Genomic DNA, 55,732 nt, shown 5'->3' on the forward strand with positions numbered 1-55,732 from the left:
CATGCAGGCACACCCAGCCTCAGAGACCAACAACCCGCTGGTCGATATGCAAACCATGACACCAACGCATAAGTTGGACGACCCAGGTATTGGTTTGCGAGACAACGGCCGACGCGTCCTCACGTACTCTGACCTGCGCAGCACCTTCCTCGACCCGGATGGTCGCGAACCAAGTCGCACCATCGAGCTGCACCTTACCGGGCACATGGAGAAATTCTCCTGGTCCTTCGATGGCATCAAGTTCTCTGACGCCGAGCCTCTGCGCCTCAAGTACGGCGAGCGTGTTCGCATCACGCTGGTCAACGACACCATGATGACTCACCCGATCCATCTCCATGGCATGTGGAGCGACCTGGAGGATGCGAACGGCAATTTCCTGGTGCGTAAACACACCATCGACATGCCGCCAGGTTCCAAGCGCAGCTATCGAGTGACTGCCGATGCGTTGGGTCGTTGGGCCTATCACTGCCACCTGTTGCTCCACATGGAAATGGGCATGTTCCGTGAAGTTCGTGTGGATGAGTAAAGGAGATTTCTGATGAGCACTTTTATGAAGCGAAATGCCCTGGCTGGCAGCGCAGTCATGTTCAGCCTATTGGCTGCCCTGCACGCACCGGTTTCGTTGGCAGGTGAGGGGCACAGTGAGCACGAACAACATGCTGCCGAGTCGGCTGTGCCCAAGACCGCCAGTGGCAATCACGCAGATCAGTCGAAGGATAAGGCGGCTGGCCAGCATATGGATCATGGCGCCATGGATCACGGAGACATGAAGCATGACGGCATGAATCACGAAAACATGATGGATAAGCATGGCGGCACCGAAGCCGAAGCAGGTTCGAACCATGACCACTAGGTTTTCACGTCCATCTCTCTTGGCGCTGGCTGTGTCGCTGAGTGCGTTCAGCGGCGGCGTTACTTTGGCTGCGGAAGAAATGGATCATTCGGCAATGGGGCACGGCACCATGTCGATGGACCATAGCCAGATGAGCCACGGCGCTACCAAAGCGCAGATGGAGGGCATGGATCACAGCAAGATGGACCATGGTGCCATGCAGGGTGCTTCGGGCAGCATGGATCATAGCCAGATGGGCCACAGCCAGAGCCAGAGCCAAGAAAAGGCTCCAGCCATGGACCACAGCAAGATGGATCACGGCGCCATGCAGGGTGCTTCGGGCAGCATGGATCATAGCCAGATGGGCCACGGCCAGAGCCAAGAGAAGGCCCAGGCTATGGATCACAGCAAGATGGGGCATGGCGCCATGCAAGGACAGATGGAGGGCATGGATCATTCAAAGATGAACCATGGCTCCGCTGAAGCCCCGAGAACCACCAGCCGTACGCCGATTCCCGTTCTGACGGATGCTGATCGCCAAGCGGCTTTCCCGCCATTACCTGGCCACAAGGTTCACGACAGCGCCATCAACAGTTTTTTCCTGCTCGATCAGCTCGAATACCAGGACGCAGATGAGGGCAGCACCCTGGCCTGGGATGCGTCGGGCTGGGTAGGCGGTGATATCAACCGGGTCTGGTTCCGCTCCGAAGGCGAGCGTACCAACGGCGTGACCGAGGATGCTGAATTACAGCTGCTGTACGGCCGCTCGATCGGCCCTTGGTGGGATGTCGTCGCGGGCGTTCGCCAGGACTTCAAACCGGAGTCGCCGCAGACTTGGGCCGCCTTCGGTATCCAGGGCATGGCGCTTTACGCCTTTGAGGCCGAAGCCACGGCCTTCGTCGGCGAGAATGGCCAAACTGCTGCCCGACTGGAGGGCGAGTACGACATTCTGCTGACCAACCGGCTGATTCTCCAGCCAACTGCCGAAATGAACTTCTACGGCAAGAACGATCCTGAGCGAGGTGTGGGGTCTGGGTTGGCAAATACCGAGCTCGGCTTGCGTCTGCGTTACGAGATTGTCAGGCAGTTTGCCCCCTATATCGGGGTTTCCTGGAGCCGCTCCTATGGCAACACGGCAGACATGGTGCGCGACGAGGGCGGTGATGTAGACGAGGCGCGTTTTGTCGCCGGTATCCGGATGTGGTTTTGAGAACCTGACATGAAAAGAACAATTAAAACTTTGGTGGCGGCCGGCGTGGTCGGTAGCACAGCTGTCCTGGCCGGCGCCTACTTTGGCGTGGTCAACGTGGGGGCCGACGATCCCCATTTTCCTGCAGTGCATGCGTTTCTCACGATGGCCCGTGACCGCTCTATCGAAGTCCGTTCGCGGGACATCGAGGTTCCCAACCTGGATGATCAAGCTCTTATTCGCGCCGGTGCGGGCAACTACAACTCCATGTGTATCGGCTGTCATTTGGCGCCAGGTGTGGCGGAGACCGAGCTAAGCCAATCGCTTTATCCTGCGCCCCCCAACCTCGCCAAGATCGGTGTCGATGGCAATCCGTCAGCAGCGTTCTGGGTGATCAAGCATGGCATCAAGGCAACGGGTATGCCTGCGTGGGGCAAGAGCATGGGAGACGAGTACATCTGGGGCATGGTTGCCTTCCTCAACCAACTGCCGACGATGGATGCCAAGCAATACCAAACACTCGTCGCATCCAGTGGCGGCCATCAGCACGGTGGTGGGGAAACGCAGATGCATAACCATGAAGGACAGCACGGCGACAACAAGCCTGGCCATCATGACAATAGTGGCGGTGGCGATGACCATCATGGATCAGGTGATGCTGGAGAGCCTGGTCATCACGATGCCGCGGCTACGGATAGCGAGGGTGGCTCCGCACCTAAGGCAGGTCACCATTCGGATATGAGTGGCGATGACCACCATGCTGGGGATGAGGCGTCGTCCAACGGAGGTGATCATCACGCCGAGCAGGCTCCGAACGCCTCGCCCAAGACCCACACCCACGCCGATGGCAAAGAGCACGTGCATGAAAGCTAAATATCTGGCCTTGCTGGCCGCTCTCTCCGTCACATCTGCAGTTCAAGCAGCTGATGCCCTGACGATTGATGTCCATCGTGATGCCAATTGCGGATGTTGCAAGAAGTGGATTTCACACCTCGAAGCGAATGGCTTCAAAGTCGTCGACCATGTCGAAAGCAACATGTCGGCAGTGAAGCAAAGTCTGGGCGTTGCGCCGCGGTTGGCGTCTTGTCACACCGCGGTGATTGACGGCAAGTTCGTCGAAGGTCATGTGCCGGCGGCTCAGGTCATCGAGCTCACCAAGCGCGATGATCTCGTGGGCATCGCTGTTCCCGGGATGCCGGCGGGCTCCCCCGGTATGGAAGTCGATGGCGTACAGCATGCCTACCAGGTCATTGGCTTGACCAAGGCGGGGTCTGATCAGGTCGTTGCAGAATATCCCGCTCAGTAGTACTGCCTGCCAGCACGGCCGCTTGTGTGTAGTGGCCGACTCTTTTTCATACGCCCTTTAACCTAAGTAAAAAAGGCGCCCGAGGGCGCCAAGGGCTGTCTCCAAACCAAAGGAGCACTACGAGGGGACAGCAGGACCAAGGCGCGAGCGGGCAATCAACCCGCCCGCTTGCCAGGGTTAGAGAACTTCCAGCGGGTACTCGACAATCAGGCGGACTTCATCCAGATCCGACTCGTAATCGGTCGCGCGAGTGGTCATTTGGCGAACACGGAAAGACATATCCTTCAGTGATCCAGTCTGCACAACGTACTTGGCCCCGATGTCCCGCTCCCAGCGCTTCTGGTTGGTCAACGGATCGCCGTTGTCATCACGGCGCATATAGACTTCGTTGGCCTTGCTGTAGTCGGCATCCCAGCCTTGGGCATATCGAGTCATGAAGCTCAACCCAGGCACACCGAAAGGCTCCATATCCAGGTCATAGCGCACTTGCCATGACTTCTCCTTCGGCGAGTTGAAGTCGCTGTACTGGATGGAGTTGTCGAGGTAGATGGAGTCCGATTGGCGCAAGTAGTCGAAGTCATCATCGCCATTGTTGCGCTGGAGACCCACCAGCACTGTGTGAGCGCCGAATTGGATGCCGACCTTGCCGCTCCAGATGTTGTTATCGAAGCTCCCGAGGAGCTGCTTCCCTTCATCGACCGCCTTGTAGTAGTTCAGCCCGCCGATCAAGGCGACATCGTCCGCAAGCGGGTAGCTCAGCGTGGTGCCCGCGTAATATTGATTCCAGGCATCCTTGAGGCGGCTGGTGTAGAGACTAAAGCCGACGTTGTCATTAAGCGTGTAATCACCACCGAAATAGGCGATCCATGGCGAGTCCACTTCGCCTGCGTAGAAGGTAGCGAAGCCGTCGCGCATGCTGCTGGTATTGGGTTGGCTCATCGAGTGGAGGCGACCACCTTGAAGCGACAGTCCTTCCACGCTGCTGTTGAGCACGGTGATACCTCGGAAACTCTCCGGTAAAAGCCGCGCATCACCGTATTGGACGACAGGGCTGACAGGAAAGACGTCGCCTACCTTGATCTCGGTATCCATGAACCGAGCTTTCACCGCGCCACCCAGTTTGGAGTAGTTATCCTCAGCCTGCCCGAGGCTGTTGTAAGGCAGCACATCGACTGAGCCACCGGCTCCTGAACGGCCGTCGCCGGTGTCAAGTTTGAGTCCTAGCATGGCAAAGGCATCGACACCGAAGCCTATGGTGCCCTCGGTGAAGCCAGACTCGAATCGGCCTATCACGCCATGCGCCCACTCTTCCGAATAGCCATTACCCGAGCTGCTGGACTGGCCTTTGCGGAAGTCACGGTTGAAGTAGAGATTTCGATTGAGGATGGTCAGGCTGCTGCCTTCGATAAATCCCTCGCCTTTCTCGTCGGCGGCCATTGCAGCTTGCCCGGTACTGATGCTCAGAGCGAGTAGAGAAAGTCCTAACAGGGTTCTGTTATTCATAAATGCTCCTGATGTTATTGGCAGTTGTCATTGTGTGGTCGCATATATGTGCCAAGCGCGCCGTGCATAACCAGGCGCGCCTTGGCCATATTTCCACATGCCAAATAACGTCAGGGTGACTTGAAAATTACTTTTCAGTCAGCGCGATGTCATTTATTAGTTTTGGTTCCGGCAACCTGTTCCGGCTGCACGGTATTCAAGAATATTCAGATCGCCGTTGGAGTCCTCGTAGGTCATCTGGGCTGGCATCACATTGCAGCTAGAGTCCGTTGAGGTAGTGGCCACGACCCTGGCGATATCGAGCTTCATGCCGTAGCGGTAATGAATAACTTCAGGCGGATTCTTTCCGTTAGCGGCAGCATACTCTTGCATGGCCTGCTCATTGGCCTGAATCATCCGACCATAAACACGATCAGCGCCGCCTTCTGCCAGAGTGGCAGAGGAAACAACCATAGCGGCAAGGGCTGCAATAACTTTGAGGCTTTTCATGTTTAATCACTCCTTCAAGGTGGTGATTAAAATATATCCGCTCAACCTGTCATAAAAATGAAGTCAAAGTTACATCGCCGTAATGCTTCCTGCCGCGTTACCCGGGCGAGTCAGCTTGGCGCGTGGCTTGCCCGGGTTTGTAAAGCTATAGCTCCTGCGGTGCGCGAACCTTCTGTGTACGCTGCCTTCGCATCAGCCAGTACGCGGCCGGCAAAACCAACATGGACATCAGCGGCGCGGTAATCATGCCGCCGACCATGGGCGCGGCGATGCGCTTCATCACTTCAGATCCGGCACCTCCGCCCCAGAGGATTGGCAACAGGCCGGCGATGATCACGGCCACCGTCATCACCTTGGGCCGCACGCGCAGCACTGCGCCTTCACGAATTGCCTCCAGTAGTGCCGGGTCACCGCTGCGCCCGGCATCCATACGTGCATGCCAGGCATTCTTCAGGTACAGCAGCATGATCACCCCAAATTCCGCCGAGACGCCGGCCAAGGCGATAAAGCCGACCCCAGTGGCAACCGACAGGTTGAAGCCGAACCAGTAGAGCAGCCAGATGCCGCCCGATAGGGCGAAGGGCAGGGTTGCCATGATCAGTAGGGCCTCACCGAAGCGGCTGAAGGTCAGGTAAAGCAGCACGAAGATGATCAACAAGGTCGCCGGTACCACCCAGGCCAGCCGTGCATTGGCGCGCTCCAGGAACTCGAACTGACCGGAGTAGGAGACGGTCATGCCAGCATCGAGTTGTACCTGCTCAGCTACGCGTTGCTGCAACTCGCGCACGGTCGATGCCAGGTCGCGCCCACGGACATCGACATAGACCCAACCGGACAGACGCCCGTTCTCGCTGCGCAGCATTGGCGGCCCTTCGGTCAGACTAACCTGGGCGACGGTGCCCAAGGTGATCTGCTGGCCGGCTTGCGTGAGGATCGGCATACGCCGTAGTGCCTGCGGACTGTCTCGCCACTCCTTGGGATAGCGCAGGTTGATCGGGAAGCGGGCCAGTCCTTCAACCGTCTCACCAATATTGCTGCCGCCGATGGCGCCCGATACCACCGCCTGCACATCGGCGATGCTCAGGCCATAGCGCGCCGCGGCCAGTCGATCGATCTGGATGTCCACGTAACGGCCGCCAGTAAGGCGTTCTGCCAAGGCCGAACTCACCCCAGGCACCTCTTTGGCCACGGCCTCGATATCGCGCGTTATGCGCTCGATGTCGACCAAGGAGGTTCCGGATACTTTCACCCCAATGGGGCTCTTGATCCCCGTCGCCAGCATGTCGATGCGGTTGCGGATGGGCGGCACCCAGATATTGGACAGCCCCGGAACTTTTACCGCGCGATCCAGTTCCTCGATCAGCTTTTCGGGTGTCATCCCCGCGCGCCATTGATCGCGTGGTTTGAACTGCACCGTGGTCTCGAACATTTCCAGCGGTGCTGGATCGGTGGCGGTCTCTGCTCGCCCGGCCTTGCCGAATACCCGTGCCACTTCGGGCACCGTGAGGATCATCCGGTTGGTTTGCTGCAGCAGCTGGGTGGCCTTGCTGGCCGGCAAGCCGGGCAGGGCTGATGGCATGTACAACAAGTCGCCCTCGTCCATCGGCGGTAGAAACTCTCCTCCGAGTCTGCTGAGGGGCCAGAGACTGGACAAAAACACTAGCAAGGCCAGCGCTAGGGTCACCTTAGGCCAAGCCAGCACCCACTCCAGCACCGGCCGGTATGCACCGATCAGCCAACGATTCAAGGGGTTCTGTTGTTCGCTGGGGATATGCCCACGAATCCAATAGCCCATCAGCACCGGTACCAAGGTGATCGAGAGGCCAGCGGCGGCAGCCATGGCATAGGTCTTGGTGAATGCCAGCGGGCCAAACAGGCGACCCTCCTGGGCCTCCAGGGTGAAGACCGGGAGGAAAGACAGGGTGATGATCAAAAGGCTGAAGAACAGCGCCGGCCCGACCTCGGCCGCAGCTTCGCCGATCACCCGCCAGTGCGCCTCGCCCTGAAGCGGTTCACCGGGGTGTCGAGCCTTCCAGGCCTCGATGTGCTTGTGCGCGTTCTCGATCATCACCACGGCGGCATCGACCATGGCGCCGATGGCGATTGCGATCCCGCCGAGCGACATGATGTTGGCATTGACGCCCTGGTAGCGCATGACGATGAAGGCCATCAGGATGCCCAGGGGCAGGGTGATGATCGCGACCAGCGACGAGCGCAGGTGCCAGAGGAAGATCAGGCAAACCAGGGCAACCACCGCGAACTCTTCCAGCAGCTTGTAGCTGAGGTTATCGATGGCGCGGTCGATCAATTGCGAACGGTCATAGGTGGTGACCACCTCGACGCCGGCCGGCAAGCTGCCCTTCAGGCTGTCCAGCTTGGTCTTCACCGCGGCGATGGTATCGCGGGCATTCTTTCCGGAGCGCAAGATGACCACGCCGCCTACCACTTCACCCTGGCCATCCAGCTCGGCAATGCCACGACGCATCTCTGGCCCCAGCTGAATGGTGGCCACCTGACCCAGCAGCACCGGAACTCCGCTGGCCGAAGCCCGCAGCGGCACATTGCGGAAATCCGCCAGGCTCTCTAGATAGCCTGAAGCCCGCACCATGTACTCGCGCTCTGCCAGCTCCAGGATGGCGCCGCCGGTTTCCTGATTGGCGCTCTTCAGCGCCGCTTCGACCTCCTGCTGAGTTACCCCATAAGCCACCAGCTTCTGCGGATCGAGCAGCACTTGGTATTGCTTGACCATGCCGCCGAGGGTGGCCACTTCGGCTACGTTGGGCAGGCTCTTGAGTTCGTACTTGAGGAACCAGTCCTGCAGTGCCCGCAGCTGGGCAAGATCATGCTGGCCGCTGCGGTCGACCAAGGCGTACTGGTAGATCCAGCCCACGCCGGTGGCATCCGGCCCAAGGGTGGTGGTAACACCCTCGGGCAGGCGTTCCTGCGCCTGGTTGAGGTACTCCAGCACCCGCGAGCGCGCCCAGTAGAGGTCGGTGTCGTCCTCGAACAGCACGTAGACGAAGGAGTCGCCGAAGAACGAGTAGCCGCGCACCGTCTTCGCCCCCGGTACCGAGAGCATGGTTGTGGCCAGTGGGTAGGTCACCTGGTTCTCGACGATCTGCGGTGCCTGTCCGGGAAAGCTGGTTCTGATGATGACCTGGGTGTCAGATAGGTCCGGCAGTGCATCCAACGGCGTGTTGCGCAGCGACCAGAGGCCCAGGGCGGTGATGAACAGGGTGGCCAGCAGTACCAGGAAGCGGTTGCCGATCGACCAATGGATCAGGCGCGCGATCATGGCTGGTCTCCTTCCTTGCGGAGCTGCTCGATCAGCAGGCCGGAGTTTGTCTGACGTGCGGCGATGCGTACGTGATCTCCTGGCTTAAGTCCCACAGCTACTTCGGAGCTGACCAGAGGAAAAGCCATGGTCATACCTGGCATATTCAGGCTCTCGAAGGGGCCATGCTCCAGGGTGACTTGTTTCCCGTCCAGTGCGCGAATAACGCCGTGAGACACATGCAGCCCCTCCGTGCTGTCCTGTTCTGCATTGCCGGCCAGGATGCCCTGCAGGCTGGCTTCCGAATCGATGAGGAACTGGCCGGAGGTAACGACCGCCTGACCTTCCTCAAGACCGGAAAACACCTCCAGACGCCCATCGGCCTCGCGGCCCAAGGTGATTTCCTGGGGACGGTAGCGTCCGTCGCCTTCGGCCAGCATCACCAATGCACGCTTCCCGGTGCGAATCACGGCTTCACTCGGCACAAGAAGCGTGGATTGTTCGACGGCACTGTTCAGGCGTACGGCGGCGAACATGCCGGGGCGCAACTTACCGGCAGGGTTGGGTAGCTCGCTGCGTACCGTGAGCGTGCGCGTTTGCGGATCGGCACTCGGCAGCAAGGCTATGACGCGGCCCAGCAGCGGTCGATCAGGAAAGGCCGTCAGGTTGGCGCGGATCTCGTCCCCGACCTGGATACTTCCGGCCATGGCCTCGGGTATCGCCGCATCGAGCCAGACACTGGACAGCCCGTTGATCAACGCCAGATCCTGCCCGGCTTCAACGGTCATCCCGGCGCGTACCTGCAAGGCTTGGAGCTCGCCGCTGATAGGTGTGGTGAGGGTTTGCACTGCCCGCGGTTTGCCGCTGCGGCGAACCTGCTCTATCAACGCTTGTGGCATGCCGAGCAGGCGGAGGCGCTCTTGGGCCGCAGTGATCAAGCGGGCGTCACCGGTACGCAGTACCGCGAGGAACTCCAACTGCGCGGCGGACCACTCGGGAATCAGCAGGTCGACCAGGGGTGTTCCAGCTGGCAGTACATCGCCAGGGGCACGCCCGTAAACCCGCTCGACGAATCCGCCAGCGCGGGCCTGGAGGTTCGCTACCTCTCGCTGGTTATAGGCCAGGGAGCCGACCACCTCGATATCCGAGGGCAGTACACCGCGGATCACCGTCGAGGTCCGCATTCCGAGGTTCTGCACGGCTTGAGCGGGGACGCTCAGGACAGACGGATCTTGCTCGGATCCTGCGTATTTAGGGACAAGCTCCATATCCATGAAAGGTGACTTGCCCGGTTTATCGAAGCGCTGCTCAGGCTGCATCGGGTCGTACCAATAGAGCACCTTGCGCTCGTCCGTCGGTGCGGAGCTAGGCAGTAGCTCGTGTTTGGCTTGCCGCTGGGCCAGCCAGTAGCCACCGCCCGCCGCGCCAATGCCCACGGTCAGCACGGCGACCGCAAAACCAAATGTCGATATCTTCATTTCAGGCCCTCCACATAGGCGTAGTACAGGCTTGCGGAGAGCTGGCTCAACTTGCGCTGTTGTTCAATCTGCCGCAGTTGCGCATCAATCAGGTCGCGCTGGGCAGTAATAACGGATGTGAGCTGGCTGTTACCGGCTTGGTAGGCGGCCAGTTCGAGATCGGCACGTTTGCTTGCAAGCGGGATCAAGGTTTTTTCGGTGCGTGACAAGGTCCTGCGCAGTTGCTCAAGCTCGGCAATACCGCCTTCCAGCTCAGCCTGATGGGCGCGCAGTAATGCTTCCTGCTCGGCTTCCATCTGCGACACGCTTTGTTGTCTGGCGTTGATCTTGGGCCCCTGACGTGTGCCTACGAACAACGGCAGGTCGAAGGTAAATTGCACCATCACCATATCGCCGAACTGGTTGTCGCGATTGTTGTAGGCAAACTCAACACCCCAGTCGGGGGTCTTCTCGGCGATGGCCTCGTTCAGCTCGGCGCTAGCCTCGCCGACTCGGGCGGAGGCAGCGCGCAACTCAGGGTGTGAGGCAATGCGTTGCTGCAGGTGCGGTGCCACCAGGTTCAGACTGGGAACACCTCCTTGCAAAGGCTGGTCAGCCTCGTTGCCTATCCAGCGGCGCAGCTTGGCACGAGCTACTGCCACATCGCGATTCAGTTCATCTCGCCGATCTTGTAACGCCAAAGCTTCCTGGTCGGCCTGCAACAGCTCGCCAGGCTGAGCACTACCGCCGGCAATCAGCGATTGCACGGTCGAGCGGAGCATCTCGATCTGACGGTCCAGTTGATCGAAGAGGCCAACACTGCGTTCGGCGTAGTACACATCCAGCCAGCTCACTGCCGTCTGGCGCTTGATCTCCAACTGCATGGCACGCTGCTCGGCCTCGGCTCGGCCTACTGAAGCCTCGGCCAACTGGCGCCGAGCCTGACGCTTGTCACTGTTGGGGACTTCCTGCATGAACCCAATGCGGCGCATGGTCATGGAGTCACGATTAAGCGTGTAACGGTCAGGGCCTTCGATCGGCAGGTTGTCGATGCCTAGAATCAGCTTGGGATCGGGCAGGGCGTCTGCGGGCTCGACAGCCTGCTGTGCCGATGCCACCTGCGCCTGGCGCGCGAGGTTCTCAGGGGCACTCTGCTCGGCCAGAGCTTGGGCTCGTTCGAAAGTTAGGGGCTGCGCCTGCGCGGCAAGCCAGGGAGCTGCCCAGAATGCGGCAGCCAACACACCGAGAAAGCCACGGCGTGGAAAAAGGAAAGCGGACATGCTTTCGCCTCCAATGCGATTGATCGAAGTCGCGACTACGAAACGTGACCGCGACGATGCGCCTGACTGTAAGGCGCGGGATGATCACTGCATTAGACGAAACGAGGAGGGCGCCAGAGTCCTGCGGGCTCTCGCTTAATCACCGACTGGGTCAGCAATATCTCGGGGCGTGAGGGGAGAGGGGATATGCTCTTGATCACGGTGGTCTGGAGAAGTCCTCCGGTCTTGCATTCCTGGCCGGGTTTGCAAGGGGACTTCTTGGCCACCCCATCAGACTTGTCCATTTGCTCGCAGCACGGAGCATCGGCCATTGCATGGCCCTGATGATCGGCGCTCTGCATCGGGCAAGGTTGTGCCGGCATGCTGAAAGCCACACCGCCGAAGGCCGGCAGCACGAGGCTAGCAATCATTACCAGGATCAATCCAATCCGACGCACAGCAATTCACCAGGCGGGGCGATAGGGCGACGATAGCAGATTGCCCCGGGGCATGAACGCTCGTTTTGGCGATAACAGCACTTCGTTGATTTGGATCAAATAGAGTGTCATGCAGGGTAGGGTGCCAAAAGCAGAGGAACTGTCAGGTGATTGCATCACAGAGTGCCAGCTGGCACGGCAAAGCCTGGGTATCTCCAGGTTTCGGGGTGTTTTTAGGGCAGGTAGGCAATCATGATTGGCATCGCCACATGGCTCACCAGATCACCATTGGTATCAACCGCGACTTGACGGTGACTACATCTGACAGCCACGTCACGGCCCGAGCCATTTGCATTCACGCGGGCGTCACTCATCGAATCGAAGCAGTTGAGGTTATTTCGATTTACCTTGATGCACTTTCTGAGGAGGCACGGGCATTCAATGCCTCTACGAGCATCTTGCCTATCGATGTGCAAAGCATTGTGTCTCTGCAGAGACTGTTGGCAACTCCCTGTATCACCGCACAGCAAATGCGGGGAGCGGTTCGCCAATTTCTTAATCTCACCGATCTGCCGATCATCGATCCACGGCTGCAACTTGTCCTTGAAGCCTTGAACGAGCCCGCCAATGGCAGACAAGAACTGGCAGACCTGATGCACCTGTCGACGACTCGTTTTTCTCATTGGTTTGTTGAACAGACTGGCTTGCCATTGCGCAGCTACCGTAAGTGGCTTCGCCTAGTCGCTGCGTTACAGCTCATTACGGCTGGCCAAAGTCTGACAGGGGCCGCCCATGCTGCAGGATTCTCGGATTCCGCGCACTTTTCCCGCACCTTTCGCAGCCTATTTGGCCTCGATCCTTCGTCAGCTCTGAGCCAGGTCAGTCTCAGCAGCTGAGGTCAGCTTTTTTGTTCAAGCCAGAACCCTGGGGACCGCCTAACGTAGGGGCATCAAGAAGAGGGGGCTGCATGATGAGCAATTGCTTCAGGTTTCTGATCCGCTGGTTCAGCTATCCCGTCATATTTGGCGGTACGGCTGGCTGGATGATCTGGCAGCTTTACGAGGGCGTGCCATATTGGCCCAGCACAGCCCTGATTGCAGTAGTCGGAATTATTCCGGTCGCCATGCTGGAGCGTCTACAACCGTGCCGTCAGAGCTGGCTTACCGACCACGGCGACACACTGACCGATCTGCTTCACCTGATCGTGAATCTGTCCGTCATCCAGTTCACCGCTGCGATTCTGGCTCGACTGGGCGATTGGGTGCCTGATGCCGCTCGCACCTTTCCAACGACTTGGCCGCTCTGGATCCAGTTGCTCATCGTAGCCATGGTTTTGGATCTCAGTCTCTATGCCATGCACCGACTCAGCCACTATGTGCCGTGGCTATGGCGCTTACATGAGCCCCATCACAGTGCAGAGCGCCTCTATTGGATGAATGGCGAGCGTCGACATCCACTACACGCGGCGATCATGGCGGGCCCTGGACTCTTGGTGCTCTTCGCGATGGGGACACCTTCAGCTCTCGTCGCAACCTGGTTTGGCATCCTGACAGTGCATCTCGCATTTCAACATTCCAACCTGGACTACTCGCTAGGCTGGATGCGCAATGTGATTGGCGTCGCGGAGACACACCGCTGGCACCACAAACGGGAGTTCGAAGATGCCCAGGTCAATTTCGGCGAGTTCTTACTGCTGTGGGATCACCTGTTTAGAACCTTCTATGACGCGGCAGAAAAGCTCGGCGATGCCCAGGTAGGACTGCAAGAAGGTGACTACCCGACTGGGTATCGGGCTCAACTGGTAGCTCCGTTTAAGCGGGTTTCACAAGCTAATAGGATTCGCCGTACCCACTCGGCGGGCTAGCACAGGACCGACCTCGCTGGCCGTTCAGTCGAGCCCAAAGTGGGTGTTGGAGCCCAGGTCAAACAGCATGCCTAGCGGGAAGGCCTGAGCCAGCGGGACACAGGTTTTTGGATCTTCACTTCCGGATGCTGAAGAACAAAACAGGTAAAGCGTTCTCCATTTTTGAAGATTAGTGCTGGGAATTTTCTATTTTTAGTTCGGTGTACTTGAGGAGCCTATGAACATGCTTAACATGGGCTATCGTTTAACATAATCTACATTATGGGTTAATTGCGCGTTTCCTGGCTGAGTGATTCCCCAGTGCTTTCCACGCTGCGGATACGCTGGAAATCATCCTTGGCTCGCTCTTCGATCAGTCTTTCGGTTTCTGCGTCGTTACCACGCGGCGATCACTGCCCGGCGCGTTCCTTCATCTGCGCCAGCATGGCCACCAGCAAGTCCTGATGTTCGTCTGCGTCGGATGGCAACCCATCGGCGGCGTACCAGGAACTGTCCGCTTCGTAATGCGGGCCGATGAGGCCGACCGTGCCTTTGCCGTAGGACGAGATTCGCGCGGCGATGCGTCGGGATTTCGTGTAGTACGCCGTCGCCTGGGCGCCAGCCGGGAGCCGGCTGCCGAAATGCGGGCCGGCCTGGTAGTAGACGTCACGCTGCTGGTGGCCTGCGGGCAGCTGGATGGAGATGAACTGCGCCGCGTTGTCCTTCGGGATTTCCTGGTCGACCTCGGCCAGCTCGATCAGGCCAAAGGCCGGGACGCCTTCCTTCTCGTCGGCAAAGCGCCCAGCCAGGTAACCGCCGGCACAGATGCCCAGGTACTGGCCACCCTGGGCGACGAAGTCGCGGATGGCCTGCACCTGGCTGGCGGACAGCTCCGACAAGGTGTCCATGATGTCGTCCGAGCCACCCGGCTGTACGTAGAGATCGGCGTCCTCGAGCACCTCGGCGCCGAGTTGGTCTTCATCCACCAGGCGGACGTCGTAGCGTTCTTTCTGCAACAGTTCAGCGACGGTCTTCGCGCAGCCGTCGCAGGTGCCGGCACCGTCGAAGATCACCGCCAGTTCGGCCTTGGCCAGCAGCGGAAACACCAGGGCCACGGCGGCCAGTACAGTCTTTTTCATCAGCACAGTTCCTTTGTGTGGGAGTGGCACGGGCACTACATGTAACAAACCCGTATGGCGGTTAATCGGTTATGACAGCGTCAATTTACGCAAGCCTTGAGCGTCGACGAGAAGGGGCGCTCCCCTCCTCCCCCTGCCCGTTCACCCGTCTCAAAGGTGCGCGTCGACCTCACTGGCAATGCGCCCCAATGCCAGCCACACCGTGTACTCCCGCTGGAACGGCAGCGCCGCTTCGACGGTGATGTCCAGGCGCGTCAGCCCGCTGAGGATGTCCTTTCGTTCATCCCGGGGCAGGATCGCAACGTGCCGGAATGGCTGCCGAAAGCCCTTCGAGAGCACCAGTGTCGGGGCATCGCCAGTGATTCGAATGGGCAGTGATTCAGCTGAGGCGATGGGCTGCGCCAGGACCGAGAACACCGGGTCGATGCTCTTCTCCAGCTCGACGAAGCCCACCAGGACCAGCAGCACCTGGCGTTGGCTGGGCAATGCCAGCGAGAAGACCGAGCCCACAGGCGCCGTGGTACGAGGCTTCCTGGGCCTGGGCGGCGACACCTTCACAGGCTTTTCCGCCGGCTGAGGGGTCGCCAGCCTGGCTTCGAGCGCTTTGAGGGTCTTGCGACGAGCCGGCACATCCCCGGGCGCATCGCGCTCCCACACGAACAGGTCCCCGCCCGCGCGCAGCAGCGACAGCGCCTTGTCCTTGAGCGTCTCGTCCAGCCGGCCGTACTTCCAGGCCGTGTCGGCCAGGGCGACGTACACCAGGCAGGCCACCTCAGGCTCGCCCAGCCGTGCGGCATGGCGGCCCAGGACCTTCTCGCAGGCCTCACCGTGGGAAAGTCCGTGCTTCAGGTGTTGGACGTAGTCATCCCGCACATCACAGGTCGTGTCATCGGAATACAGCCCCGCCCCCCAGGTGCCCATGTTCGGTCACGCCTGCTCGATGGGGAACGCCAGGATCGCCAGGCGCAGCACGAGGGATGCCGGGCTCGACGTGCTGCCGTCCTTCTCCGTGGGGACATCGGTGGCCGGGGATTGGAAAGGGTTGTCCATGTGCTGCCGCTCCGTGATGAAAGCGGGAAATCTACCGCTCTTCGGCCTCGATCACCACGCCGGAGCGGAACGCCCGGATTGCAGTCCGGGGATTCCGAAAGCCTGGCCGCGCTAGGCGAAATGCCGGTTGGCGACGCGTTCCAGGCCGAGGTTTTCGCGCAGGGTGCGGCCTTCGTATTCGCGGCGGAACAGCCCGACACGCTGCAGCTCGGGGATCACCAGGTCGACGAAGTCCTCCAGCCCGCCCGGCAGGTGGGTGAACAGCAGGTTGAAGCCATCCGCCGCGCGCTCTTCGTACCAGCAGGCCATCTCCTCGACTATCTGGCTCGGCGTGCCCACCAGCAGGCGATGGCCGCCGGCACCGAGCGTGCGCAGCAGCTGCGCGGCGGTGGGCTTCTCGCGGCGGATCAGGTCGATCACCAGTTGCTGGCGGCTCTTGTGGCGCTCGGTGACTGGCAAGGGATCGGGCAATACCACGGGCGCGTCCGGTGGCAGGCGTTCCAGGTCGATGCCGATGTCCACCAGGAAGGACAGCGCCTTGAGCGCCGCCTCCGGGTCCACCAGCGCCTGCAGCTCCTCGTGCTTCTCCTGCGCCTCGCTGGCGGTGCGCCCCACCACCGGGGCCAGGCCGGGGAACACCTTGAGTTCACCCTCCTCGCGCCCGGCCAACGCCAGGCGCTGGTGGATATCGGCATGGAAGGCCTTGCCCTCCTCCAGGGTCTGCTTGGCGGTGAACACCAGCTCGGCGGTGCGCGCCGCCAGGGCGCGACCGGCTTCGGAGGAACCGGCCTGGGCGATCACCGGCCAGCCTTGCAACGGCCGGGGTGCATTCAACGGGCCGCGCACGCGGAAGTGCTCGCCTTCGTGGTCCAGCACGCGCATGCGCGCCGGTTCCAGCCAGGTGCCGGTGGCCTTGTCCAGGGGGAAGGCGTCGTCGGCCCAGCTGTCCCAGAGCCCGGTGACCACCTCGAAGAACTCCCCGGCGCGCGCGTAGCGGTCGGCATGCTGCAGGTGCTCGGCGCGGTTGAAGTTCTCCCCGCCGATCAGCGCCGTCACCAGGTTCCAGCCGGCGCGGCCGCCGGACAGGTGATCCAGCGAGGCGAACTTGCGGGCGATGGTGTAGGGCTCGTTGTAGCTGGTGTTGGCGGTGGCGATCAGGCCGATGTGCCGGGGCGTCACCGCCAGCGCCGGCAGCAGGGTCAAGGGGTCCCAGCGCAGGCTGTAGGCGCTGCTGCGCAGCACACGCGGGTCCAGCTCGCCCACCGCCACGTTGTCGTTGAGGAACAGCGCATCGAAGCGCCCACGTTCCAGGGTCTGGGCGTAGTGCCGGTAGCGCTCGAAGTTGATCGAGGCGTCGGCGTCCGCCCGGGGGTGGCGCCAGCTGCCGGCATGGGCGCCGGAGCCGGAGAGGAAGGCACCCAGGCGCAGGCGACCGTCACGCCTTGCCATGGCTGGGCTCCTGCTCGGCAGCCGCATCGGCGGGCGCGACCACCCGGGCCCGCAGCAGCAGGGCGACGCTGGCCCAGACCAGCAGCACGCTGGCGGCGAGGAACAGCATCACCGCCTGGTAGCCCTGGAGGAAAGCGCCGTGCACCCAGCCCTGCAGCACCTCCGGGGCCTGTGCCAGGTGCGCGCCCAGCAGTGCCACGCCCTGCTCCGGCGCGGCCGCCGCACGGGCCAGCCAGTCGGTATCGGCCGCCACGCCCGTGGAGCCGGCCAGCGCGTGGGCGGCGAATGCGCGGTAGAGGCCCACGCCGACCGCCAGGCCGAGGCCGCCGCCGACGTTGTGCAGGGTCATCAGCGAACCCATGGCCACCGAGCCCACCTGCTGCGGCACCGAGGAGATGCCCAGCACCGTGGACGGCCCGAGGATGCAGGCCCAGCCCAACCCCATCACCGCGAAGGCGCCCAGCAGGTACGGCAGCGAGGTGCCCTCGGCGAAGCCGGCCTGCAGCAAGGCCGACAGGGCGAAGAACAGCAGCCCGGCCTGGATCAGCAGCGCCGGGCCCTTGCGGTCCACCAGCCGCCCCACCACCGGCGACAGCAGCGCCACGCCCAGGGTGGTGGGCAGCAGCAGCAGGCCGCTGGCCTGCACGCTCTCGCCACGGATCAGCGACAGGTACAGCGGCATCACGAAGAAGGCCACGCAGTAGAACAGCGCCAGGCCGAAGCTGGCGGTCACCGCGGCGACGAAGCGGCGGTTGGCGAACAGGCGCAGGTCGACGATGGGCGCACGCACCCGCAGCTCCACCGCGACGAAGGCGATGAAGGCCAGCGCGGCCAGGCCGATCAGGCCCAGGGTGGTGGCCGAGGCCCAGCCCCAGGCGCCGCCCTGGACGATCACCAGCACCAGGCTCGGCAGGCCCGCCAGCAGCAATACGGCGCCGGCCCAGTCGAGTCGCGCGCCGTCCTGCTCGGCACGGGATTCGTCCGCCGCCAGTGCGATGATCGCCAGGCTGAGCAGCACGAAGGGCACGTTGACCAGGAAGATCCACTGCCAGCCGAAAGCGCTGGTGATCACCCCGCCCAGCACCGGTCCCACGGCGAGGCCGACGCCGTTGACGCCGAACAGGATGCCGAAGGCCTTGCCCTGCTCCTCGGCGGCGAAGGTGGCCGAGACGATGGCGCCGGAGGCCGTGTACAGCACCGCACAGGCCAGCCCCTGGGCCACCCGCGCGGCCACCAGGGCATCGATGCTGGTGGCCAGGCCGGCACCCAGGGAGGCCAGGCCGAACACCGCGAGGCCGATGTTCAGCACCCGCCGGCGGCCATGCAGGTCGGCCAGCCGGCCCACCAGCACCATGGTGCTGGAGAGCGCGAGGATGAAGCCGTTGATCACCCATTGCAGGCTTTCCACCGAAGCACCGAGGTCGGCCTGCAGGGCCGGCAGCGCGGTGTTGACGATGGTGAAATCCACGCAGCCGAGAAAACTGGCGATGCTCACACCGAGCAAGGCCCACCATTTGCGTTGCTGTTGCGCAAAAACGCTCATGGGAACTCCTTCCGTCATGACAGGGGGTGGAGGCCGTCGTCCGTGTGGCGTGGGGCCCTGGTTGGGGCGAATTCATTCGCCCAGGTAGACCGCAGGGCTGCGCCCTTTTCGCGGATGAATCCGCTCCTACAGCCGTTTCATCAACCCTCCGGCTGTGTGCCGGGTCGGTTGGCGATGCTGTGCATCGCTGGGCGAATGAATTCGCCCCTACAGGGAACGATCGTGCCGTGTGGGAGCGAATTCATTCGCGATGGGCGGCGCGAGCCGCCCCTAGATGACCTGGCCCTCAGATCGCAATCGCACTCCCCGCCCAGGCCGGGTGCACGGCGCCCGGGAGGGTGAAGGGAATCGGGATGCCACGCTTCTTGAACTTCAGCGGCAGCCAGTGCACCCGGTCCGGCGCGTGGGGCTCGATCAGCAGGCGCCGGGCAGTGGCCATGGCGTCAGTCATCTGCTGCGGGTAGATCACGTAGTCATAGCCCTCCTCCGCCCACAGCGGGAGGATGATCGGCACCTCTTCCAGGATGTACTCGCGGCATTGCGCAGCCGCGCGCTCGACATCGGCGTCCGGGTCGCGCAATCGCAGGCGCTCGATGAACACGCCGATGGTGGCCTCGATGGCGCCGCGCAGGTCCTCGCTCTCGCGATAGAGCTGGTCCACCTGCTGGCGCAGCTCCGCGTAGCGGTCGGAGGCCAGCTCCTGGTTCCAGCGGCTGACCGTTACCGGTGCTTCCAGCCCCGACAGGTAGCGGCGGTTGCGCGCCAGCCAGGCGTCGCCGTCGCGGATCGAGGCGGAGAGCGCCTCCCCCGGCGACTTGCCGTGCTTGTTGTGGCGCTGCAGGGTGTCGGCCACCACCACCTTCACCCGACTGAAGCCGGACTTGTTGATCAGGTGCACGGTGGAGCTGAGCTTCTGCCCCTCGTGGTACTCCTGCCCCACGCTCACCGCCAGCACGCAGCGCTTGCCGGTGAAGTCCAGCTCCTCGCCGCCCTTGTTGAAATAGGCTTTCAGGTTGATCGCTTCCACGTCACTCATGCTGCTTAGCTCCAATAGGCCAGGGGCTGGTCGTCGCCGAAATAACCGATGAATACGCCGAGGGTGATCCGTGTGGCGGTGGCCGAGGGGCGCACTGCGTGGATCAGCCGCGGGTTGAGCAGGATCAGGTCGCCCGGCTCGGGCTTGACCACCACCTCCGGCGGCGGCAGCAGGTGCCGTTCGATGCCGTAGGCACGCGAGCCGCGCAGCCGCTCGTATTCCGCCTCGTCGGGCTGCTGGCCCCAGAACTCCAGTTCGCCGCCGTCCTCCGGGATGGCCAGGTAGACGTTGGCGGACAACTGCGTCAGCAGCTTGGGCTCGTGGTCCTGGGGCGCGTTGCGCTCGAGGTTGTCGGTATGGGGGGTGAGGTCGGTGCCATTGCCGAGGAAGCGGGTGATGCCGACGAAGCACTTCTGCCCGTTCACATCCAGCAGGCGCGCGCCCTTGGGCCAGACCTCGTCGAGCAGCAGGCGCAGCTCGTCGATGGGCGACGCCAGAGGCCGGAACACGTCGCGCACGCGGCGGATGGTGGGCACGGCCTGGGCGTGGTACTCGGCGCGGCTGGCCTCGTCGCCGATCTCGATATAGGCCTTGCCCAGGCGCACGAACTCGTTCTGCTCGCTGAAGGCGCTGCGCAGTTCGTGGCGGCTGAGCCGCTCGCGGGCCAGTTCAACGGTGTCGGCCGGGGCAAAGCCCTTGATGAGGATGCCGTAGTGCCGGGCCTGGATCAGGCCGGCCAGGTGGTCGGCGGTCAGTTCGTCGACCGTGGTGGTGATCAGCATGGTGTTGCCTCGCATGTATCCCTGAAATGGAACGTCCGTTGTGGGTTCGGGGAAGGGGCGGCCCTGGAGGGGCATGGGCTTCGGGACGGGTCATGGATGCGCCTCCCCGTGGCTGTTGAAGCGCCGGTCCACCTGCTCGGCTGCCACGAAGCCGGGGCCGATCACACCCTCGTCCCGGTACAGCCGGGCGGTGTCGGCGAGGTCCTGCACCAGGGCCTCGTCCACGTCCACCCGCCTGGGTTGTGAGTAGCGGTTGGAGCGCAGGTGCACCTCCAGCGGCAGGCCGCTCTGGCGCGCCTGGATCGCCGAGAAGGCCTCGACATGGGCGTTGGCCCAGTCCCAGGCGCGGCCAACGCGCTGGAGGAAGTCCCGCAGTTGCTCCGGCTTGTCGCGGATCGCCGCCGGGTTGGCCACCAGCAGCATGTTGCCGGCGAACAGCCCTTCCCCGCTGACCAGCACCCGCGTGCCGCCTTCCAGCTGCACCATGCTGGTGTACGGGTCCCAGGTGGCCCAGGCATCCGCCCCGCCGTTGGCCAGCAGGCTGCGGGACTCCCCCGGCTGCAGGAACACGAACGTCGCATCGCGCCCGCTGCGGCCCACCGAGCGCAGCGCCGCGAGCGCCAGGTAATGGCCGATGGAGCCGCGCGTGGTGGTGATGCGCGTGCCCACCAGGGACGCCGCATCGGTAAGTGGCGAGCCCTCGGGCACGACGATGGCCACCGCCGTGGGCGTGACCTTCAGGCGCACCACGCCCACCGTCTTCAACCCGGCACCGGCCGAGGCGGCGAAGACGAAGGGCGCGACGCCCAGGGTGCCGACATCCACCGCACCGGCGCTCAGGGCCTCGGCCGTGGGCGCCGCCGCACCGAAGGCGGCGAACTCGATGGGGTACGGCACCGACTCCAGCTCGCCGGCGGCCTGCAGCAGCACCTGCAGCGAGTTCTTCTGGCTCGACACGCGCAGCGCCTCGGCGCCCAGCGCCGGGGCAGCCCCCAGCGCCAGGCACAGGAGGCCCGCCAGCAAACGTCCCGTGCCCATCATCAGAACGCCAGGCTCACGCGGCCGTAGTAGTAGCCGCCACCCAGCCCGTAGGGCGAGAACATCCCGTACTCGTAGGTACCGGCCCAGGGCACGATGCCGATCTTGTCCGGGTAGACGTCGAACAGGTTGTTCGCCCCCAGGGCCACGGTGAGGTTCTGGGTGACGTCGTAGGCGACGTCGATGTCGGTGATCCACTTGGCGCTGTAGGTGCGGTCGTTGGCCGGGATGTTCGAGCCCTCGGTGTATTCGCCATAGCGGGTCAGCGTCAGGTTCAGGGTCCAGTCGTCCACCTTGTAGTTGGTGTTGAGGATCCACTTGTCCTTAGGCGTGGCCTTGGTCAGGTCGGTTTGCTGCTGGCGGTCGAACAGCACGTAGCCGGAACCCAGGCTGGACAGCTCGGGCGGCGTGTCGGCGAGGTCGCGGATGGTGGTCTTGTTGTGGTTGTAGGCAAGGCTCCAGCGCACCGTGCCGTACTCGTCCAGCGGCTGGCGGTACTCGGCCACCAGGTCGACGCCCTTGGTGCGGGTGTCGGCGGCGTTGGCGAAATACTGGCCGGAAAGGTTCGGCGACAGGCCGTTGGCCACCAGGATCGCCGACACCGCCGGGCCGGTGAGCACGCCGGTCTGCAGAATGCGGTCGTCGATGTCGATCAGGTAGAAGTCGGCGGTCAGGCGCAGGCGGTCGGTGGGTTCGGCGGTGAAGCCCAGGCTGTAGTTGCGCGAGGTTTCCGGCTCCAGGGCCTTGGCACCGAGGGCGATGGCTTCCCGCGAGCCGGGGCGCATCTGCTTGGTGCGCGCGGTGGTGGTGGCGCCGCCGGCACCGAATATGGTGACCGAGCTGGTGGAGGAGAACACGTTCTGCGCCAGGGATGGCGCGCGGAAGCCGTTGCTCACCGCCGCCCGCACCGCGTAGCCCGGGGCGAACTCGTAGCGGGTGGTGAACTTGCCGCTGAGGGTCTCGCCGATGTCCTGGTTGTAGCGCTCGTAGCGCAGGGCGAAGGCGTTGTACCACTGCGGGGTGACGTTGAGGCCGAAGTCCACATAGGCGGCGCCGCTGTGGCGGATCATGTCGCCAGCGTCCTCGGGGGTGGTGCCGTTGACCGAGAACAGGCCCGGGTCGGGTCGGCGCCCGCCCAGGCTGCCGCTGGGAATCACGTAGTTGCCGTAGTTGTAGGAGTTGGGCTCGCCCTCGGTGAGTTCGTACTTCTCCCAGCGGTATTCGATGCCGGCGGAGGTTTCCAGGGGGCTGTCCAGGCCGATGTCCAGCGCACGGGTCAGGTCCAGGTTGGTGGTCCACTGGTCGAAGATCTCGTCGGTCAGGTGGAAACGCCGCTGACTGAAATCCGGCCCGTTGGAGAGGTTGAGGTTGTTGTCGGTGTAGAGCTTGGCCTTGTCGCGGCCGTAGCTGGTGGAGAGGTCCCAGTCCCAGTCGGCGGCCAGGCCCTTGAGCCCGGCGAGGAACTGGTAGTCCGTCTCGTTCACCTCGCGGGTGGCCTGGCCGCCCTTGGGGTACGGCTGGTTGGCCAGCCAGTTGGTGGCGGTGATGTCGGTGGGCGCGCGGTGGCCGAGCACCTTCTTGCCGTCGCGGTAGCTGAGGGTGGAGAAGGAGTAGAGCTTGAGGTCCTCGCCCAGCGGCAGCTCCAGGTTGTAGGCGCTGCTGTAGGTGCGGTCGCGGCCCAGTCCGTACTCCTCGCCCCAGCCGTGGCGCTGGGTGATGCGCGGGTCCGGCTGGCCGTTCTCCAGGGTGCCGAAGTTGCCGCGCACGGCGCCGGCGCGGTCATAGGGCTCCTGCACCTTGGCGTCGAAGGAAAGGTTGAAGAAGCCGCCCTCCCCCAGGCCGAAGCCGAAGTTGGCGGCCTCGTGGCCGGTGGTGCCGTCGCCGCTGTAGTACTGGCCGAGGGAGCTGTCCGAGGTGATCCCCTCGGCGTCCTTCTTGAGGATGATGTTGATCACCCCGGCGATGGCGTCGGAGCCGTACTGGGCGGCGGCGCCGTCGCGCAGCACCTCGATGCGCTCGATGGCGGCGGTGGGGATCAGGTCCAGGTCCACCGGCACGGCGGCGGTGCCGACCCGGGCGTTGTTGTTGATCATCGCGGTGTTGTGGCGGCGCTTGCCGTTCACCAGGATCAGCACCTGGTCACCGCCCAGGCCGCGCATGCTGATGCCACGCACCAGGAAGGCGGTGCCGCCGCCGTTGATGGTGGGTGCGTTGAAGGACGGCAGCAGGCGCGTGAGCATGTCCTTGAGGCCGTTCTGGCCGCTGGTCTTCAACTGCTCGCCGGAGATCACGTCCACCGGCGCGGGGCTGTCGGTCACGGTGCGCTGCTGGCTGCCGCGCACGCCGGTCACCACCACGGTGGACAGGGTCGGGTCGCTGGCGGCCAGCGCCTCGCCGCCCAGGGCGAGGAGCAGCGCGGCGCTGAGGGGGGAAAGCGAGAAGGTCTTGCTGAAGGCGTTACGCATCACGGGACTTCCTGTAGGCGACCGCAACCCGGCCGCATCTGGCTCGATCTGTGGGGGATTGGGTCAGCGGGCCTTGGCGGCCACCGCCTCGACTTCGATCAGCGCGCCGGGCAACACCAGCCCGGCCACCTGCACCGTGGTGCGGGTCGGCTTCAGCGGCTGCTTCTCGCTGCCGAAGAACTGCCGGAAGCCGCGCTGCAGGCCTTCGAAGTCCATGCGCCCGTCCAGCTTCGGGTCGCCCACCAGGTACACCCGCAGTTGCACCACATCGCCCAGGCCGAGGCCGCGCGGGGCCAGGGCGGCCTCCACCTTGCGCAGCACGGCGATGGTCTGCGCCTCGGTGTCGCCGGCGGCGCGCAGGTCATCCTTGGCGGCCTTGGGGTCGGCCGGGTCCGGGAGGATGCCGGAGACGAAGGTCAGCGCCGTGCCCGGCGGCAGGGTCGCCGACTGCAGGATCGGCGAGTTGGGATAGGTCGAGGGCACCCGCTCGATCTCCGCGGCCTGGCCGACGGTGGCGAAAAGGACCCCCAACCCCAGAAGGGCATGTTTGAAAGGCATCGCGAAAGCTCCAAGGTCTGTGTTGGCGCCAGCCTCGGAGGTCCGCTACCTGGCAGGTGGATCTGGTTATGGATGCGGCGCGGCGTGGTTCAGGCCGTTTGCCGGTGTTGCGACGTGCCTTGCGCACGCTCGAAGATGTTCCGCACCACGCGCCGGGCAGCGCCGGCGGCGGCTTCCTGCCAGATGCCCACGCCGCTGTGGGCGAGGCCGTCGCTGGTCAGGTGCACGCGGCCCTGGGCCTGGTTGAGCAGGCCGTAGTCCGGCTCCGCCACCTCGTGGCTGATCCAGGGGCCGAGGCTGTGGGGAATGCGGTTCCAGGCGATGGCCAGCGGCTTGCGCAGGTCCTGCCCGTGGCCGGGGTGCAGCAGCTCCACGGCCTGGCGCGACAGGGCGATCTGCTCGTCGATGGTTTTGTCGCCGAATTTGCGTGCCACCTCGCCGTTGTTGTACGCGGCTATGAGGATGCCCTCGGCCTGGTTGAAGCCGCCGCTGGGGTACCAGAGCCCAGAGGCCTCCTGGTTGATGAAGGAAAGCCCGCCGTAGATCTGGTAGTCGGTCTCCCAGAAGCGCCGCGACTGCCAGGCCACCTTGTTGGCGTAGCCGAACTGCACCGCCGAGATCGCCTGGCGCACCGGCGCGGTGAAGTTGCTGTCGATCCTGGCCAGCAGCGGCAGCGGCAGCGCGATCACCGCGTAGTCGCTGGTCACCTGCTGCTCGCGGCCGCTGCGGCGGTCGCGGTAGCCGATCTCCACGCGGTCCTCGTGGTTGCGGATGGAGCGCACCTCGGCCCCCAGGCGCAGGGACGGCTGCAGGTGGCGCTGGAAGGCCGCCGGGATGCGGTCCATGCCGCCCACCGGCTGGAACATGGTGGGCGAGAACTCCGGGTATTCGTCGATCATCAGCGCGGTGCCCAGGGCCGGGTTGAGCAGCGTGCGCAGCGGCAGCGGCTCGTTCTTCTGCGCCAGCTGGTCGCCGGCACCGGGCCACACCTTGTAGCCGGAGCGCGCCGAGCCGAGGTAGTCGAGCTTCTCCGAGAGGTCGCCCCAGGTCTTGAGGAAACCCAGCAGGTTCTGCCGGTCGGCTGCGTTCAGCTCCTGGTCCAGGGCATGGCGGTTGACCGCCTTGGCCAGCAGCTCGGCGATGTGGCCGCGGCTGTCGTTCACCGCCTGGCGGATCTGCATCGGCGGCGCGGACAGGTCCGGGCGCACCAGGGCGTTGCGGCTGGTGTTCACCAGCACCTCCAGCTCCACCCCCAGCTCGCGGCAGTAGCCGAGCATCAGCTGGTGGTGGCTGGGCAGGCGCGCGGGGCCGGCGTTGAAGTAGAAACCCTCGTCGAAATCGGCGACCTGGGTGGTGCCGTCGGTGTACTCGACGCGATCGCCACGGCGCAGCGTCCAGTTGCGCCCGCCGACCCGCTCGCGGGCCTCCAGCAGGGTCACGGCGAAGCCGGCCTTGCGCAGCTCGTAGGCCGCCACCAGCCCGCCGATGCCGGCACCGACCACGGTGACGCTGGCGCCCTGCCCCAGGCCGCTGGCCGGTTGCAGCGCCGCGTAGTTCTCCTGGCTGGCCCCCGTGGCCGGGCTCATCACCCCGAGCACACCCATGGCCGCCATGGCGGCGCGGTAGCCCCCAACGGCACCGATACGGGCGATGAGCTGTCGTCTGGTCAAAGGCATTGCAGGCACTCTCCTTGATTCCCTTCCACCAGGCACGGCTCGCCCGATGGCGCTCTTCCCTGGCTGCATCCGGATATCGCATCCGGTTATAGATTCACATCAAAGAGCTTCGAAATCGCTCTATGTGGAGCCATCCTATGGGGCGGAATTTGATAAGAGAAATACATTTTGAGCATATGCAAATATTAAAATGTTTCATTTTTATCAATCTGCATATTGCGTGAAACGCATAATCATCTTGAAACATCATGCCCACGTAGCCCAAGGCACGGGCGGCGCGGTGTTGGCGAGAGAGCGGGCCTGGCGAGACGGGATGGCTACCGTAGGAGGCGAAGGCGCAGGCACCGTCCGTAGCCCGGACTTCAGTCCGGGGGTAGCGGAAACCCCGTTCCCGGGCTGAAGCCCGGGCTACGGTTTGCCTGGACCTGCGTTTACCGCATGGGATGGCGCTGAGCGATTTCGTGTGGAGATCGGCGCCAGGGTGCATCTGGGTAGCCCGGACTTCAGTCCGGGGATGCCACAGGCTTCGCTCCCGGGCTGAACCCGGGCTACTTCGAGGCGGCGTTTGCTTCCGCTGCCGCCAGCACCCGCAGCAGGTTGCCGCCCCAGATCGCGGCGAGGTCCTGTTCGCTGTAGCCGGCGGCGAGCAGGCGTTCGCTGATGCGTGGCAGGTCGCTGACGTCGCGCAGGCCTTCCACGCCGCCGCCGCCGTCCCAGTCGGCGCCGATGCCGACGTGTTGCGGGCCGACCACGTCGAGGATGTGCAGCAGGTGCGCCATGAAGTCGTCCAGGCGCGTGGGCGGCAACGGGTAGCGGGCATCGGCCTCGCGGATACGCCGAGCGAGGTCGGCCACCTGTTCCGGGGAGAGGCTGGCGGCCAGGCGGAACTCGCGGTACAGCGGCGCCAGGACCTTGTCCCGCTCCGGGTTTGGCGGCCGGGGGACCAGGTCGCTGGGGAAGCTGTTGACCTGTATCACGCCGCCCTTTTCCGCGAGCCTGCGCAGCCGCGCGTCGTCGAGGTTACGCGGGTGCGGGCCGATGGCGCGGGCGCCGGAGTGGGAAGCGATCACCGGCGCGCGGGACAATTCCAGCACCTGGTCGAACACCGCGTCGGAGGCATGGGACACATCGATGAGAATCCCCAGCCGGTTGGCCTCCCCCACCAGTTCGCGCCCGGCCGGGCTGAGGCCGTGCCATTCCGGCAGCGCGGTGGCGGAGTCGGCGAATTCGTTGTTCTGCGCGTGCACCAGGCCGAGCATGCGCAGCCCCAGGCGCTGGTAGGTGGCCAGGCGGCCCGGGTCGGCGGCCAGGGGCTCGGCGTTCTCCATGCTGATCAGCACCACGCGGCGCCCCGAGGCGACGATACCGGGCACCTCCTGCGCGCGGGTGGCCAGGGCGAATTCATCGGGCCGTGCGGCGACCATGTCGCGGATGCGGGTGATCACCGCCAGGCCGTGTTCGCTGGCCAGGGTGCGCCCCTCTGCCGTGCGCGGGCCCTGGGGCGTGAATACGGCGAAGAAACCGCCATCCAGCCCGCCCTCGCGTATGCGCGGCAGGTCGACCTGGGACAGGTCGTCGGCGTAGCGGTGGCGCTGGCTGATGTCCCAGCCGGGCCGCGCCAGTTGCATGGGGGTGTCGAGGTGGCTGTCGAGCACCAGCAGCCGCTCGTGGAGGACGTGGATAGCGGGCGGGACGTCGGTGGCCTGGGCGCTGCCGGTGAGCAGTGCCAGGGCGATCAGGGTTGGCTTGAGGTGCATGGAACCGATCCTTGGATGTCTGGGATACGTGACGGGCTCAGCCCCAGCTGAAGCTCCGATCCCACAGCGGCGCCACGTCCAGCCGCTGCGGCAGCACGCCGGCCTCGAAGAAGGTGTCGGCCACGGCCTGCTGGGAGCGCACGGCGGCGTCGTCCACCGCCTGCAGCACGCGGGGCCCGCTCTGGGCCTTGTACTGGGCGAGGAACACCTCGCGGGGGATGCCGAGGATCTTCTCGCTCTTCGCCGCCCAGGCCTCCGGGTTGTGCTGCACCCATTGCCAGCTGCGGTACTCGCGCTGGACGTAGTCCTCGATGGCGGCGCGCTTGCCCGGGTCGTCGATGGCGCGCTGGTTGGCGGCGATCACGTAGTTGCCGGAGAGGTAGCCCTGCCCCGTGCGCAGCACCCGCGCACCGCTGCGCAGTTCGGCCAGCTGGATGAAGTAGCCGAAGGTCACCCAGACATCCAGGTTGCCGTTCTGGAAGGCGGCGAAACCGTCCTGGGGCGTCAGGGCGAAGGGCTGGATGTCGGCCAGGGTCAGGCCCTGCTCCTTCAATGCGCGCAGCAGCATGTAGTGCGAGGAGGTGGAGCGGATGTAGCCCACGCGCTTGCCCGGCAGCTCCGCCAGGGACTGCATGGCCGAGCCCTTGGGCACCACGAAGGCCTGGTTGTTGACGTCGCCGGTGAGCACGGCGATGAGCTTCACCGGCGCCTGGTTCCTGATGCCGAAGATCGGCGGGATCTCGCTCATGGGCGCCAGGTCCAGGGTGCCGCTGATCAGCGCTTCGAAACCGAGGTTGCCGCCGTTGAACTCGGCGTATTTCACCGCGTAGGGCGGACGCTCGATGCCCGCCTCGTCGAAGAAGGTGGGCGCCGCGCCCTTGTAGGTGGCGACGTTGAGGCCGATGCCGTTCCAGTCCCGGGCGAAGGCCGTGGGCAGCGCGCAGGCGAGCCCGGCCAGGGCGGAGTACTGGAGGAAGTGACGGCGATTCATGGGGGCTCCTTGCAATCAGTCGAGGAAGTCGGGCTCGTCGCGCAACAGGCGGTCCCAGTAGGGCTGGAAGCTGAACCAGCCGCCGAATTCGGTGCCCACCTGGCGCGCGGTGTGTTCGGCCACGGCCGGGGGAATGGGCCGGGGCGTGCCGGCGGCCTCGGCCAGCAGCTGGGCGTGGGCGGCGTTGTCCAGGGCGATGAAGCGCCAGACGGCGGCCTCCACGGTGCGGCCGACGGTGAGCAGGCCGTGGTTCTGCAGGATCAGCGCGACGTTGCTCGGCCCCAGGGTGGCGGCGATGCGTGCGCCCTCGCTGGCTTCCAGCACCACGCCGGTGAAGTTGTCGAACAGCGCGTGCTTGCCGTGGAAGGCGCAGGCGTCCTGGGTCAGCGGGTCGAGCAGACGCCCGAGGCTGGACCAGGCCTTGCCATAGAGCGAGTGGGCATGGGCGGCGGCGACCACGTCCGGCCGGGCCTCGTGCAGCGCGGCGTGGATGGCGAAGGCGGCGAGGTTGAGTGCGCCCTGCCCTTCGACGATCTCGCCGTGGGGGTTCACCAGCAGCAGGTCGGACACGCGGATATGGCCGAAGTACACGCCCACCGGGTTGACCCAGAAGTGGTCGGGGAACTCCGGGTCGCGCACGGTGATGTGCCCGGCGCCGCCCATGTCGAAGCCGTGGCGGGCGAACAGGCGGAAGGAGCCGGCCAGGCGCTGCTTGCGCAGCAGGCGCTCGGCCTCGACCGTGGGCTGCTGGGGCGGCTCCTGCCAGCGGAATACGGTGTGGCCGTCGCGGGGCAGCGAGTAGGCCGTGGGTTGCGGGGTGCCGGTGAGGCCGGTCAGCCTGGCGGTCATGCGGTTTCTCCTTGAAGGGCCGGCGGGCTCAGTAGCCACGCGTGGCCTGCACCAGGTTCTCCAGCGGTTGCCCGCTGTGGAAACGTTCGAGGTTGCGCGCCAGCAGCGCGGCGAGGTTGCGGTACACCTGCGGCGTGTTGGCCGAGGTGTGGGGGCTCAGCCGTACACGGGGATGGCTGTAGAACGGGTGCCCGGCCGGCAGCGGCTCGGGGTCGGTGACATCGAGGCTGGCGATCGCCAGGCGCCCGTCGTCCAGGGCCTGCAGCAGCGCGGCCTGGTCCACCAGGGCGCCGCGCGCGATGTTGATCAGGTGCAGGCCGGGGCGCGCCGAAGCCAGGGTCTGGCGGTTGACCACCTGGCGCGTCTCGGCGGTGGCCGGCGCGGCCAGCACCAGGTGATCGGCACGGGCGAAGAGTTCATGGATGTCGGCGGCGCGCTGTACGCCGTCCAGGCCGAAGGGCTGGGGTGAACGGCGCAGGGCGAGCACCTGCATGTCCAGCGCCAGGGCCTTGCGCGCCAGGTCCCGGGCGATGCTGCCGAAGCCGTAGAGGCCGAGGGTGCTGCCGGCCAAGGACGCCAGCGGGCGTTGCCGCCAGGCGTCGGCGCTGTCGATCCACAGCTCGGGCAGCTGCTTGGCGGCGGCGAAGATGGCCGCCAGGGCGAACTCGGCGATGCTGCTGGCGGTGGCGCCCCGGGCGCTGGCCACCGGCGGGCCGTCGAACAGCCAGGGCGGGAAGAAATCCAGCCCCGAGCTCACCAGCTGCACGAAGCCCAGGCCGAAGGGCCAGCCGGGCGGCGGCTCGGCGGCGTTGCGCCAATCGGCGTGGGGCGCGGCGAGCAGCACCTGTACGTCCGCCGGCAGCGTGCTGGGTACTCCACGAGGCAGGTCCAGCACCTCCACGCCCGGCAGGCGCGCGCGCAGCAGCTCGTTGAAGGTACCGTCCAGCTGGCTGGCGATGCGCGCCCGGCTCATGCCTGCCCGCCCCGGCTGGGCAAGGCGAACGCGGCACGGCCGGCGGCGCCGAGCACGGCGTCGTTCTGTGGGGTGTGGATGCGGCTGCAGAGCACATCGCGGTAGTGCCGCTCCAGGGGGTTGCCCCGGGCCAGGGCCGGGTTGCCGATGGCTTCCACGCCCAGCTCCACGGCGGTGATGGCCTGGGTGGTGACCAGGTACTTGACCTGGGTCGCCTCGCTGGCGGGGATGCGGCCTTCGGCGGCGGCGTCGAGCAGCACGCGGTTGGACAGCAGCAGTGCGTCGATGCGCCCCACCAGCTCCTGGAAGCGCGGCAGGCTGGAGAGCGGCGCGCCGAGGTTGGCCGGCGTGCGCTCGGCCAGCCAGCCCACCAGCCAGTCACGGGCGGCACGGGCGACGCCGTCATAGATGCTCGACAGCAACACGGCGAGCCAGAGCACGCCGCTGGAGTCCAGCTCCGAGGGGCGCGGCTGGCTGGCGGGGAGGATGTCCACGGCGTATTCGTCGGGCACCAGGACGTCGTCGAAGACCACGTCGTGGCTGCAGGTGGCGCGCATGCCCAGGTGGTCCCAGGTTTCCTCGATGCGGATGCCCGGCGTGTCGCGGTGCACCAGCCAGGTGCCGACGCGGGGTTCGGCTTCGTCGCTGCGCGCCCACACAGACAGCCAGGTGAGCCCGGGGATGCCGGTGGAGTAGATCTTCCGCCCACTGATGCGCCAGCCCTCGGGCACGCGCCGGGCGATGGTGCCCGGCAGGCCGCCACGGGCGGGGGTGCCCAGGTCCGGCTCCACGCGCAGGGCGTTGATCAGCGCGCCCTCTTCCACCGCCTCGCGGGCCAGGCGCAGGCGCAGGTGCTCGGGCCAGGCCTGGTTGGCCTGCAGGCGCGCGTGCTGCAGGTATTGCATCACCAGCACCAGGGCGGTGGACGGCTCGCCCCGGGCCACGGCGGCGATCACCCGGCGCGCCTGGGCCAGGCTGGCCTCGCTGCCGCCGAGGCGACGCGGCACGGTGAGGGCAATGAGGCCGTGTTCGTGCAGGCGGCGCAGGTTGGCGTGGGGGAATTCGCCGTGGCGGTCGTAATGGGCGGCGCTGGCGGCGAACTCGTCGCTGAGCTGGGCCAGCAGGTCGGCGAAGGCCGGGGAATCGAGGTCAGGCACGCGGGCCGTCTCCTTGGCGGTTTTCAGGTCGAGGCTCATCGTTGGGCGGTCCGTGCGAGGGTGTGGACGAAGGGGCTGGCCGGCGCTTCGACGCCGAGCAGGGTGAGCAGGTGCTGGCGCAGCTCCTGGAAGCCGCGGCTGGCCACCTCCCGTGGACGCGGCAGGCGCACGGGGATCTGCTCGGCGATGCACCCGGCCTCCAGCACGACGACGCGATCGGCCAGCAGCACGGCCTCGTCGACGTCGTGGGTGACCAGCAGCACCGAGGGCTGGTGGGTGCGCCAGAGCTCGATGATCAGCTGGTGCATGCGGATGCGGGTCAGGGCGTCCAGCGCGGCGAAGGGCTCGTCCAGCAGCAGCAACTCCGGCTCGCGCACCAGGGCTCGGGCCAGGGCCACGCGCTGCGCCTCGCCGCCGGACAGGGTGCCGGGCCAGGCGTCGAGGCGGTGGCCCAGCCCCACGTCCTGCAAGGCGGCCAGGGCGCGGGTCTGCGGGTTGGCGCCGCGCAGGCCGAGGGCGACGTTGCGCCAGGCGCGCTTCCAGGGCATCAGCCGGGGCTCCTGGAACACCGCCGCATGGGCCTCGGGCACCTCCAGCGTGCCGCTGTCCACCGCATCCAGCCCGGCCAGGGCGCGCAGCAGCGTGGTCTTGCCCGAGCCGCTGCGCCCCAGCAGGGCGACGAATTCGCCGGCACCCAGCTCCAGGTCGAGGCCGTCGAGCACGGCCTGGCCGGCGAAGCGACGGGTCAGCCCGCGCACGCGCACCGGTGGGCGCAGGCGTTGCAGCGCAACATCCATGGTCAGTTCCTTATGAAGGTGGGGCGCCAGGCCAGGGCCAGGCGTTCGAGCAGGCGCACCAGGGCATCGATGGACAGGCCCAGCACGCTGTAGACGATGAGGCAGATGACGATCACGTCGGTGCGCATGAAGTCGCGGGCGTCGTTGACCAGGTAGCCGAGGCCGGCGCTGGCGTTGATCTGCTCCACCACCACCAGGCCGAGCCAGCTGATGCCGAAGGCGTAGCGCAGGCCGACGAAGAAGGACGGCAAGGCACCGGGCAGGATGACGTGCACCACCAACTCCAGGCGGCTGAGGCCGAACAGGCGCCCCGCTTCCACCAGCTTGGGATCGACACCGCGGATGCCGGAGAACAGCGTGAGGTAGACCGGGAAGGTGGTGCCGAGGGCGATCAGGGCGATCTTCGGCGTCTCACCCACGCCGAACCAGAGGATGAACAGCGGCACGATGGCCAGGAACGGCAGCGTGCGCAGCATCTGCACGGGGGAGTCGATGATCAGCTCACCGCGGCGCGACAGGCCGGCCAGCAGGGCCAGCACGGTGCCGAGGGAGACGCCTATGGCCAGCCCGCTGAGGGCGCGCTTGAGGGACACCCAGAGGTGCCCGGCCAGCTCGCCACTGGCGATCATCTGCCAGAGGGTGTCGCCGATGGCGCTGGGCGCGGCGATGATGCGCGCCGGCAGAAGGCCCGTGCGTGAGGCCAGCTCCCAGAGCAGGAGCAGCACCAGCGGGCTGACCAGGCGCAGGCCGAGGTTGCTCCAGCCCTTCCAGCGCAGGGGCGCCAGCAGGGCCGTCAGTGCGGTGCCCGGGGGCACCAGGGCGTTGCTTCGCCGGGACATTCCTTCTCCTCGCTCGGGGCCTTTCCAATGGTCGGGGGCCGCAGGCGGGAGGTTGGATCGAGCCCGCTGCAGCCTGGCTTGATCCACATGCTATCCATCTAAAAAACCGCAGTGAAATTCGATCTGGTTCTAATCTAATATACAAATTGCGCATCTAATCCATGCAGCTACATGCAAGATGCTTTGTTTATGAGTCTGCCGCAGCCCCCTCCTCCGCCTGGTGCGCCACGCGCTGGGCCACGGTCTCGCCGAACAGCGCCACCGGCGCCTGCAGGTTGCCGAGGAAGCGTGGGTGGATCAGCCACAGGTCGATCACCGGCTTGAAGTCGCTCACCGGCACCACCTCCAGCCGCTCGCGGTGACGGCTGTTCTCCAGCAGCGGGCGCGGCACCAGGCCGAAGCCCAGGCCATTGGCGATCAGCCCTAGCTGCAGTTCGGTGCCGAAGGTTTCCAGGTTGATGCGCAGCGACAGCCCCTCATCGCTCAGGGCGCGTTGCAGGCCGGCGCGGAAGCCGCAGCCATCGGGGTTCAGCACCCAGCCGCGCTGGTAGCAATCGGCGAGCTTGCAGGAGCGCTTGCGCACCTCGCCCTTGGCCGCGACCACCACCAGGTCCATGCGCGCCAGGGAGCGCCCGACGATGCCTTCGGGGAACACCTTGCCCGCCGGGAACAACGCCGCTACGGCGTCCAGCTCGCCGTTCTCCATCTTGCCCAGCAGGTGGCTGCCCCAGCCGGTGGAGACCTGGGTCTGCAGGTCCGGGTAGAGGGTCTTGAGCTGACTGAGGGCGTCCAGCAGCACCACGTCGCCCACCGTCTGCGGCACGCCCAGGCGCAGCACGCCGCTGGGGGAGGAATCGCTCAGCACCAGTTCGCGCAGGGCGTCCATCTCGCGCAGCACCGAGCGGCACTGCTCGTACACGCGCATGCCCATGGGCGTGGGCTTCAGCGGCTTGGTGTTGCGGTCCAGCAGGCTGACGCCGAGGGCCTCCTCGAAGTTCTGCACACGCCGGGTGATGGCCGGCTGGGTGAGCTGCAGGGACTCCGCCGCCTGGCTGATCGACTGGCTGCGGATGACGGCCACGAATGCATCGATATCATCTATCTTCATTCTTTATTCGCATAATAAATGGCTGGAAGAATACGCAAGAAGAATAATATCTTTTGCCCCGGCACGGTAGCGGTTACCGCTGCGCACTCACGGACATCGAGGGAACCATGTCTCAAACGCCCAACCTCGGACGGCTACGCGGCTTCATCGTCGACCTCGCCGACCTCCTCGCCCAGGCACCGGACGAGCCACGGATACTCGACCAGGGCGCCGCGCTGCTGCGCGACCTGGTGAGCACCGACGACTGGCTGCCGGACGCCTACGCCCAACCCAGCCCGGAGCGTTACCAGCAGTACCTGCTGCACGCCGACTCGCGCCAGGCCTTCTCCATCGTCAGCTTCGTCTGGGGCCCCGGTCAGTCCACCCCGGTGCACGACCACCGCACCTGGGGACTGATCGGCATGCTGCGCGGCGCCGAACTCAGCCAGGGCTTCGCCCGCAACGCCGACGGCAGCCTGCGGCCCGAAGGCGCGGCCGAATCCCTGCAGCCGGGCGATGTGGTCGCCGTGTCGCCCCGGGTGGGCGACATCCACCAGGTGCGCAACGCCTTCGAGAACCGCACCTCCATCAGCATCCACGTGTACGGCGCCAACATCGGCGCGGTGCGCCGCGCCGTCTATGCCGAGGGCGGCGTCGAGAAGCCCTTCATCTCCGGTTATTCCAACCTCCACCTGCCCAATATCTGGGACCTGTCGAAAGAGAGCCTGGCGCCATGAGCCGTATCCCCCTTCGCCGTTTTGCCGACATCCGCTCCGCCCTCCTCGCCCACGAGGAAGTCGCCCTCATCGACCTGCGCGAGGAGGCCCCCTTCGCCGAGGCGCACCCGCTGTTCGCCGCCAACATCCCGCTGTCCAAGCTCGAACTGGAAGTGCTCGACCGCGTGCCCCGCCGCGACACCGCCGTGACCCTCTACGACGACGGCGAAGGCCTGGCCGAGCGCGCCGCCGAGCGCCTGCTGCAACTCGGCTACAGCGACGTGGCCCTACTGGAAGGCGGCCTGGCCGGCTGGCGCGAGGCCGGTGGCGAGCTGTTCCGCGACGTCAACGTGCCCAGCAAGGCCTTCGGCGAACTGGTGGAAAGCCAGCGCCACACGCCCTCCCTCGCCGCCGAAGAGGTGAAGGCGCTGCTGGACGCCAAGGCCGACGTGGTGGTGCTCGACGCCCGCCGCTTCGACGAGTACCAGACCATGAACATCCCCGGCTCCATCAGCGTGCCCGGCGCCGAACTGGTGCTGCGCGTACGCGAACTGGCGCCGGACCCGAGCACCCGTGTGATCGTCAACTGTGCCGGGCGCACCCGCAGCATCATCGGCACCCAATCCCTGGTGAACGCCGGCATCCCCAACCCGGTGGCCGCCCTGCGCAACGGCACCATCGGCTGGACCCTGGCCGGGCAGACGCTGGAGCACGGCCAGCAGCGCCGCTTCGCCGAGGTCGGCCAGCAAACCCGCGAGCAGGCCGCGCAGGATGCCCGCGCTGTGGCTGACAAGGCCGGCGTACACCGCGCTGGCCTCGCACAGCTGCACGACTGGCACGCCGAGCCCGGCCGCACCACCTACCTGTTCGACGTGCGCACCGAAGAGGAATACCGCACCGGTCACCTGCCCGGCGCGCGCTGGGTCGCCGGCGGCCAGCTGGTGCAGGAGACCGACCACTACGCCAGCGTGCGCGGCGCGCGCATCGTCCTGGCCGACGACGACGGCACACGCGCCAACATGACCGGCTCCTGGCTGGCGCAACTGGGTTGGGAGGTGCATGTGCTCGATGGGCTCACGGCAGCGGACTTCAGCGAGAGCGGCGCCTGGCGCCCCACCCTGCCCGCCCTGCCCCAGGTCGAAGCCATCGCCCCGCAGACCCTGGCCACCTGGCTGGAGCATGGCGACACGGTGGTGCTGGACTTCACCGCCAGCGCCAACCACGTCAAACGCCACATCCCCGGCGCCCGCTGGGTACTGCGCGCCCAACTGCGCGAAGCCCTCGCCACGGCTCCGAAGGCCGAACGCTACGTGCTCACCTGCGGCAGCGGCCTGCTGGCCCGCTTCGCCGTGGACGAAGTGGCGGCCATCACCGGCAAACCTGCCTTCCTGCTCGACGGCGGCAACACCGCCTGGGCCGACGCCGGCCTGCCGGTGGAAGCCGGCGAAAGCGGCCTGCTGTCACCGCGCATCGACCGCTACCGCCGCCCCTACGAGGGCACCGACAACCCGCGCGAGGCCATGCAGGCTTACCTTGATTGGGAGTTTGGGTTGGTGGAGCAGTTGGGGCGGGATGGGACGCATGGGTTCTTTGTGGTTTGAGGAAGGACCCTGAGTGCCTGCTCTCTGCCTGGAGCAGGCACTCACGTCAGTTGATTGGAATGGACACCAGTTGCCTATGGCAGCCCATCAACAACTCTCTCTGGCCTTCCCAAGCAGGACTTATCGCTCTGACGCCTCATATGTGTAGTTCTCGGCGATGATTCGGGTTGCAAAACCTACAAGACCCGCAGCACTGAACATCAGGACGAAAATCCAGGGCCATAGGAATCTGTACCAGTTGTCATGCCTCAGATTAAGCAGAGCCATGACCAGCGCGATCAGGGCAATCAGCCCGTACCCATTGATTGAAATGAAGAAAATGATAATGAAAAGAAAAGATGACTTGTGCCACGGGGTCTCTGCCCCAGCGCTTTTGGGTTCTTTAGCGCTCATAAGCGGTGCCAACTCCCTTGAGCACTGATTCTGGCGGGCGCTGGATGATGCCCGGCGAACGATCTGGACGCTACTGGCAGTTGGTGTTCTGAGGCGCCAGTCACTCTCGTCCCCACTGACTTGCCTGCGCAGACACGCTGCTGGTGCATACCGCTGGGAGTCATGTCGTCGCCCGCCCCAGCAAACCAGCCTCAGGCAGATTTACTGCGGGTTCGTAACTTCAAATCAGATATCCTTCCGCCCTCCTGGCAATTCCTGCCCCCCGGTATACGCAGCGGCTGTGAGCCTTTTCCGTCACAACGCTGGATATGCCACTCACCCACAATTTGGTACCGCACAGTTCCATGAAGAAACTCATAGCGATCTCCTTCATCCTTCTAAGCGGCTGTTCAATCTTTCCTGAAACCAAGGAAGAGCTGCTGCAAACGGGCAACAAAAGCCCGGAATACTGCTTCAACGACGAGAGCGAACGGGTTGCCGAGCGCGTCGAGACCTACCTGTCGAAGTGCTTTAGGCCAAGCTACGTTCGCACTGGGAACGTCACCGGCTTCGTAAATAACCAACAGTTGAAGAAAGAAGTAAGCAATGGAGCCACTGGGCTTTCTGTTTACTCGCCGTCAGGCACGGGAGCCGGCTATTTCTTGCATGCCCTGATTTCAAAAGGCGACGCCAGTTGCAAGACAAAAATGTCCATTACTGCTTACAACTTTGCGTGGGAAAGACATTTTGGAAGGCTGAAGGAAAGCGCTGAGGGAAACGAGCCGGGATGTGGCCTTTGAATCAACTACACATTGAGGATCCGTGTTGACTGCCTAATGGAAAATTTACTTACAAGAACAATCAAGGAGGAAATAGCAAAGTGGCATGCATTTCCTTGGTGGCCTACTGACCCAATGGATCCCGAATTTGACAGGGAAGCCAAGAGCATTGCAAAGCAGCTTGGACGTATTCACTCGGAAAGAGATGCCGCGCTCTGCCTTAGCCGTGTACTTACTTCGTCATTTCAGGCCTGCCCGCAGTTTTCACCTGAGGCATGTCTGGAAGCAGGCAGGTCGCTGTATACCCGACTGGTTGCGGAGAGGCTTATTTTCTGATGTCGATTTGTCAGCTACAACGGACAGCCCACCAAGCCGTCTTGCTGCTAATGCAGGCGTCCTGCTCTAACCGATAATTGTCACTCTCATCTTTGCGACATGCGCCTGGAACAGACCCGAGGCGCAGTTTGCAGCACCTTGAAGAATCAAGGTTGTGCGCCTGACCAAGTGATGCTTTCAAATTTACGGGCCCCAATCCAGCTCACGCTTAGCCAGAAATTTTCTGGCGGCTCAGGCAGTTCAGTTAATTTCGGTGAATCCTGGCAGAGGTCATCTTCGTCATAGATCATATGCTCGAAGCCGAAATCATTATTCTTGCCAATCACGTAGGTGGGGTGTGGTGCGTTGAGATCATAGTGAATTGAATAGACGTCGAACCGCATGCCTGACTTCCCACTCTTGTCATGCGCCCTCCAAAATTCAGGGAGCAGGCGACGTGAAAATTCCTCGGCAAAGCGAACTGCATGCTCGATGTCATTCCACACCGCTTTTACGGTCTCTTGCGCCTGCTCAACGTATGGCACGTATGAGTCGTCTTTCGGGTGCTGGACATAAATGAGTCGTTGACCGAACTGGTATTCACATTGCGAGACAGCAGAGGAGACATCCCAGTGGCCTAGGATTGGCCTGGAAACGAGATCAATGCACATGGTTTAACCGCCCTGCAAACGAAGAGAACCAATCTTGGCTCAATCCCTGCTCCTCACAATCGAGCCGATTGGACCAGCACCCCATAGCTGGCGCCTCAGACCTCTTTCCCATAAGGGCTGGGCAGATCGTTGCGTTCGAGCAGGTATTCCATCGAGTTGTTGATCGCCCACACCAGAAGCGCATCCAGCGTCATATCGAGGGGCTGGCCCTTCAGCAGCGGTTCGAGCCGCTGCACATTGCCGGGTAGTCTTCGGTGTGGAAGCGGAACCGCCCGTAGTTGCCGTGGCGGTCCACCAGGAGATAGGTGCAGTAGTGGTCATCGTCCGACCAGCGCCCGAAGCAGAAGTAGTTGGCGCTCAGGTGCGCGATCTGTTCTTCCGTCAACTCCTCCCTGGCGAAGTACTCGCCGAAGTTCCAGGCGATCGCCGGGCAGAACGCATGCAGGCACGGGTAGGAGGTTGAGGTCGAACGCCCATAGATCTCGAGGATGCGGCGGTCGCCCCAGCGGCCGCGATCCGCAATGACGTCGTAGATGGCGAAGCGCTTCCTGAACAACGCCTTCAACTCTTCCGGTATCGCGAACGCATGCTGCGTCTCGGCGCTCAGCAGATCCTCGTCGGATACAGCGCCCGACCACTCGAACAGCGTGCCGTCCTGGAAGTACTCGTCGAAGTACAGTTCATAGGTCTGCCCTTCCTCGTCGTAGAACGCATGCAGGCTCAGGCAGAACGACTCGAAACGGTTCAGGGCCTCAGGCCAGGTTTCGTCCGCCCCGCCACGGAGATGCTCGCCGTAGCTGTTTTCACCAGCGGGTTGGGGCTGGATGCCGAGGATGCCTTTGATTTTCTTGAACACGATGGGGGCCTTGACGAGGGGTTGGGGAATGATTGCAACCATAAATGCAGGAACATCCAACTGACGGCGGTGCAGGACATTAATTTGAAACTACGGATGTAGATATTCTGAAGTATGCGCGTAAAGCGAAAGCAAAAGGAGCGCCATTACAGCGCTCAATTTAAAAAATACCAATAGTTGCAAACTGATTACCTCACTCACCTTGCCCTCCACCACTACTAACTCTAATCCCTCCATTGCGCAACCTATGTATCGGAAAATTTATCTCACAAACCGAACAACTGCACCAAGCAGTTGCATTGTGATTCGCAGGCAGCTCTGCCTCAACACCACATCCACATACAGGGCAATCAACAAATTCTTTCTTCACCTGCGGGGGCTGGATAGTTTTTTCATACGGCTTATGGATGGTTATTCCATTTCTGGTTCTGTGTATATGAAAACCTCTATCACAACTAGAGCACCGCGGCTTGGCGGACGACCCCGGAAACTCCTCCAGCCTAGATGTAACAAATGAATTGCAGTACGGGCAATTAACGACTGCTGTATTTGCCTCCTGAACCCTCTCTTCCTCTTGTTTTATTTCAGCAACCGACGAGCTTTCAGCACTCAATAACTCAAGCAATTTACTAAGCTGAATTATATAAAATGCCTTGCCTTCCGAAGCTCGGCGATATTCATCAAGAAGTTCAAACCTGGGAAGAAATCCTGCCCCGCCTGCGCGATGTTGCCAGTCAGCCTTTTCATCCCCACTAACAAATATCAAATCTTTTTTGTTGGTCTTGCCAATTTCTAAAATTGTTTGCCAAATCAAAAAATCCCCAATGCCATGGTCATCTTTTCCTGAGTCTTTATAGCCTGGTGGAATCAATAGCCGCTGCCGCCTCAAAAGCTCTTTCAGTGCTTCCTCACGATCTAAAATTGGCTCTACTATTCGCCCATCCGCAAATATCTCCTTATAAGAGGTATTTACAGGATCGCTCCATTCCCAAGAATGTATTTTTGATAGAAGCGCCGAATTAGCTTCTCCTATCTCTTTTTTGAGCCCTTTCGTCCTGGCAAGTAACTCATTAAGCTTAACGTACTCAGCAATACCATCCAAAATTGGGTAGGAGATTTTCTCTATGGAGATAAATCGACTTATTTTATCCAAAAGCCCCTGATGAAGTTCCGATATTTTATTGGGCCTATTTTTCACAAACTCTCTAGCCACTTGAGCCGGCAAATATATGCGACCTTCATCCTTCAGTCGTTTAAATATCCCCATAATTTGCTGAAAACTATTAGCGCCGGCACCATAAGGAATTAGCAGGGCGTTTGTATCCAGCACTATGTCACCATTTTGCGCTGCGTCATCAACAGTATTCACCCGAGCAACAAAGGCATCAACTGCTGACGGCAGAACCGACGAAGCAAGAAAGACTCTTTCAATATCGCAGTCCTCTAGCTTAATTCCACCTTTTAGCTTGACCGTATCATTCATTTTAATTCTCGATCGAGAGTGGGCTTGAACGCAAAAAATAAATTTCCGCAAACGCAAAATGAATATAGCGTTACTGACCATAGCGTCAAATAGCACGCCCCCTCTCGACTTCCGTTGCTGTGTAGCTCTCTTCCGCTTTAGCTAGCGCGCCAGTGATACATATAGAAGAGGTTACAGCCGTCTGGGCACAGTCTAGGTGTCAACGAAGCCAACCACCTTGCCCTAAACCCTCACCATCCCTATCCTCCCCCAGCCACGATGAATCCCGTGGCCGGGTTTGACAGCCCGTTTACGTTGGCGAGTTTGCCCTTGGGGTCCTGCAAAACGATGAACAGCTTTTGCAGACACCGAACGGAGCAAGTAAATGGACCTTAATTGGAACTTCGCCATGCATGACGCATCCACCCCCATCACCTTTCAACGCCACTGCCATCAACTGCGCGCGGTGATGATCGACAACCGCCCCTGGTTCGTCGCCATCGATTTCGCGCTGATGATCGCCGCTGCCCGGCCCTATCGGCTGACCAAGCGCCTGTATCCCCACCAGCACCGTTTCGCGATGCTGCGTTTTGCCAGCGGTCGTTGCGAGGAGCTGGAGTTGATCAGCGAGGCCGGGCTTTACCGGGCGCTGTATCGCTTCGGCCACCCGGAGCATTGCGCGTTGAGCCAGTGGCTCAGCGATGAGGTGATTCCGGCGCTGTACGACTATCACCGCGAGGTCGATGCCAGCCCGCGACGCATCCTGATGACCTGGGCGAACCAGCGTGTCGGCGCCCTGCGTTGGCAGGGGGAGCTGTGGATCGCGCGGCGGGACCTGCCGCATTTCATGGCGGCGCAGGATGACCCGGCGCTGAGCGACGGGCCGAGCTGGAAGCGGTTTTTCTAGGGGCAGGACGGGAGCGCCGCATGGAGGTGCGGCGTTTTCGGCTCCGGCAGCACCCGCTGGCCGGCCAACTACCATTCAGCATGCCTATCCCCACCAATCCGGCCGTGAATGACGGTTCGGTGCAGTTTGACCTTGAACCGAGCTTGAACCTTAGGGTTCGGCCATGCGCTCCATGCCCTTCGCTTCCGGGCGAGCTACGGAGCTGCTGCCGCGCTACGAGCACGACAATCTTTTCGATTCGTCGAAGTTCAAGCAGCGCTTTCCTGCCTTCGAAGTGACTACCTATCGCCAGGGGCTCGAGCAGGTGCTCGCCGGCTTGGTTCGTCAGGCCTGAGCTCGCTGCATGATCCGTGTCGCATTCCAGTAATGCGTCGTATCCTGCCGACCGAGCTGGGGTGACTTCTCCATAAGGAAGAGAGATGGCTACAAGCGCCGTAACGTTTGAGGGCAGGCATGCATTTATCAATGATGCGAGCCTCTACGAGCTCATCAAGGCGATTGCCTTCAACTTAAAATCCAGAGTTGATGAAGGCTCTGAGCACAATTGGTTGATTCTGGCGTGCTGTTCCTGGATGGATGAGTACGAAACCATGCCTCCCGGCTTAAGAGATATTGATCTTGATAGATGGCTGATCACGCCTGAAAGAAAAGAGATGTTCAGAGCGTATTTGCAGTGGCTTAAGTCCGTGCCTATAGACAGGAAGCCCTACGACTCTGACGTGTTGATAAAGGTTATCGATAGGCTAGAGCTGGAGCTCTTTGATGCTGCCGGTAGCGCGTAGGACCTCTTGGGGCTCGTCGTGACGGTATAGAGACCTACCGGCAGTTCCTCGCGACGATGTGTACGGCACACCTTAAAGCATGGGTCATCCTGACGTCGCTCCCACTGGAGTTCGAATGAAAAGCGCCGCATGGGAATGCGGCGTTTTTCTGTGTTGCGCTCGCTGGGCAAGTTGGTGGGCTGAAGCGGAACGCCACCCGGCCCACCTTGCTGACTCAGGCCGCTCTGCCCTGCCCCGTGCGGCGGCGTGACGAGAGCGGCAGCAGGTGGCGCAGTTCTTCTTCGACGATGCGGTTTTCGAGGCGCATGTCGAGCATGGGGCAGCTGAGTTCCAGGCAGTCGCCATGTTGCAGGTGGGTGGCGACGATTTCGCTGTCGAGGCGGCTGAAGAGGTAGTGGACCATGCCCGGCTGGAGGAATTGCGGGTGTTGTTCCAGCAGGGCTTCGCCGGCTTCCCGCGAGGCGCGCCAGGCCTGCGGGTCGAGGCGCAGGTGGGTTTCGCTGAAGCAGGTGCCATTGCGTTCGATGCGTTGGCGCAGGTGCAGCGGTTCGTCCAGCTCGCCCAGCAGCAGTTCCGAGGCCACGGCGCATTCGAGCAGGTGGGCGCGGGCGGATTGGCCCTGCAGTGGGTCGTGCAGGTCGTGGCCGAGGGTGACGCCGACGTGGAGCAACTGGCCCCGCGAGCCCACCAGGTAGATGGAGACCAGGCAGGCGTCCGCCGCGATGGCCTGGACGTGGTACGGCACTTCCAGGTCGTCGCGGTCGATGCGCAGGACGCGGCCGTTGCCCTTGTAGAACCAGCCGGCGTCGTCCCGCGCGCCCAGCGGCAGGCCGCTGACGTGGGTGAGCAGCGGGTTGTCGGGCATGGCGGGCGGGCGCAGGCGGGTTTCCTGGCGCAGGGCCGGCAGCGTGTGCGTCGGGCCCGGCAGGTGGCGCAGGTGCGCCAGGTGGTCCTGATGGCGGCGGGCACAGTCCTGCAGGGTCTGGTAGAGGCCGCTGCTTTCGCCGTGCACCCGCACCGTGTGCGCGGGGTCGTCGCCCAGCAGGCCGATGCGCGGCCCGCCGCTGTGTTCGATGTCGAGGACTTTCAGGTAGTCGCCCATTTCAATTACTCCCTAATAAGCAGTGCGGCGTTGGCCGGCGGTGTGGCTTCGCGGGGTGCCTGCGCGCGGCCTTCCTTGAGCCCGAGCGCCAGGCACAGGCCGGCGAGGCTGCCGGCCAGGGCCAGGTAGAGGATCGATGGCAACCCGTGGTGGGTGGCGAGGTAGCCGGCGAGGATCGGCGCCAGGCCGCCACCGAGGATTTCGCCGAAGCCGATGACGATGCCGGTGGCCGCCGTGAGCAGGTGCGGCGCCACCGATTCGCCCGTGAGCGGGCCGACGGTGAGGCAGATGAGGCTGAAGTTGAAGAAGGTGATGAAGAACAGCACCCCGAACAGCAGCCAGGGCTCGGCGGGGGTGACGATCAGCGTGGCGACCAGTGCGGCGCTGGCACAGAACGAGAGCAGCACCACCGGTTTGCGCCCGAAGCGGTCGGACAGGCCGGGGATGATCAGTTGGCCGACGAAGCCGCCGAAGCCGATCGCCGAGATCACAAGCGCCATGGCCTCCAGCGACAACCCGAGGTGGTCGGTGAGGTAGCTGGGCAGCAGCGCGCATAGCACGAACTGGCAGGTGAGGATGCAGAACATGATGCCGATGTTGCGCCGCACGTTGCCGCTGCCGAGGGCCGCGAGCCACAGGCGCCAGGGCCGCTCCTGCCCGGCCTGGAGGGGTGCGGGGACGGGGCGGTAGGTGCGCTGCAGACACCAGGCGAGGATGAACCCGGGGATGGACACGCTGATGAACACCCAGCGCCAGGAGCCGAGCCAGGCCAGCAGGCCGGCGGCGATCAGCGGCCCGAGGCCGAGCCCGAGGATGGGGAACACGGCCTGCTGCACGCCGATGTTGAAGCCGGTGCGCCGGGGGTGCGAGACCTGGGTGGTGACGCTGATGCTGGTGGGGGTGAAGGCGCCCTCCGAGAAGCCCATGAGGCCGCGCAGGAGGATGAGCCCGAGCACCCCGCCGGCCAGGGCGGAGAGCCCCGAGAGCAGCGAGAAGGCGAGCACGGAGACGACCAGCACGCGCTTGGCGCCGAGCCGCTCCACCAGGCAGCCCATGCCCAGGGCGGAGACGCCCCAGGTGAGCGCCAGGGCCGCGGAGATGTTGCCGAGGTCCTGATAGTCCAGCTGCAGGTCGCGCATGATCAGCGGGAACAGCGGCAGGATGATGAAGCGATCCAGCCCCACCAGGCCGAAGCTCAGCGACAGCAGGATCACCATGCGTGTTTCGTAGCGGGCATCCCAGCCCGTGTCGCTTGCCTGCTCGCGCATGGCCAGCCCTCCTCTTCTAAGGAGCCGAAAAGGGTGGCGCGGGTTACCCCGCGCCACCGTGCCCGAGGGTACTCAGGCTGCCCATTCACCGAGTGCCATTTCGGCGGTGAAGCCCGGCCCGAACGCGGCGAGCAGGCCTTTGCTGCCGGGTTTGGGGGAGCTGTCGAACTGCCGGCGCAGGACGTCGAAGACCACCACGCTGGCGATGTTGCCGGCCTCGGAGAGGCTGGTGCGCGAGAGCGAGACGCGCTCGGACGGCAGGTCGAGGTGGCGGACCAGTTCGTCGAGGATCTTGCGGCCGCCGGTGTGGAAGATGAAGAAGTCGTTTTGCGCGCAGTTCTGCTGGTAGCCGGCCTGGTTGAGGCGCACGATCACCGGGGCGACGTCCTTGATGGAGTTCATCACGGCCTTGTCGAGGGTGAAGTGGAAGCCGGTGTCCTTCACGTCGTACTTGATGAAGTGCTCGCTCTTGGGCAGGAAGAACGAGTCGGTGGCCTTGATGCGGAAGCCCTTGGCCTCGTCGTCGGCGCGCAGCACGCAGGCGGAGACGGCATCACCGAACAGTGCCGCGGAGATGAAGGAGTGCAGCTTGGTGTCGTCCGGCTGGTAGCACAGCGAGGAGAACTCCAGGGAGACGATCAGCACGTGGTTGTCGGCCTTCAGGGTGGCGAAGTCGTGGGCGCGGTTGATGGCGGCGGCGCCGGCCACGCAGCCGAGCTGGGCGATGGGCAGCTGGATGGTGGAGTTCGGCAGGCCGAGGTCGTTGATCAGGTGGGCGGTGAGCGACGGCATCATGAAGCCGGTGCAGGAGGTGACGATGACCATGCGCACGTCCTCGGGCTTGAGGCCGGCGTTGTCCAGCGCCTGGCGGGCGGCGGCGGAGGACATCTCGCGGGCGGCACGCTCGTAGACGATGCTGCGGTGGGTGAAGCCGGTGTGGATGGCCAGCTCGTCGATGGGCAGCACGAGGTGGCGCTCGTTGACCTCGGTGTTGAGGATCATGCGCTTGGCCAGGGCCATGCGCGGGTGGTCACCGTGGAGGTTCTCCAGGTGCTCGATCATCTGCTGCTGGGTGATCTTGTGTTGCGGGAACAGTACGTGGGGTTGGCAAAGAGTCGACATGTTGAATCCTCGTTGATCGTTCAAAATTCGTTCATTCAGTGGGTAGGAACCCGTTCTTCAGGCACAGCCAAGCCCGTCAGCGCTGGCGTGGGCCAGCACTTCCCGGGGGGCAGCGGCAGGAGAAAAGGGCGTAAACCGCACGCCGGAAAATGACGTTCTTGTTTTAGCTGCCACGGAGCCCATCCGGGCCCCGCGGCAAGAGCCTCAGTGGTCGAGTACGAACTTGTAGGCGTACTGCCAGGCCAGGTTGCTTTCACGCACCTGCTTGCGCACCACCATCTTCACGCGCGCGCCGACCTTGAGCTGGGCCGGGTCGACGACGTCGACGATCTCGGAGGCGATCACCAGGCCGTCGTCCAACCGCACCATGGCGATGTGCCGGGGCACCACTTCGCCGTAGCCCATGGCCGCGAGGATCGGGTTCTCGGCATTGGCCATGACTTCGATATGGCCGGTGCGCTGGCAGCGGTAGGGGCTGACCTTCAGCGAGTTGCAGGCGCCGCAGACGGTGCGCCGGGGGAAGAAGATCTCGTTGCATTCATTGCAGCGAGTGCCTTCGAGCCGGTACTTGCCGCCGTGCTCGCGCCATTCGCGGAGCATGCTGGCGGTGGTCATCCGGTGGATCTGTTCGGGGTAGAGAGACATGGTCGACACTCCTCAGTCGTTGGCCAGGACGATCACCGAGTTGTGGGCGGCGTAACCCCCCAGGTTCTGCGAGACGGCGATACGGGCGCCGGGAACCTGGTTGGTGGACTCGCCGCGCAACTGGCGGAACAGTTCGGTGATGTGCAGGATGCCGTCGGCGCCGGAGGCGTGGCCGCGTCCGATGTTGCCGCCGTCGGTGTTCAACGGCAGTTGGCCGTCCAGGGCGATGCCACCCTCGCGGACGAAGTCGCCGGCCTGGCCGGGTTTGCACACGCCCATGGATTCCATCTGGATGAGCCCGGCGCCGAGCAGGTCGTAGACCTGGGCGACGTCGATGTCCTTGGCGGTGATGCCGGCCTTCTTGTAGGCGATCTCGGCGCAGGCGATGGAGTTGGCCGAGACGGCCATGCCGACGTCCTGGGGCAGGCCCGGGTACTTCAGTGTCGGGTTGTGGTAGCGGGTGCCGTAGTAGTGCGACACGCCGGTGTAGGCGCAGCCCCGCACGAACACCGGTTTGTCGGTGTACTTGTGGGCCAGGTGCTCGGCCACCAGGATCGCGCAGCCGCTGGCCTCGCCCCAGGCGAGCATGGAGCCGCAGGCCTCGGTGCGCTTGAGCTCTTCGAGGCTGGGGATGGGGTGACCATAGCGGGTGGAGCCGGGGGTGTTGTGGGCGTAGATGCGCATCTGCCGGCCGAAGCTGGCGAGCACGTCGGCCTCGCGACCGGCGTAGCCGTACTTGTGGAAGTACTCGGCGGTGGCCAGGGCGAAAGCGTCGGTGTGGGAGATGCCGAGGAAGTAGTCGTACTCGCACTCGGTGCTGGAGCCGATGTACTCGGCGTAGTTGAAGTGGTCGGTCATCTTCTCGAAGCCGCCGCACAGGACGATGTCGTATTCACCGGAGGCCACCATCTGGTGGGCCATCTGGAACGACACCGAGCTGCTGGTGCAGTTGGCGGTGCTCATGAAGGTGGGCGCGGGGCTGATGCCGAGGGCGTCGGACAGGGTCGGGCCGAGGCCGCCGTATTCGGAAATGCCCTCGCCGTGGTAGCCGTAGGCGACGCCCTGAATTTCACGCGGGTGCATCTTGGCGGCGTGGATGGCCTCGTAGGCGGACTCGACGATCATTTCCTTGAAGGTCTGCCGGACGCGGGAGTTGCCGGGTTTCGGCGTATGGGCGGCCGACACGATTGCAACGCGACGTGCAGTCATGGTTGTGCTCCTTGCAGTACGGGCGGTCAGAGGTAGGCGGTCAGGGCGTAGTCGGCGCGCAAATACTTGAATTCGTATTTGATCGACGTGCCGTAACCCACGTACACCTTGTTCTCCAGCACCTTGCGCAGCGGCTTGGCGCGCTGCTGGTAGGCGAGGATGGCGTCGGTGACCGTCAGCGCGATGGCATCGCTGCCGGCGCCGAACCCGTACGACGAGAGGAGGATCTTCTGCCCCGGCCGTGCCTGGTCGAGCACGTTGATCAACCCCAGCAGCGGGCTGGCCGAGCCGGTGTCGCCGACGCTGCCGGCATAGATGCCGGGCTCGATCTGGCGCGGCTCGAAGCCCAGGTGGCGGCCCAGCGAGCGGGGGGTGGAGACGAGGTTCTGCTGGAACACCGCGTAGTCGTAGTCATGGCTGGAGGTGCCGAGCTTCTTGAACAGGCCGTGCACGGCGCGGGCGGTCTGCTCTTCCAGGCCGATGCTGTTCTTGTCGGAGCCCAGGCCCATGCCGGAGCGGATGTAGCGCTCGCCTTGCGGGCGGATGTTGTCGGCCACGTCGGCGGCGCAGGAGAAGCTGCCGTCGAACTCGGCGATCAGGTTGTCGCGGCCCAGCAGCAGCGCGGCGGCACCGGCGCCGGCGTAGGCTTCGGTGAGGTCGCCCGGGGCGGTGTTGCGGTTGATGGTGTCGGCACCGATGGCCAGGGCGTTGCGGGCCATGCCGGAGGCGACCAGGGCGTGGCCGATCTGCAGGGCCGAGGTGCCGGACTTGCCGGCGAACTGGACGTCGGCGCAGAAAGCGTCGTAGCCGCTGCCGAGCATCTCCAGGATCACCGCCGCCGAGGCGCGGGATTCATAGGGGTTGGTGCAGGTTCCCAGGTACAGGGCGTCGAGCTCGGCGATACCGCCCTGCTCCACCGCCTGCTGGGCCGCGAGGGCACCCAGGGTGATCACATCCTCGTCCGGCTGGAGCACGGCACGTTCGGTTATCCCTAACTGATCCCTGACCAGTCTCAGGTCGGCGTTACGCCAGACGCTGAGCACCTCTTCGACTTTCAGGCGGCACACGGGCAGCCCGTAGCCGTAACTGACAATTCCTGTCTTATGCACGGTCGTATTCCTCTTGAGCATTTTCATTGAGACAAGCCATCCCTTGCCGTCCGGAATGGGCAGCACGCAAATCACATCGAAAAAGGCACTCCTGCTTTTGTTGTGTCGAGCGGGACCGCACGAGTCGTTCGGCTCGCTACAGGGTGTCCGCGACGTCCGCAGGTTGTCGCACGGGCACCGATAGCTCTCTCACGCATGGGGCGTGCTTGCGTTGCCAGCGCCAACGACGCTGTGCAGGGCATTGCGCAAACATCACCTTCTCGTCATCGACCCCCCTTTAAAATACGAAACGTTCCGTATCTATTTTATGAAACATTTGAATTTCATTTGCCCGTGAGAGAGAGGTACCGGTAGCCGTGGTTTCTTCTGCCGTGATATGTGACCGCCGACCCGATCCCCCCATCTCAAGAGGGAGTTTTGTTACAAATATACTGCACGAAACGGTCCGTATCGTTTCGCAAAATCAGCCTATACCCTAGAATTCGTTTGTCAACACATTTCCATGGGGACTTTTGCCTTGACTCGAACACGCTCACGAAGCTCCATCGGCTCGCTGCGTAGCCCGCATGCGCACAAAGCCATCCTCAAGTCGACGACCGAGATCCTAATGGAAAGCGGTTATGCCGGGTTGAGCATCGAGTCCGTCGCAAGACGGGCAAGCGCCAGCAAACCGACGATCTACCGCTGGTGGCGGAACAAGGCAGCGCTGATTGCCGAGGTGTACGAGAAGGAAAGCGAGCAGATCCGCATCTTCCCGGAACTTGGCTCGTTCCGCGAAGATCTCTCGTTTCTTTTGCACAATCTCTGGAAGATCTGGCGGGAGACCATTTGCGGCCTGGCCTTTCGGAGCGTCATCGCCGAGGCCCAGCTGGACCCGGAAACGCTGGAGGAACTCAAGGATCAGTTCATGGAACGGCGCCGGGAAGTGCCCAAGCGCCTGGTGGAAAATGCCGTGAATCGCGGTGAATTGCCGAAGGACATCAACCAGGACCTGCTGCTCGACATGATCTTCGGGTTCTGCTGGTACCGCCTGCTCACCGACCAGTTGCGGGCCGAAGAGGACATCGATGACTTCATCAACATGCTGACCAGCGGTGTCTGCGCCTCCCCCACCGCCTGACCAGCAAGACAAAGACCCGCAGGGAGCGCGGGTCGTCCAGGATCAGGCCGGTTGGCCTGAAAACTCGCGGTAGAGTTCCGGCAGGAAACTCGCCAGGTGATTGAACTCGCACAGGTCGTGCACCGCGAACTCGAATGCCAGCTCCTCCAGCCCGGCAGCATCCAGCCCCAGCCCCGCCAACAAGCCCTCCGCCCGTTCAGCACCGGGGAACCGCGCCATCGACGGGTGCGCGCCGACCCAGTAACGGCTGGTCAGCCACATCCCCTCCTCCGTTTCCTTGAACAGGTGGACCATCAGCGACACCGGCACGTCCGGCTCCTGGGCCAGGCTCATCAGCGCACTCACGCTGCCATCGATCTTCGCTTCGCGGTACAGCGCCGGGTCCAACCCCAGTTCCGACGGTTCACGGAAGTCGATCTTCAGGTCCATCAGGCGCGAGCCGACGTACTCCGTGGCGCAGAAGCTGTTGCCGTAGAGCCGCTCGGTGAAGCAGCAGCCGTCGTCACAGAGCTTGTGGGCATTCAGGCAGGGATTCTTCACGTGCGCATAGGGAAACCAGAGCATGTAGCGCTCGGCCTCCAGCGGGTGCCAGAGGAACCACCACTCGAACATGCGTGCGCTACAGCCCGGAAAGAACTTCCGGCTCTGGACATAGGCCATCGGCCCGCTCAACAGTGCGTACCCGGCTTCCGCACTGCGGTAGTCGGGATCGAGCAGGCGATTGATGTCGTCCACCGACGGCGTCAGGGTCTGCTCAAGGGGCAACGGTCCGCGCTGCAACAGTTGCACGGCAGATAACGGGACCTGCATTTCACCGCTGAAGAAGCGCGCGTAAGGCTTGCCGCGAATCGCTTCGCGGTTGCGCAGGAACTGCTTCTGCATTGGCAGGGAAAAATAACTGAATGGCACCATCACGCGTGTTTGCATTGAAGTAACCTGCATCGTTGGTTGCGATGGGGATCAGGCGCGGACGGATCACATATCTCACCTCCCTGCGGGAAGGTGTCGGCCCCAGAGACGCTAGGACAGGTCAAAAACAAAGTCAAATTTGAATTTAAACTAAGCCACACAGAGTCGGTTCCATGACAGCTACAGAGCAGCAGCCCGCCGGTCGCGCCTCTCGCCAGGACGGCCAGGCCACACGCCAGCAGATACTCGAGATCGCCGGGCAGGTTTTCGCTGAACGCGGCTTCGCCAATACCACCAGCAAGGAGATCTGCGCCCGCTCCCAGGCCAACGCGGCTGCGGTGAACTACCACTTCGAGGGCAAGGACGGCCTCTACACCGCCGTGCTGCTGGAAGCCCACCAGCGGATCATGAGCCTGGAGACGCTGGAGGCGCTGTCCACCAGCGAACTGTCAGGCCAAGACAAGCTGCGCCGGCTCATCGCCGAATTGCTGGGCAGCCTCGGCAGCCCCCGCCTGGCCTGGCCCGCCAAGGTGCTGGCGCGGGAGCTGCTCTCCCCTTCCCCGCTGCTGCCGGCCGTGCTGAAGATGGAGTCCTTCCCCAAGGCGCGTGCTGCCCGCCGCATCATCGGCGAACTGCTGGGCTTGCCGGAGGATGACCCGGCGGTGCTGCGCAGTGCGCTGAACATCTTCTCGCCCTGCCTGTTCCTGCTGATCGCCCACGACACTCTCAGCACCACCGTCCTGCCCGGCCTCGACACCCAGCCGCAACCCCTGCTGGAGCACATGCTCACCTTCGCCCTGGGCGGCCTCGCGGCCATTGGCGGACCGCACCGCGCCGGTTGAGACCGACCGGGCGGCTGCCCTGCCCTAGCGCTCTGCAGGCGGGCGCTCGTGAACCGCCCGGAGAAACTCGGCCGCCAGGTGATGCGCCCATGAGCGCGCGGTGAACCCGGCGAGGTAGGCGCAGTGGCTGCCCCGCCGGGTGACCGCCAGCACGGTCCTGGGCATGCGTGCCATGGCGTGCTGGTGGTCCCGCACGTTGCCCACCACGCACACCGGATCATCCTCGGCGTTGAGCACCAGCAGCGGGATGCTCACCGTCTCCATCACCGTGATCGGGTTGCAGCTCTCCAGGTAGGCCTGCTGGCTGGGGTAGCCCGCGCACTCGTACAGGTGACGGTGGAATTCATCCAGGCTCTGCGCGCCCTCCAGGGCGGCCAGGCTGGGCAGGTGCGCCAGCGCGTCGCGGTTGGGGGTGACGAACTGGCGAACCAGCTTGCGTGCCATCAGGCGGGTGTAGGGTGCGCGCGAACGGGCGAAGGCCACGCGGATGTCGTAGCCCGGGCAGTAGGCGAAGGCGCCGCGCAACGGTGTCGCCTCGCCCTCCTCGCCCAGGTAGCGGATCAGCAGCCCCGTGCCGGCGGAAATGCCCGCGGCGTAGAGCGGCGAGCGGGGGTAGCGTTCGCCGATCACGCGCAGCTGTTCGCGCAGGTCCGCCGTGTCGCCCATGGTGTTGAAGCGCGGGCTGGTCAGCGGTAGCCGGCCGTGGCCACGGCGCTCGCAGAACACCACGCGCCAGCCCGTGAGCCGCTGCAGGTCCCGCACGAAGCCGCGCATGCTGTGGGGCGAGCCGGTGATGGTGTGCAGCACCACCAGGGTCGGCACCTCCGCCGGCAGCTCGGCGCCGAGCCAGTGCAGCGCCGTGGTGCCGCCATCGGCCATGCGCAGGGTGTCGACCCGGTCGTAGGCCAGGCGCGGGGCGAAGGCCTTCTTCAGGCCCAGGCCGAGCAGTTGCAAGTGGCCGTTGAACAGCCAGGGCGTCGCCCAGAAGCGGCGGGTGAGGCGCGGCACCTGGGCGATCAGCGCCTGGTTCTCCGGGTTGGCCTGGTAGACCAGCTCCGGCTTGCGCGCCGCCGTGCGCAGGTAGTGGGCGCCGAGCCCGACCGCCAGCACGGGCAAGGCGGTGATCCAGATCGACATCGGAACTCCTCAATCAGAAAGAAACCTGCCCCGGCATGGGCCCACGCCCGCTCAGGTGCGCAGCTGGGCCCGGAGTATCTTGCCGATGGGCTGCTTGAGGCAATTGCATGTGGAAGTCGGTGCCCGCTTTGTCGACGGCCCCCTCAAGGGCCTGCGGTCAACGGTTACAGCTCAAGAGAACGCAAACGCACCAGACGGCTAGCACGCGCGCGTCCTGCCGGGGCTTTGAAAGGCAGGCTCTGATTGCCCTACCCTTGCCGCCCTGTCGAGGACGTACAGCGAGAAGGAGTCTTGATGCAGCGCGTGATGATCATCGGCCAACCCGGGTCCGGCAAAAGCACACTGGCCCGCAGGCTGGGCGAACTGACCGGCTTGCCGGTCGTCCACATCGACACCATCCATTGGCAGCCGGGCTGGGTGGAGCGCAACCGGGACGAGAAGACCCGCCTGTGCCACGAAGTCGAGGCCCGTGAGCGCTGGATCTTCGAAGGCGGCCACTCCGAAACCTGGGGCAACCGGCTCGCCCGGGCCGACCTGCTGGTCTGGATCGACCGCTCGGCGCCGCTCCGTTTCTGGCGCGTACTGCTGCGTACCCTGTCCCAGCGGGGCCGCACCCGCCCCGACCTGCCGGAGAACTGCCCGGAGCAACTGGGCAACCTCCCCGAGTTCTTCGGCTTCATGTGGCGCACCCGGCAATCGGCCCGGGCCAAGATGGAACAGCTCGCCGCCACCGCGCCCTCCACCTGCCGCGTCGTGCGCCTGCGCTCCAACCGGGATACCGAGCGTTTCCTGGCGGACATCCAGGCAAATCCTGGGTCGTCTCAGGTCTGCGCACCGACGCGCCGCTGAACGACTGAATCCTTCCACCACGCGAACCGGCCCTCTCACCCAGGCTCCTCGATGCCTGCTGCAAGCACAGCAGAGCCTAGGACTCTACGTGCCGGGCGGTCGCCTACATGCGCCGACTGGTTGAGCCCAAACCATCCCCACCCCGGATATGAAGGGATCACCTCGGTACTTCCCTGTTCATCAATCCTCGGCACTGCCAGCGGCATTGAGCAACGTACAAAGCAGCACTTCAGGGATTCAGCAGTCTTCTGAAGGAGCGCCCCCTACTTCGCAAAGCCTTCCACTGAATATCTACCAATGGTAGGTTACCAAAGGTAGGTAGAGTCTCCCTCCTCCTTTCAATCTCGAACCAGCCTTCACTGGAGTAACAACATGCACGCCCTTATCGTTGTAGCTCACCACAATCCTGACTCGCTGACGCACGCTGTCGCCCGGCGTATCGCGCTTGGCATCGAGGCTGGAACCCACCGACACACCTTCGAACTTGCAGACCTGGCGAGCGAGGGCTTCGACCCCCGTTTCAACCTGGCAGATCAGGCACTGTTTCAAGGACAGGCATCGCCGAGTACTGAGATTGCGATGGAGCAAGCACGGCTGGATCGGGCAGATGCACTGGTGCTGGTCTATCCCATCTACTGGTGGTCGTTCCCCGCCCTGCTCAAAGGCTGGGTTGACCGAGTGTTCACCAACGGCTGGGCCTATGAAGAAAACGGAAACGGAAAGGTGATCAAGAAACTGCGCCGACTGCAGGTCCACCTGGTTGCAGTCGGTGGCGCTGGGGAGGGAACATTTAACCGACATGGTTACGCATCAGCCATGAAGACCCAGATTGACCACGGCATCTTTGACTACTGCGGCGCCCAAGTACGCAGCTCGTCATTTCTACTGGCATCTGATGTTGGCTATCCGGAATCCGCTCTAGAGAAAGCAGATCAGATCGGTGCCAGCGTGTTTATGGAAGTGCAAGGGAGAAAGCTGGCCCGATGACCTCGTCTACTTTTCCGTCTTCACGCCGTCGCTTGACTAAAGAAGCGCGTACCCGCCAGTTGCTAGAGGTTGCATGGTCACTCATTGGCAGTGAGGGTACGGACGCCCTCAGTCTTGGTCGCTTGGCTGAGGCAGCCGGGGTCACGAAACCGGTGGTCTACGATCACTTCGGTTCCCGCAATGGCCTGTTGGTTGCA

Annotated in this window: 55 protein-coding genes (1 of these 55 cut by a window edge); 18 read left to right on the forward strand and 37 right to left on the reverse strand. The window is 63.9% G+C overall.

Features of this window, described 5'->3' with window-relative positions; all coding sequences use genetic code 11:
* From BM198_RS16180 to BM198_RS16200, 5 genes are all read left to right on the forward strand, one after another.
* On the forward strand, nt 1–526 hold a 526-nt coding region (locus BM198_RS16180; RefSeq protein ID WP_167368471.1), incomplete at its 5' end, for a multicopper oxidase domain-containing protein.
* Between the two features lie 12 nt (nt 527–538).
* The gene (locus BM198_RS16185) at nt 539–853 is read left to right on the forward strand and encodes a hypothetical protein (RefSeq protein WP_009686150.1); all 315 of its coding nucleotides are present in this window, start codon (nt 539–541) and stop codon (nt 851–853) included.
* Complete coding sequence (locus tag BM198_RS16190; RefSeq protein ID WP_047149788.1) at nt 843–2,042, forward strand: copper resistance protein B; 1,200 nt, start codon at nt 843–845, stop codon at nt 2,040–2,042. Before BM198_RS16185 ends, BM198_RS16190 begins: the two co-directional genes overlap by 11 nt.
* Nucleotides 2,043–2,051: 9 nt before the next feature.
* Nucleotides 2,052–2,894, forward strand: a complete 843-nt coding sequence (locus tag BM198_RS16195; RefSeq protein WP_003139525.1) for a c-type cytochrome — start codon at nt 2,052–2,054, stop codon at nt 2,892–2,894.
* Entirely contained in the window at nt 2,884–3,327 is a 444-nt protein-coding gene (locus BM198_RS16200; protein ID WP_009686151.1) for a DUF411 domain-containing protein, read from the forward strand. The genes BM198_RS16195 and BM198_RS16200 overlap by 11 nt, the downstream gene beginning before the upstream one ends.
* Before the next feature lie 177 nt (nt 3,328–3,504).
* Here BM198_RS16200 and BM198_RS16205 read toward each other — a convergent pair whose 3' ends face one another.
* The 5 genes from BM198_RS16205 to BM198_RS16225 all read right to left on the reverse strand — a co-directional run bounded on the left by BM198_RS16205 (nt 3,505) and on the right by BM198_RS16225 (nt 11,330).
* Nucleotides 3,505–4,830: an OprD family porin gene (locus BM198_RS16205; RefSeq protein ID WP_074971344.1), complete on the reverse strand. Its 1,326-nt coding sequence runs from the start codon at nt 4,828–4,830 to the stop codon at nt 3,505–3,507.
* A gap of 156 nt (nt 4,831–4,986) precedes the next feature.
* Nucleotides 4,987–5,319 (reverse strand): DUF2790 domain-containing protein, encoded by a 333-nt coding sequence (locus tag BM198_RS16210; RefSeq protein ID WP_003452302.1) that lies wholly within the window; start codon nt 5,317–5,319, stop codon nt 4,987–4,989.
* A 145-nt stretch (nt 5,320–5,464) separates the two neighbouring features.
* The gene (locus tag BM198_RS16215) at nt 5,465–8,614 is read right to left on the reverse strand and encodes an efflux RND transporter permease subunit (RefSeq protein WP_003452300.1); all 3,150 of its coding nucleotides are present in this window, start codon (nt 8,612–8,614) and stop codon (nt 5,465–5,467) included.
* Nucleotides 8,611–10,071, reverse strand: a complete 1,461-nt coding sequence (locus BM198_RS16220; protein WP_003452298.1) for an efflux RND transporter periplasmic adaptor subunit — start codon at nt 10,069–10,071, stop codon at nt 8,611–8,613. The genes BM198_RS16215 and BM198_RS16220 overlap by 4 nt, the downstream gene beginning before the upstream one ends.
* The gene (locus tag BM198_RS16225; RefSeq protein ID WP_003139513.1) at nt 10,068–11,330 is read right to left on the reverse strand and encodes a TolC family protein; all 1,263 of its coding nucleotides are present in this window, start codon (nt 11,328–11,330) and stop codon (nt 10,068–10,070) included. The genes BM198_RS16220 and BM198_RS16225 overlap by 4 nt, the downstream gene beginning before the upstream one ends.
* Nucleotides 11,331–11,913: 583 nt before the next feature.
* On the opposite strand from BM198_RS16225, the gene BM198_RS16235 reads away from it, so the two are divergent.
* Together BM198_RS16235 and BM198_RS16240 are read left to right on the forward strand one after the other, a co-directional pair.
* On the forward strand, nt 11,914–12,642 hold the full coding sequence (locus tag BM198_RS16235) for an AraC family transcriptional regulator (RefSeq protein WP_036992910.1): 729 nt from the start codon (nt 11,914–11,916) through the stop codon (nt 12,640–12,642).
* 71 nt (nt 12,643–12,713) lie between these two features.
* Nucleotides 12,714–13,610: a sterol desaturase family protein gene (locus BM198_RS16240; protein ID WP_228846183.1), complete on the forward strand. Its 897-nt coding sequence runs from the start codon at nt 12,714–12,716 to the stop codon at nt 13,608–13,610.
* A 389-nt stretch (nt 13,611–13,999) separates the two neighbouring features.
* On the opposite strand, the gene BM198_RS16245 is transcribed toward BM198_RS16240, so the two are convergent.
* From BM198_RS16245 to BM198_RS16330, 19 genes are all read right to left on the reverse strand, one after another.
* Nucleotides 14,000–14,728: a BPL-N domain-containing protein gene (locus tag BM198_RS16245; protein WP_074971345.1), complete on the reverse strand. Its 729-nt coding sequence runs from the start codon at nt 14,726–14,728 to the stop codon at nt 14,000–14,002.
* Nucleotides 14,729–14,878: 150 nt separating this feature from the next.
* Nucleotides 14,879–15,649: a hypothetical protein gene (locus tag BM198_RS16250; protein WP_074971346.1), complete on the reverse strand. Its 771-nt coding sequence runs from the start codon at nt 15,647–15,649 to the stop codon at nt 14,879–14,881.
* A gap of 6 nt (nt 15,650–15,655) precedes the next feature.
* Nucleotides 15,656–15,778, reverse strand: coding sequence for a hypothetical protein (locus BM198_RS30660; RefSeq protein ID WP_279626038.1), 123 nt, complete (start codon nt 15,776–15,778; stop codon nt 15,656–15,658).
* A gap of 111 nt (nt 15,779–15,889) precedes the next feature.
* Entirely contained in the window at nt 15,890–17,227 is a 1,338-nt protein-coding gene (locus BM198_RS16255) for an LLM class flavin-dependent oxidoreductase (protein WP_074971347.1), read from the reverse strand.
* Complete coding sequence (locus BM198_RS16260; protein WP_083422402.1) at nt 17,214–18,770, reverse strand: DHA2 family efflux MFS transporter permease subunit; 1,557 nt, start codon at nt 18,768–18,770, stop codon at nt 17,214–17,216. Before BM198_RS16260 ends, BM198_RS16255 begins: the two co-directional genes overlap by 14 nt.
* 286 nt (nt 18,771–19,056) lie before the next feature.
* The gene (locus BM198_RS16265) at nt 19,057–19,806 is read right to left on the reverse strand and encodes a tRNA-dependent cyclodipeptide synthase (RefSeq protein ID WP_044402841.1); all 750 of its coding nucleotides are present in this window, start codon (nt 19,804–19,806) and stop codon (nt 19,057–19,059) included.
* A 5-nt stretch (nt 19,807–19,811) separates the two neighbouring features.
* Complete coding sequence (locus tag BM198_RS16270) at nt 19,812–20,588, reverse strand: 2OG-Fe(II)-dependent halogenase WelO5 family protein (RefSeq protein ID WP_044403202.1); 777 nt, start codon at nt 20,586–20,588, stop codon at nt 19,812–19,814.
* 90 nt (nt 20,589–20,678) lie between these two features.
* Nucleotides 20,679–21,629 carry an aliphatic sulfonate ABC transporter substrate-binding protein gene (locus BM198_RS16275; RefSeq protein ID WP_074971348.1) on the reverse strand — a complete coding sequence of 317 codons (951 nt, stop codon included), beginning with the start codon at nt 21,627–21,629 and terminating at the stop codon, nt 20,679–20,681.
* Nucleotides 21,629–24,091 (reverse strand): TonB-dependent receptor plug domain-containing protein, encoded by a 2,463-nt coding sequence (locus BM198_RS16280; RefSeq protein ID WP_074971349.1) that lies wholly within the window; start codon nt 24,089–24,091, stop codon nt 21,629–21,631. The genes BM198_RS16275 and BM198_RS16280 overlap by 1 nt, the downstream gene beginning before the upstream one ends.
* Before the next feature lie 63 nt (nt 24,092–24,154).
* Nucleotides 24,155–24,649 carry a RidA family protein gene (locus BM198_RS16285; RefSeq protein ID WP_074971350.1) on the reverse strand — a complete coding sequence of 165 codons (495 nt, stop codon included), beginning with the start codon at nt 24,647–24,649 and terminating at the stop codon, nt 24,155–24,157.
* Between the two features lie 89 nt (nt 24,650–24,738).
* Nucleotides 24,739–26,325 (reverse strand): flavin monoamine oxidase family protein, encoded by a 1,587-nt coding sequence (locus BM198_RS16290; protein WP_074971351.1) that lies wholly within the window; start codon nt 26,323–26,325, stop codon nt 24,739–24,741.
* 548 nt (nt 26,326–26,873) lie between these two features.
* Nucleotides 26,874–28,082 (reverse strand): dipeptidase, encoded by a 1,209-nt coding sequence (locus tag BM198_RS16295; protein WP_074971352.1) that lies wholly within the window; start codon nt 28,080–28,082, stop codon nt 26,874–26,876.
* A gap of 37 nt (nt 28,083–28,119) precedes the next feature.
* Nucleotides 28,120–29,073, reverse strand: coding sequence for an ABC transporter substrate-binding protein (locus BM198_RS16300; RefSeq protein WP_074971353.1), 954 nt, complete (start codon nt 29,071–29,073; stop codon nt 28,120–28,122).
* 15 nt (nt 29,074–29,088) lie between these two features.
* Nucleotides 29,089–29,922, reverse strand: coding sequence for a class II aldolase/adducin family protein (locus BM198_RS16305; RefSeq protein WP_074971354.1), 834 nt, complete (start codon nt 29,920–29,922; stop codon nt 29,089–29,091).
* A gap of 28 nt (nt 29,923–29,950) precedes the next feature.
* Entirely contained in the window at nt 29,951–30,895 is a 945-nt protein-coding gene (locus tag BM198_RS16310) for a D-isomer specific 2-hydroxyacid dehydrogenase family protein (RefSeq protein ID WP_074971355.1), read from the reverse strand.
* A complete protein-coding gene (locus tag BM198_RS16315; protein ID WP_044402862.1) occupies nt 30,892–32,091 on the reverse strand; it encodes an acyl-CoA dehydrogenase family protein in 1,200 nt (399 codons plus the stop codon). The genes BM198_RS16310 and BM198_RS16315 overlap by 4 nt, the downstream gene beginning before the upstream one ends.
* On the reverse strand, nt 32,088–32,849 hold the full coding sequence (locus BM198_RS16320; protein ID WP_074971356.1) for an ABC transporter ATP-binding protein: 762 nt from the start codon (nt 32,847–32,849) through the stop codon (nt 32,088–32,090). The genes BM198_RS16315 and BM198_RS16320 overlap by 4 nt, the downstream gene beginning before the upstream one ends.
* A gap of 2 nt (nt 32,850–32,851) precedes the next feature.
* Nucleotides 32,852–33,688, reverse strand: coding sequence for an ABC transporter permease (locus BM198_RS16325; protein WP_083422403.1), 837 nt, complete (start codon nt 33,686–33,688; stop codon nt 32,852–32,854).
* A 187-nt stretch (nt 33,689–33,875) separates the two neighbouring features.
* Nucleotides 33,876–34,796, reverse strand: coding sequence for a LysR family transcriptional regulator (locus BM198_RS16330; RefSeq protein WP_074971357.1), 921 nt, complete (start codon nt 34,794–34,796; stop codon nt 33,876–33,878).
* A 107-nt stretch (nt 34,797–34,903) separates the two neighbouring features.
* On the opposite strand from BM198_RS16330, the gene BM198_RS16335 reads away from it, so the two are divergent.
* Entirely contained in the window at nt 34,904–35,512 is a 609-nt protein-coding gene (locus tag BM198_RS16335; RefSeq protein ID WP_021221876.1) for a cysteine dioxygenase family protein, read from the forward strand.
* Nucleotides 35,509–37,092: a rhodanese-related sulfurtransferase gene (locus BM198_RS16340; protein ID WP_074971358.1), complete on the forward strand. Its 1,584-nt coding sequence runs from the start codon at nt 35,509–35,511 to the stop codon at nt 37,090–37,092. The genes BM198_RS16335 and BM198_RS16340 overlap by 4 nt, the downstream gene beginning before the upstream one ends.
* Before the next feature lie 120 nt (nt 37,093–37,212).
* Here the strand turns inward: BM198_RS16340 and BM198_RS16345 are convergent, their stop codons facing one another.
* Entirely contained in the window at nt 37,213–37,485 is a 273-nt protein-coding gene (locus tag BM198_RS16345; RefSeq protein ID WP_074971359.1) for a hypothetical protein, read from the reverse strand.
* Nucleotides 37,486–37,829: 344 nt separating this feature from the next.
* On the opposite strand from BM198_RS16345, the gene BM198_RS29665 reads away from it, so the two are divergent.
* On the forward strand, nt 37,830–38,264 hold the full coding sequence (locus BM198_RS29665) for a hypothetical protein (protein WP_139233639.1): 435 nt from the start codon (nt 37,830–37,832) through the stop codon (nt 38,262–38,264).
* 461 nt (nt 38,265–38,725) lie between these two features.
* Here BM198_RS29665 and BM198_RS29670 read toward each other — a convergent pair whose 3' ends face one another.
* The 4 genes from BM198_RS29670 to BM198_RS29675 form a co-directional block, all read right to left on the reverse strand.
* A complete protein-coding gene (locus BM198_RS29670) occupies nt 38,726–39,229 on the reverse strand; it encodes a hypothetical protein (RefSeq protein ID WP_074971360.1) in 504 nt (167 codons plus the stop codon).
* A 95-nt stretch (nt 39,230–39,324) separates the two neighbouring features.
* Nucleotides 39,325–39,465 carry a hypothetical protein gene (locus BM198_RS30175; protein ID WP_167368472.1) on the reverse strand — a complete coding sequence of 47 codons (141 nt, stop codon included), beginning with the start codon at nt 39,463–39,465 and terminating at the stop codon, nt 39,325–39,327.
* Nucleotides 39,441–40,085, reverse strand: coding sequence for a hypothetical protein (locus BM198_RS16355; protein WP_139233640.1), 645 nt, complete (start codon nt 40,083–40,085; stop codon nt 39,441–39,443). Before BM198_RS16355 ends, BM198_RS30175 begins: the two co-directional genes overlap by 25 nt.
* Nucleotides 40,086–40,278: 193 nt before the next feature.
* Nucleotides 40,279–41,568, reverse strand: a complete 1,290-nt coding sequence (locus BM198_RS29675) for a PIN domain-containing protein (RefSeq protein ID WP_139233641.1) — start codon at nt 41,566–41,568, stop codon at nt 40,279–40,281.
* 364 nt (nt 41,569–41,932) lie between these two features.
* Between BM198_RS29675 and BM198_RS16360 the strand changes: the two genes are divergently transcribed.
* The 3 genes from BM198_RS16360 (at nt 41,933) to BM198_RS16365 (ending at nt 43,236) form a co-directional block, all read left to right on the forward strand.
* Nucleotides 41,933–42,454, forward strand: coding sequence for a BRO-N domain-containing protein (locus BM198_RS16360; RefSeq protein WP_244165706.1), 522 nt, complete (start codon nt 41,933–41,935; stop codon nt 42,452–42,454).
* A 163-nt stretch (nt 42,455–42,617) separates the two neighbouring features.
* A complete protein-coding gene (locus BM198_RS30180) occupies nt 42,618–42,788 on the forward strand; it encodes a hypothetical protein (protein WP_167368470.1) in 171 nt (56 codons plus the stop codon).
* Between the two features lie 85 nt (nt 42,789–42,873).
* Entirely contained in the window at nt 42,874–43,236 is a 363-nt protein-coding gene (locus BM198_RS16365; RefSeq protein WP_074971362.1) for a hypothetical protein, read from the forward strand.
* A 214-nt stretch (nt 43,237–43,450) separates the two neighbouring features.
* Here the strand turns inward: BM198_RS16365 and BM198_RS16370 are convergent, their stop codons facing one another.
* The 6 genes from BM198_RS16370 to BM198_RS16395 all read right to left on the reverse strand — a co-directional run bounded on the left by BM198_RS16370 (nt 43,451) and on the right by BM198_RS16395 (nt 49,691).
* Complete coding sequence (locus BM198_RS16370) at nt 43,451–44,338, reverse strand: hypothetical protein (protein ID WP_021221867.1); 888 nt, start codon at nt 44,336–44,338, stop codon at nt 43,451–43,453.
* Between the two features lie 5 nt (nt 44,339–44,343).
* Entirely contained in the window at nt 44,344–45,606 is a 1,263-nt protein-coding gene (locus tag BM198_RS16375) for an MFS transporter (protein ID WP_074971363.1), read from the reverse strand.
* A 72-nt stretch (nt 45,607–45,678) separates the two neighbouring features.
* A complete protein-coding gene (locus BM198_RS16380) occupies nt 45,679–46,728 on the reverse strand; it encodes a type III polyketide synthase (protein ID WP_074971364.1) in 1,050 nt (349 codons plus the stop codon).
* Between the two features lie 204 nt (nt 46,729–46,932).
* On the reverse strand, nt 46,933–47,373 hold the full coding sequence (locus BM198_RS16385) for a Zn-ribbon domain-containing OB-fold protein (RefSeq protein WP_074971365.1): 441 nt from the start codon (nt 47,371–47,373) through the stop codon (nt 46,933–46,935).
* Nucleotides 47,374–47,385: 12 nt separating this feature from the next.
* On the reverse strand, nt 47,386–48,582 hold the full coding sequence (locus BM198_RS16390; protein WP_044402899.1) for a thiolase family protein: 1,197 nt from the start codon (nt 48,580–48,582) through the stop codon (nt 47,386–47,388).
* Between the two features lie 26 nt (nt 48,583–48,608).
* A complete protein-coding gene (locus BM198_RS16395) occupies nt 48,609–49,691 on the reverse strand; it encodes a hydroxymethylglutaryl-CoA synthase (protein ID WP_208610370.1) in 1,083 nt (360 codons plus the stop codon).
* Between the two features lie 517 nt (nt 49,692–50,208).
* On the opposite strand from BM198_RS16395, the gene BM198_RS16400 reads away from it, so the two are divergent.
* Nucleotides 50,209–50,811, forward strand: a complete 603-nt coding sequence (locus tag BM198_RS16400; RefSeq protein WP_044402906.1) for a TetR/AcrR family transcriptional regulator — start codon at nt 50,209–50,211, stop codon at nt 50,809–50,811.
* Nucleotides 50,812–50,853: 42 nt separating this feature from the next.
* Here the strand turns inward: BM198_RS16400 and phlG are convergent, their stop codons facing one another.
* Nucleotides 50,854–51,738 (reverse strand): 2,4-diacetylphloroglucinol hydrolase, encoded by an 885-nt coding sequence (phlG, locus tag BM198_RS16405; RefSeq protein ID WP_074971367.1) that lies wholly within the window; start codon nt 51,736–51,738, stop codon nt 50,854–50,856.
* A gap of 155 nt (nt 51,739–51,893) precedes the next feature.
* Between phlG and BM198_RS16410 the strand changes: the two genes are divergently transcribed.
* Nucleotides 51,894–52,562 carry a TetR/AcrR family transcriptional regulator gene (locus BM198_RS16410; protein WP_074971368.1) on the forward strand — a complete coding sequence of 223 codons (669 nt, stop codon included), beginning with the start codon at nt 51,894–51,896 and terminating at the stop codon, nt 52,560–52,562.
* 24 nt (nt 52,563–52,586) lie between these two features.
* On the opposite strand, the gene BM198_RS16415 is transcribed toward BM198_RS16410, so the two are convergent.
* On the reverse strand, nt 52,587–53,699 hold the full coding sequence (locus BM198_RS16415; RefSeq protein WP_074971369.1) for a YheT family hydrolase: 1,113 nt from the start codon (nt 53,697–53,699) through the stop codon (nt 52,587–52,589).
* Nucleotides 53,700–53,993: 294 nt separating this feature from the next.
* Between BM198_RS16415 and BM198_RS16420 the strand changes: the two genes are divergently transcribed.
* The 3 genes from BM198_RS16420 to BM198_RS16430 all read left to right on the forward strand — a co-directional run.
* A complete protein-coding gene (locus BM198_RS16420) occupies nt 53,994–54,548 on the forward strand; it encodes an AAA family ATPase (protein ID WP_074971370.1) in 555 nt (184 codons plus the stop codon).
* A gap of 372 nt (nt 54,549–54,920) precedes the next feature.
* Nucleotides 54,921–55,535: an NAD(P)H-dependent oxidoreductase gene (locus BM198_RS16425; RefSeq protein ID WP_074971371.1), complete on the forward strand. Its 615-nt coding sequence runs from the start codon at nt 54,921–54,923 to the stop codon at nt 55,533–55,535.
* Nucleotides 55,532–55,732 carry the 5' portion of a TetR/AcrR family transcriptional regulator gene (locus BM198_RS16430; protein WP_074971372.1) on the forward strand. 399 nt of this gene lie beyond the right edge of the window, so 201 of the gene's 600 nt are visible here — the first part of the coding sequence; its start codon is at nt 55,532–55,534; its stop codon lies off the right edge, out of view. Before BM198_RS16425 ends, BM198_RS16430 begins: the two co-directional genes overlap by 4 nt.

The organism is Metapseudomonas otitidis, assembly GCF_900111835.1.
Classification (GTDB): Bacteria; Pseudomonadota; Gammaproteobacteria; order Pseudomonadales; family Pseudomonadaceae; genus Metapseudomonas; species Metapseudomonas otitidis.

Excerpts from the sequence above, each read along its gene's own strand:
- BM198_RS16185 (WP_009686150.1), top strand. The coding sequence starts at position 539 with ATGAGCACTTTTATGAAGCGAAATGCCCTGGCTGGCAGCGCAGTCATG.
- BM198_RS16190 (WP_047149788.1), top strand. The coding sequence starts at position 843 with ATGACCACTAGGTTTTCACGTCCATCTCTCTTGGCGCTGGCTGTGTCG.
- BM198_RS16195 (WP_003139525.1), top strand. The coding sequence starts at position 2,052 with ATGAAAAGAACAATTAAAACTTTGGTGGCGGCCGGCGTGGTCGGTAGC.
- BM198_RS16200 (WP_009686151.1), top strand. The coding sequence starts at position 2,884 with ATGAAAGCTAAATATCTGGCCTTGCTGGCCGCTCTCTCCGTCACATCT.
- BM198_RS16205 (WP_074971344.1), bottom strand. The coding sequence starts at position 4,830 with ATGAATAACAGAACCCTGTTAGGACTTTCTCTACTCGCTCTGAGCATC.
- BM198_RS16210 (WP_003452302.1), bottom strand. The coding sequence starts at position 5,319 with ATGAAAAGCCTCAAAGTTATTGCAGCCCTTGCCGCTATGGTTGTTTCC.
- BM198_RS16215 (WP_003452300.1), bottom strand. The coding sequence starts at position 8,614 with ATGATCGCGCGCCTGATCCATTGGTCGATCGGCAACCGCTTCCTGGTA.
- BM198_RS16220 (WP_003452298.1), bottom strand. The coding sequence starts at position 10,071 with ATGAAGATATCGACATTTGGTTTTGCGGTCGCCGTGCTGACCGTGGGC.
- BM198_RS16225 (WP_003139513.1), bottom strand. The coding sequence starts at position 11,330 with ATGTCCGCTTTCCTTTTTCCACGCCGTGGCTTTCTCGGTGTGTTGGCT.
- BM198_RS16240 (WP_228846183.1), top strand. The coding sequence starts at position 12,714 with ATGATGAGCAATTGCTTCAGGTTTCTGATCCGCTGGTTCAGCTATCCC.
- BM198_RS16245 (WP_074971345.1), bottom strand. The coding sequence starts at position 14,728 with ATGAAAAAGACTGTACTGGCCGCCGTGGCCCTGGTGTTTCCGCTGCTG.
- BM198_RS16250 (WP_074971346.1), bottom strand. The coding sequence starts at position 15,649 with ATGGGCACCTGGGGGGCGGGGCTGTATTCCGATGACACGACCTGTGAT.
- BM198_RS30660 (WP_279626038.1), bottom strand. The coding sequence starts at position 15,778 with ATGGACAACCCTTTCCAATCCCCGGCCACCGATGTCCCCACGGAGAAG.
- BM198_RS16255 (WP_074971347.1), bottom strand. The coding sequence starts at position 17,227 with ATGGCAAGGCGTGACGGTCGCCTGCGCCTGGGTGCCTTCCTCTCCGGC.
- BM198_RS16260 (WP_083422402.1), bottom strand. The coding sequence starts at position 18,770 with ATGAGCGTTTTTGCGCAACAGCAACGCAAATGGTGGGCCTTGCTCGGT.
- BM198_RS16265 (WP_044402841.1), bottom strand. The coding sequence starts at position 19,806 with ATGAGTGACGTGGAAGCGATCAACCTGAAAGCCTATTTCAACAAGGGC.
- BM198_RS16270 (WP_044403202.1), bottom strand. The coding sequence starts at position 20,588 with ATGCTGATCACCACCACGGTCGACGAACTGACCGCCGACCACCTGGCC.
- BM198_RS16275 (WP_074971348.1), bottom strand. The coding sequence starts at position 21,629 with ATGATGGGCACGGGACGTTTGCTGGCGGGCCTCCTGTGCCTGGCGCTG.
- BM198_RS16280 (WP_074971349.1), bottom strand. The coding sequence starts at position 24,091 with ATGCGTAACGCCTTCAGCAAGACCTTCTCGCTTTCCCCCCTCAGCGCC.
- BM198_RS16285 (WP_074971350.1), bottom strand. The coding sequence starts at position 24,649 with ATGCCTTTCAAACATGCCCTTCTGGGGTTGGGGGTCCTTTTCGCCACC.
- BM198_RS16290 (WP_074971351.1), bottom strand. The coding sequence starts at position 26,325 with ATGCCTTTGACCAGACGACAGCTCATCGCCCGTATCGGTGCCGTTGGG.
- BM198_RS16295 (WP_074971352.1), bottom strand. The coding sequence starts at position 28,082 with ATGCACCTCAAGCCAACCCTGATCGCCCTGGCACTGCTCACCGGCAGC.
- BM198_RS16300 (WP_074971353.1), bottom strand. The coding sequence starts at position 29,073 with ATGAATCGCCGTCACTTCCTCCAGTACTCCGCCCTGGCCGGGCTCGCC.
- BM198_RS16305 (WP_074971354.1), bottom strand. The coding sequence starts at position 29,922 with ATGACCGCCAGGCTGACCGGCCTCACCGGCACCCCGCAACCCACGGCC.
- BM198_RS16310 (WP_074971355.1), bottom strand. The coding sequence starts at position 30,895 with ATGAGCCGGGCGCGCATCGCCAGCCAGCTGGACGGTACCTTCAACGAG.
- BM198_RS16315 (WP_044402862.1), bottom strand. The coding sequence starts at position 32,091 with ATGAGCCTCGACCTGAAAACCGCCAAGGAGACGGCCCGCGTGCCTGAC.
- BM198_RS16320 (WP_074971356.1), bottom strand. The coding sequence starts at position 32,849 with ATGGATGTTGCGCTGCAACGCCTGCGCCCACCGGTGCGCGTGCGCGGG.
- BM198_RS16325 (WP_083422403.1), bottom strand. The coding sequence starts at position 33,688 with ATGTCCCGGCGAAGCAACGCCCTGGTGCCCCCGGGCACCGCACTGACG.
- BM198_RS16330 (WP_074971357.1), bottom strand. The coding sequence starts at position 34,796 with ATGAAGATAGATGATATCGATGCATTCGTGGCCGTCATCCGCAGCCAG.
- BM198_RS16335 (WP_021221876.1), top strand. The coding sequence starts at position 34,904 with ATGTCTCAAACGCCCAACCTCGGACGGCTACGCGGCTTCATCGTCGAC.
- BM198_RS16340 (WP_074971358.1), top strand. The coding sequence starts at position 35,509 with ATGAGCCGTATCCCCCTTCGCCGTTTTGCCGACATCCGCTCCGCCCTC.
- BM198_RS16345 (WP_074971359.1), bottom strand. The coding sequence starts at position 37,485 with ATGAGCGCTAAAGAACCCAAAAGCGCTGGGGCAGAGACCCCGTGGCAC.
- BM198_RS29665 (WP_139233639.1), top strand. The coding sequence starts at position 37,830 with ATGAAGAAACTCATAGCGATCTCCTTCATCCTTCTAAGCGGCTGTTCA.
- BM198_RS29670 (WP_074971360.1), bottom strand. The coding sequence starts at position 39,229 with ATGTGCATTGATCTCGTTTCCAGGCCAATCCTAGGCCACTGGGATGTC.
- BM198_RS29675 (WP_139233641.1), bottom strand. The coding sequence starts at position 41,568 with ATGAATGATACGGTCAAGCTAAAAGGTGGAATTAAGCTAGAGGACTGC.
- BM198_RS16360 (WP_244165706.1), top strand. The coding sequence starts at position 41,933 with ATGGACCTTAATTGGAACTTCGCCATGCATGACGCATCCACCCCCATC.
- BM198_RS30180 (WP_167368470.1), top strand. The coding sequence starts at position 42,618 with ATGCGCTCCATGCCCTTCGCTTCCGGGCGAGCTACGGAGCTGCTGCCG.
- BM198_RS16365 (WP_074971362.1), top strand. The coding sequence starts at position 42,874 with ATGGCTACAAGCGCCGTAACGTTTGAGGGCAGGCATGCATTTATCAAT.
- BM198_RS16370 (WP_021221867.1), bottom strand. The coding sequence starts at position 44,338 with ATGGGCGACTACCTGAAAGTCCTCGACATCGAACACAGCGGCGGGCCG.
- BM198_RS16375 (WP_074971363.1), bottom strand. The coding sequence starts at position 45,606 with ATGCGCGAGCAGGCAAGCGACACGGGCTGGGATGCCCGCTACGAAACA.
- BM198_RS16380 (WP_074971364.1), bottom strand. The coding sequence starts at position 46,728 with ATGTCGACTCTTTGCCAACCCCACGTACTGTTCCCGCAACACAAGATC.
- BM198_RS16385 (WP_074971365.1), bottom strand. The coding sequence starts at position 47,373 with ATGTCTCTCTACCCCGAACAGATCCACCGGATGACCACCGCCAGCATG.
- BM198_RS16390 (WP_044402899.1), bottom strand. The coding sequence starts at position 48,582 with ATGACTGCACGTCGCGTTGCAATCGTGTCGGCCGCCCATACGCCGAAA.
- phlG (WP_074971367.1), bottom strand. The coding sequence starts at position 51,738 with ATGCAAACACGCGTGATGGTGCCATTCAGTTATTTTTCCCTGCCAATG.
- BM198_RS16410 (WP_074971368.1), top strand. The coding sequence starts at position 51,894 with ATGACAGCTACAGAGCAGCAGCCCGCCGGTCGCGCCTCTCGCCAGGAC.
- BM198_RS16415 (WP_074971369.1), bottom strand. The coding sequence starts at position 53,699 with ATGTCGATCTGGATCACCGCCTTGCCCGTGCTGGCGGTCGGGCTCGGC.
- BM198_RS16420 (WP_074971370.1), top strand. The coding sequence starts at position 53,994 with ATGCAGCGCGTGATGATCATCGGCCAACCCGGGTCCGGCAAAAGCACA.
- BM198_RS16425 (WP_074971371.1), top strand. The coding sequence starts at position 54,921 with ATGCACGCCCTTATCGTTGTAGCTCACCACAATCCTGACTCGCTGACG.